Source organism: Microcoleus sp. Pol17C6 (genome assembly GCF_036701145.1).
Taxonomy (GTDB): Bacteria; Cyanobacteriota; Cyanobacteriia; order Cyanobacteriales; family Microcoleaceae; genus Microcoleus.
In genome coordinates this window covers 1-57671 of sequence record NZ_JAUBQH010000033.1, presented here as the reverse complement: position 1 = coordinate 57671, position 57671 = coordinate 1, and the positions used below count along the sequence as shown (strand labels likewise).

Genomic DNA, 57671 nt, shown 5'->3' with positions numbered 1-57671 from the left:
TGCCGTTGTACTCAAGTGCTTGATGGAGCGCAATGAATCCGGTACTTCCCACGGTCAAGTCATGCTGGGAATATTAGTAGTTCAAGATTTGGCTTTGGGGCTAATGCTAGCCGTTTTGCCGGCACTCAATCAGCCAGCAGAAGAGATCGGCATGACGGTAGCGTGGGCCCTGCTGCGGATCGGGTTATTTGCTATCGGTGCTGTAGGCGCGGGCATTTGGCTCGTACCGCAGTTGCTGCGCTACCTGGCGAAAACAGAAAGTCGGGAACTGTTTTTGCTGGGAGTTGTGGTTTTGGCTTTAGGGATTGCGCTGCTGACAGAATATTTGGGTTTTTCGATCGAGATGGGCGCATTTGTGGCGGGTTTAATGATTTCGGAGGTGGAATATGCCGACCAAACTCTAACTTATGTCGAGCCTTTGCGAGATATTTTTGCATCCTTATTTTTTGTCACCATCGGAATGTTAATCGACCCGGTGTTTCTCTGGAACCATCTAGAATTAATTCTGGGACTGGTATTTCTAGTATTTATCGGCAAATTCTTGATCATCGCGCCGATCGTCCGACTATTTGGCTATCCCCTAAAAACAGCATTAATCACAGGTTTGGGCTTAGCTCAAATAGGAGAATTCTCCTTTGTACTCGCTAGTTCCGGTCAAGTTATGGGGCTGGTTTCGCGGGACGTTTACTTGTTAATTTTAGGCACGACAGCAGTCACCCTCGTGCTGACTCCGTTTGTGTTGAGAAGCGTGCCTCAGTTATTGAAATGGGCGGAAAATTTCGGGCCTTTACAGCGCTATTTTGACGAAACATCTCAACCTGTGGCAATAGCTGAAAGTTTGCCGGAACAAAATTATGTTGTGGTTTGCGGCTACGGGCGAGTCGGTAGAATTTTAGTCAAAATGCTGCAAAGCCGCAACTGTTCAGTTGTGGTTATCGACGAGTCAGAAAGTAGAATTCAAGATTGCAGAATGCAAGGAATTCCTTACATTTACGGGAATGCTGCCAGCTTGCACGTATTGGAAGCCGCCCGGGTGGAACGGGCAAAAGCAATGGCGATCGCCCTTCCCGATCCCATGAGCACTCGCTTGTGTCTGAAGCGGGCTTTAGAATTAGTCCCGGATTTGGATATTGTGGTGTGCGCTAACCAAGATAAAGACATCGAACTGCTTTACCAACTGGGGGCCTGGGAAGTCGTGCAGCCGGAGTTTGAAGCCAGTTTAGAACTGTCTTCCCACTTGCTGGCTGGCATGGGGCTCTCGGCAATGGCGATCGGGCGAGATGTGCAGCAAATTCGCAGCAGCCGCTATCTGGAATTGCGGCCACCGCGCGAACCTTTGGCGGTTTCGCGGGATTTGAAAGTGGCGGTTCGAGATATGAACAGCGAGTGGTACAGCTTGCCGTCGGGTTCTCCCATTGCCAGCATGACTCTGGAAGAAACTAACCTGCGCCAGTTGACAGGGGTCAGCGTGATGGCGATCGTCCGCGAGAATGGTGAGGAAATTGATTATCCTAACGGCAAGACAGCTTTGCTGTCGGGCGATCGACTTTTTGTAGTAGGAGAACCGGAAGAACTCATCAGTTTTGAGTTGCTGGCGAAGGGCGAAGTTGCAGTTCCGCAGGGCGACAGTTCTTGCCAGTGGCTGAGGCTACCAGCAAAGAGCCCTTGGTCCGGCAAAAAACTGTCAGAGGTAGATGTGCTGACCCAGTACGGGGTGCAGGTGCGGGCGATCCGCCGGGAAGGGAAATTTACTCGCTGGCCCGACGGAACTACGAATTTGCAAGAAGGCGATCGTTTGCTGCTGTGCGGCGGCTTTTACGAACTCGGCTTGATGCAGCGGACGGCTTCACCACCGGTGCCGCAACCTGCTTTAAAGGTGCCTTTGGTCAAGGCCCAAGTCATCGAAAAGCTGTTTAGCGATTAGTCAGCGGGCAGTGGGCAGTGGGCAGTGGGCAGAAAAAGAAACTATTCTCAATGGCCCATGCCCCATGCCCCATGCCCCATGCCCCATTCACCATTCCCCACTCTCAGCCGTTGGGTTTGAGATAAGCAATTGCTGGTCGCGAGATCAGAATTTGTGTTTCTGAGGCATCGAGGAGGCAAATGCAGCTATTATCCTGCCAAAAAATTCTGCCAGCTACTAAGTCGCCGGTCAGGAGTTTGATCTCCACCTGTTGTTTGTCTTTGATGTAGCTTTGTATTAAGCGAACGCTGGGCAATCCGGTTTCAAATTCAGACATAGTTCAGAAAAATATAGTCAAATATTACCTTAAACCATATTCTTCTGTTTATACCGTTTAACCCTTACTGTCGCAACTACAAGCGCGTCTACGCGATGAGGCATAAACCCATTGGCGGTTCCTTTTCTACCGATATTCATTGAGGAATTGACATCAGCATTAATTAGATATCCCTGTAGAGTTATAAAAATTATATTTGTTTATATTTGACGAGAAAGGACTATAAATTGCATAAAGTTTTATAATACTGGGAAATGGGTAATTTGGTCATCAAATTATCTAATCAGTTTTAACCAAAAGAGGTTTTTTTTTATGCCGATCGAGTTTGCGAAGTATCACGGACTGGGAAATGATTTTATTCTGATTGACAACCGCCACTCGTCAGAACCGGTGATCACGCCAGAACAAGCTGTGGATTTGTGCGATCGACATTTCGGGATTGGCGCAGACGGTGTGATATTTGCTCTTCCGGGTCAAAACGACACTGACTATACCATGCGGATTTTTAACTCCGACGGTTCGGAACCGGAAATGTGCGGCAACGGAATTCGCTGTTTGGCTAAGTTTATCGCCGATTTGGAAGGGTCAGAGGCGAAAACTCAGTACCGCATCCACACTCTGGCTGGTGTGATTAGCCCGGAATTGCGATCGGACGGTCAGGTGAAGGTGGATATGGGGGTTCCCCGGCTGCTGGCGGCGGAAATTCCGACAACTTTGGCTGCAGCGGATGCCAAAGCTATAGATGTGCCGATCGAAGTTGCTGATAAATCTTGGTCTGTTACCTGCGTCAGCATGGGCAATCCTCACTGCATTACTTTTGTAGAGGATGTTTCGGCTGTTGCTTTAGCAACTGTCGGGCCTCAATTCGAGCACAACAAAGCATTCCCGCAGCGTACCAATACGGAATTTATTCAAGTGATACGTTCAGACTATGTAAAAATGCGGGTGTGGGAAAGAGGCGCGGGTGTTACTCTAGCTTGTGGGACTGGTGCTTGTGCTGCTGTGGTAGCTGGGGTGTTGGTAGGAAAGTGCGATCGGGTAACTGCGGTTGAACTCCCCGGCGGCGTTTTGGAAATCGAATGGGCAGAAGTTTCTGGGCGGATTTACATGACCGGGCCGGCACAGCGAGTATTTACTGGTTGTATGAGTGATTAGTCATCAGTCATCAGTCATCAGTTATTAGTTATTAGTCACTGGTCAGAAGGTTTTTTTTGTTGAAGGAACAAACAATAAAAACTATTGAATTCAAAGTTTTTATTGAATTCTGACCAATGCCTTCTGCCTTCACAACTTATGGGCGGCGGACTGAAGACTGAAGACTAATAACTAAGCCTGAAATCTAAAATCTAAAATCTAAAATCTAAAATCTAAAATTAAGTAGGTGGGCTTGCATGGCTGGAGGTATTTATCTGATTCAGGACGACGACAGGCTGGTAGAAATGATGGAACAGCCCTACGACTCGGAAGACCAGTTACAAGATTTGCTAGTAACTTATCCTAATTTGATCGCGGGAGACCAAATCGATCGGGCTACGGCGCGCAGGTGGCTGTTAATTTCGCGGGAAGCTGCACCCAGCGATGAGGAAACAGCGGTGCAGTGGTCGCTGGATCATTTGTTTCTGGACCAAAATGCCGTTCCTACTTTGGTGGATGTCCGGCGAACTCCTAATGCCGGACTGCGGCAAAAAGTTTTGGGTCAGTCGATCGACTATGCTGCTAATGCGTTGGTTTACTGGCCAGTCGATTCAATTATTGCTCTGTTTGAAGCTAATTGTCGCGATCGGGGTCGCGATCCTGAACATATTTTTGAAGAGTTTCTCGGTGCAAATGCTAACGAAGACCTATTTTGGCAGAAAGTTAAAACTAATTTGCAAGCCGGTAAAGTTCGCTTAGTGTTTGTAGCTGACGAGATTTCCGCTGAAATGCGCCGAGTTGTGGAATTTCTCAACGAACAAATGGACCCGGTTGAAGTTTTGGCGCTGGAAATTAAGCAGTATGTAAGTGAAGACGGTTTAAAAACGCTGGTTCCCAGAGTGATCGGTCAGACGGCCGAAGCACAGCAGAAAAAATCCAGCGCAACGCGCGAAAGAAGGCGCTGGGATGAATCTTCATTTTTTGCGGAAATCAAAGCTAGACGAGGCGCAGACGAGGCGCAAATGGCAAAAGCAATTTACTTGTGGGCAAAAAGTCAAGAACCCGAAGTTAAAATCCACTGGGGAACGGGGGACGCCTACGGCGGTTTCGCCGCTCAATTGCCTCAAAAGGGAAGAAACCCCTATCAGTTATTCACTGTAGATATTGCTGGCAGAATGGAGATTTCTGCTGATAATTATGGTTCCCAGCCGCCTTTTAATGCGGAACAAAATTGGCTGGAATTGAGAAGTAAGCTGAGTTCGATCGGTCTGTCGCTGCCTATAGAACCGGGTGAGAGAAGGTCGCCGAGTCTGGCTTTGTTTACTTTGCAAGACGAATCTGCCCTTAACCAAGTTATGCAAACTTTTGACTGGGTGATTGAGCAAATTAAAACGTTATAGTCAGTTGTCAGTTGTCAGTTGATAATTGGTTATTATCACCAACAAATAACCAATAACAACGAACAACTAACAACCCACAAATAACCAATAACTACTGACTAATGACTAATGACTAATATCGAATATTTGCTTGTTTCATGCGCCGCAAGGCTTCTCCCAGCCGATCGCAATCTGCAATTAAACTAATTCTCACATATCCTTCGCCGCCCGGCCCAAAAGCATTCCCAGGAGTCACCACAACACCGGTTTGCTGCAAAACATTCAGGGCAAAATCAGTCGAACTCATGCCCGGAGTGCAGGGAACCCAAAGATACATTGCAGCCAGAGGTTTGGGAATATTCCACCCTAATTCTGCCAATCCTTCCACCATGAAATCCCGGCGAGTCCTGTAACGATTCTGCACTTCGTCCAAGTAACTATCGGGCAATTGCAGTGCTGTTTCTGCTGCTGTTTGCAAAGCGGAAAATATACCGTAATCTAGGTTAGTTTTTAATGTCCGCAAACCTTGGATAATTTTGCTATTTCCTACTACAAAACCGACGCGCCAGCCGGCCATATTGTAGGTTTTTGACATGGTGTGAAATTCGACGCCGATTTCTTTACCGCCGGGAATTTCTAATAAACTTGTCGGTTGATAGCCGTCAAAGGCTAATTCCGCATAACACAAATCGTGAACCAGCAAGATTTGATGTTTGTGTGCGAAAGCCACAATATCTTTGTAGAATTCGCGGGGTGCAGTCGCTCCAGTCGGATTACTGGGATAATTGAAATAGAGTATTTTGGCTTGTTCGGCTACGCTGTCGGGAATATCGGCTAAGTCAATTACCCAGTCATTTTCTGGTTTGAGGATGATGTTGTGAACTTTTGCACCGGCAATGATTGGCCCGCGAAATAATACGGGATAAGCGGGACTTGGTACTAATATTACGTCCCCTGGATTGATATAGGCGATCGCAAAATGTGCTAAACCTTCTTTTGAACCCAACAAAGGCAATGCTTCGCTTTCTGGATCGAGTTCAACGTTGTAGCGGCGGCTGTACCATTTAGTAATAGTACGGCGGAAACTGGCAGTTCCTTCAAAGGGTGGATAGCCGTGATTGGCAGTATTTTGGATGGCTGCGACAGCGGCTTCTACTACTGGTTGAGGAGTGGCACCGTCGGGGTTTCCCATTCCTAAGTCTATTAAATCGAGTCCTTGTTCGCGGGCGCGGGCTTTGAGTTCGTCGAGACGGGCAAATACGTAGGGCGGTAGTTTTTGCAACCTGTCAGCAGGGCTAATCCAATCCAAGGTCATTTATTTTTTGTCAGTTGTCAGTTTTCCTGGTTTGTAGTAAGGACTTTCGTCCTTGCTAGCACAGCCTTTTCAGGACTTTAGTCCTTACTACAAACTGTTTTAATTCTTAATCTTTAATTCTCCCACAGGTGCGGTAGTAGAAACCATCGCTGCCATTAATTGTTGGGGAACAACTTTAAAAGGCAGTCGGTGAATGTCGGAATTGGGATTGCAGGCTATGTCGGCGGCGCGCTGCAATTCTGTGATGGTAATGTCTCCGAGTCCGAGGTTGTCTAAAGTTTGGGGTAATCCAATCTCGGCGTAGAATTTTAGCAGTTGCTGTCTGGCGCTAGCGGCGAGTTGATTGTTTTGCAGCATTTCTTCTAGTCGCAGTTGTACTAAAATGCCGTAGGCAACTTTTTCGCCGTGCAATGTGCCGTGACTTGCTAATAGATGAGTTAGGCCGTTGTGGACGGCATGGGCGGCGACGGTGCGACATTGGGCACCGCCAATTCCGCCGATTACTCCTGCTAGCAATACGGCTGCATCTGTGACTTCTTGCCAGGTTTCGCTACCGGGTTCTTTGAGGGCGGCGGCTGATTTTTGGAATAATATATCGCGCAGTATTCTAGCTTGTTGAACGGCCGAAATTATTAGGGTTTGTTCGGAGTGTCCGCTGCTGACTGATGCTTCGTACCATTTGGCGATCGCATCTCCAATTCCTGCTACTAATGTCCGCTGCGGTGCCGTTTGAATTAAGCCGTAATCGAGTATTAATAAGTCGGGACATCGGGCTAATGTGACATCGTATTGGAATGCACCTTGTTCTGAATAAATGTTAGATAGGGCTGTCCAAGCGGCACAGGTGGCTGCTGATGTGGGAATTGTGACGATCGGGATTTTGCACTGATGGGCGACGAGTTTTGCTGCGTCTAAGGCTTTGCCGCCGCCGACACCGATGATGAAGTCGGCTTGATGGGTTTGGGCTGCTGCGCGGAGGGTTTCGAGGCTGGTTTCGCTGCAATCCTTGCCGTATGCTGTTTCGGCGGATTTTAACTGCTGCTGTTCGAGGATTGGTTGCAGGTAGGGTTGGGCGGCGGCGAGGGAGTTGCTGCCGCCGACGATTAGCGGCCGCTTTCCGAAACGGGCGATCGCATCTCCGGCTTGTGCGATGGCCGATCGACCTCGCAATACACAGGCGGGAGCAATTGTCAAGGAATAAATTGCAGTTGGGGTGGCGGTTTTAGTGCTTTGGGTTTGAGTCATCGAACCACTGGATAAGTGATGAGAAGGTTGACGCTTTGCAGGATTGCTGGATTTTATAGGATAACTCTAACCCATGTTGGGCGATCGGGTAAGTTTTGTAAAGTTTTTATTAAGTATTGTGCGGGGTTGGGGGATGGGAGGGCCCAGTTGAGGGAAGTTGGGGAGTTGAGGGCGATCGACATTCCTGATTTTATGGACGATAATCAACACAGATAATTAAGCCTATTACTAATTCTTGCACAACCGTTTCAGAAACTTTGCCGATACACCTGACAAATCGCTCAGTAGTTACACTCCGAACTTGCAAAACATTGCCTGCTGAGTCTGCGTCTAAACAGTTTTCTTCAGTTCGCTGAATGAGAATCATGAAAGGGCGATTTTGAAATTTAGGTTGCCATGTAGCCACAGGAATTATAATCCGCATGGGGATATTACTAAACATTTCCGAACTAATCACAACCGCAGGACGTGTTTTCTGAATTTCTTGCCCTCGGGTTGGATCAAGTTGTACCAGCCAAACCTCTCCTCGTTTTGGGTTAGTAGTCATACTCAGTCTCCCAGTCTTCGCCATCGAGTACCGAAAACTCGGTTAATTCAGGATATGTCAAAAAATCTTCGGCTGTAGCAGCCATATACGGTGCTAGTATTTTATGGCGTTCTGCTATTGGCAGGCTAGCAATTTCTCTAAGTGATAGCTTGAGAGTAGGTTCGGTTATTGACGAACTGTTAGACTCAGAACTTTCGCTGGATAACTGCTGTTTCTGTTCCGTTTTTTGCACCAAAAATTGTGCAAAATCGAGCAATTCTTGTTGTTTCTCAGTTGGCAACTGTCGCAATTTTTCTAACAGTGCTTGCTCAAAATTAATTGTTTCTGACATTTCAATTACCTTCCCTAAGCGTTGATATGTTTATTTCTCACGCAGTCAAGTTTTGTAGTTCCATGTTTGCCAATTGCGCCATAATTTTCATCTTTCCCCGTTAGTTCACCCATCACACCGCCAAATCTTGATACTCCCACCATTACTGCCACTAACCAGAGTGTTTCCATCCGGGCTAAAACTGACCGAATTAACCTTGGCTAAATGCCCTGTGAGAGTGCGATTTTCCTGTCCGGTTTTCAGATTCCAAAGCTTGATAGTATTGTCATTACTTCCACTTGCAATAATTTGTCCCTCCGGGCTGATGACAAGGGAAAAAACCCCCTGTGAATGCCCTGTTAGAGTGCAAATTTCCTGTGTGGTCTTCAGATTCCAAAGTTTGATAGTCTTGTCTCCACTACCACTAGCAAGAATTTGTCCATCCGGGCTGAAGGCGACAGAATAAACTGACTCTGAATGCCCAGTAAAAGTGGAAATTTCCTGTGTGGTTTTCAGACTCCACAGTTTGATAGTTTTGTCCCAACTGCCACTAGCAATATTTTCTCCATCCGGGCTGATAGCGACAGACATAACCAGGTTTGAATGTCCAGTGAGAGTGCGGATTTCCTGTTTGGTTTTCAGATTCCACAGTCTGATAGTATGGTCACCACTGCCGCTAACAAGAGTTTCTCCGTCTGGACTAAAAGCAAGAGACCGAATTAAACCTGAGTGACCCTTGAGAGTGCTAATCTCTTGTCCAGTTTCCAGATTCCACAGCTTAATTTGTTTGTCAGAACTTCCGCTAGCTAAAATTTTTCCATTAGGGCTAATGGCAACGCAATAAACCGCACCTGAATCCGCAGAAAAAGTACGAATCAGCTCTCCTGTATGGAGATTCCAAAGTTTGCTGCAATTTCCACTGCTGTTACTAGCAAAAGTCTTGCCATCTGGACTAATAACTACGCAATCAACAGATGACATAGCTACGCCATTAAGAGTTTTTACACATTTGAAGGAGTAAGCTTTCCTAATGATTTTTTCTTCTATTTGTTGTTGGCGTTGAGCTTCAGCTTTGGCAGCTTCTTCTATTTGTTGTTGGCGTTGAGCTTCAGCTTTGGCAGCTTCTTGAGATTGACGTTCAGTCTCTACTTGCTCAATCAGCTTTTTCAACTCCTGTTCATACAGTTCTCGCTGTCGCCCCTGAATATCCTGAAGAATATCAAAATAAGGCTTTACCCATTCTTCTGCCAACCCATTTTGAGCCAATTCATCCTTTAACTTAAATAATAAAGGTTCATAGCCGGGGTCAATATTGATATAATATAAATCTGCTAAAAATCCAGCCAGTAACTTGTGAATCGCCACAATCAACTGCCGAATCATGCGGAGGGCTTTTTTCTCACTTACTCCAGAAGCTAAAAGTGCATCTTTTGCCTCCTCCCAGTCAAAAACTTTGGTAGAAAACAGGGAGACTTCCTGATTATTCAGGAATCCCCAAAAGCCGACGCGAAAAGTTACCGCATAGTCGCTGATATCGCTATATAAAATTGTAGTAGGAACCGGAGATAAAATTCGCTGCAAGCGTTCCACATCAATATCACCAATCGACTCATTGAAATAGTCGCTATAAAACTTAACGGGGCGTAAGATATCCTGTTGAGGATAATGCTGTCTGAGAAAATCTCCCACACTTCTCATCTCAATGGGCAAATCTTCACAAAAGGTTTCCGGGCATCGCTTGCTAATTTTGGGCGGTGATAGTAAGATTAAGAGGCGATGTTGCTGCTCAAGTAAAATTTGCTTAGTTTCCTCTCGATTCAACTTAGAAAACCAAGTATCTTTATCCCAGATTGTTTGAATTTCAGCCAGCTTTACCTGAATATCCTTTGCTTGCAATTCCCGCATCAAATCCCGTTGCAAGGCTGCCAGCTTCCGTCTGTCTTGCTGTTCCTGTTCCTGCAACTCAAGGCGACGCGCCGTTTGTGCTACTTTCAGCTTTAACAATTCGTTATCTCTGGCATCTTTCGCTTTCGCGTATTCGATCATTTCCTGGGAATAACGCTGTTTTGCTTCCTCTATCTCAGTCGCATCTGAGAATATCTGATTGGGATCGGGAATTAGAAATTCTACCCACTGTTGAGATTTATTGCTGAGGGTTTCTCCTAGTTTGTGGCCGATATTTCTGGCAATGGGTGACAGCACTTCCAAGATTAAGGGAGCGATAGCGTCGATGATTGCGTTTGCGAACATAAATGTGGGTGAGGATGGGGTTATTAATAGTGTAGCAACTTGTTGGGATGAAAAAGGCAACTACAAGCGCGTTAATATTGTAAGAGGTCTACGATCCAACGCCGACTAAACATCTTTTTGAACTTCTATGCGATAGTTGTAGCCCTGTTCGGTGAGGAAGAGTTGGCGGTGTCGCGCAAAATCTTCCTCGCAAGTTTGTAGCGAGACTAATGTATAAAAACTCGCAGTATGTCCATCGGATTTCGGGCGGAGAATTCGTCCGAGGCGCTGCGCTTCTTCTTGGCGAGAACCATACTTTCCCGATACTTGAATTAACACATCGGCATCGGGTAAATCGACGGCAAAATTGCCCACGCGAGATAGAATTAATCCGGGAATTTCTTTGTGACGGAATGCTTCGTATAACCGATCGCGCTCAGCCTGTTTTGTCTTCCCCGTAATCAGAGGCAATTCCGTAATTTTGGCGATCGCATCTAACTGTTCGAGATACTCACCAATAATTAAAATACGGTGTCCCGCCTCCTTTTGCAACAAACTTTGCACCACATCCAACTTAGCTGGATTTTCCGCAGCAATGCGAAACTGGTTGCGGCGGGGCGCTAGGGCATATTCCATTTTTTCCGCCTCATTTTGGGCGACGCGGATTTCCGTACAATTGGCAGTCGCAATAAATCCCTGTCCTTCCAATTCGCGCCAAGGTACGTCATAGCGCTTGGGCCCAATCAAGGTGAATACATCCCCTTCTTTGCCGTCTTCGCGAATCAATGTCGCAGTTAAACCTAACCTGCGTCGTGCTTGTAATTCAGCGGTAATCCGAAATATCGGTGCAGGTAATAGATGGACTTCATCATAAATAATCAGTCCCCACGATTGGGCGTTAAATAACTCGAAATGCGGGAATTCATCATCTTTATTCGATCGATAACTTAGCATTTGGTAAGTCGATAGGGTGACAGCAGCCGTCTGTTTGGTGACACTGCTGTACTCAGCGATCGCATCCTCAGTTAAACTCGTTTTGTCTAATATTTCCCTGCGCCACTGGTGCACTGAAGTCAAACTGCTGGTGAGGATGAGTGTCTTTTGCTTTACCAAACTCATGGCTAACATCCCGACTATGGTTTTACCAGCCCCGCAGGGTAGGACGATCGTCCCACTTCCACCTTTTACCTCCCCGTCCTGATAGAATGCCTCTGCTGCTTCTTGTTGATAAGTACGCAAATTAAAGGGCAAATCTGTTAGAGTACGATCGCGCAAAGAAATCCCTAATTCGGCACCCTCCACATATCCAGCCAAATCTTCTGCCGGATAGCCCACCGCTAGTAAAGCTTGCTTGAGTACGCCGCGATTCCCGGCATCGACTTGAAAGCAAAGATCCGAGATGCGCTTGCCCAACATTGGTTTGACGCGATCGTCCCGTACCAGCAATTCCGCTAGGGGCAAATCGGCAATTCGCAGTTGTAAATCGGGGCTAGCCGCATCGATTCTTTCAATTACAGTTAATCCATACCGCGCCCCTAACAGTTCAATTTCCTGCGCTACGGAGTCAGGAATGGGATACTTGGCATACTTCCGCAAAGCGGAGATCGCCTCTTCAACTGGCATTCCCGCCGCCCGCGCATTCCACACGCTGAGGGGCGTGATGCGATAGGTGTGGATGTGTTCGGGACTTTTGATTAATTCGGCAAAGGGGGCGATCGCTTCTCGTGCCTGTTGTGCTGTTGGGGCGTGAACTTCTAGTAAAATTGAGCGATCGCTTTGCACGATCAAAGCATTTTCGGGAACATAATTCATGGCTTGTTTCGATTGATAGATGAATCGCAGATCAACGCAGATGGTTTTAACTGAGATATTGCACCATTCTCAATTAGCCTTTTGTCAACAGGCAAGATGCCTGTTCCACAAAGAGTTGATTTCTTGTGGAACAGGCATCTTGCCTGTTCCTGACAATGGTGCAAGATGTGAGTTTTAAGAGGTTTTTTGACTTTGGCAATTTTGTCTAATACTATTTATCCCGCTGGGGTAAGACGTAGCCGATCTGCCGCAGGGCGTTGCGAAACTTAGTTTCCTGGGATAATGGAACTGCTAAAGTGCGATCGCCTGCTAGCTGACAGAATTTTTTTGTACGGGAATCATTGGCAATCAACACTGCTAAATGGGGGTTAGCACATTCGATTAACTTGACAGTTCCTGCATCTTGCAAACTATTCGATCGTTCTGTAATATCCGTCAGAAATTGCTGTACAGTTTCGGGTAGCGGTTCGACACTTCTTGTCTCTAAAACTTCTTTAAATTCTGCTAGCGGGTATCCGGATTCTATGGCGGTAAATAGCTTTTGTCGATCGAGTTGCCAGACGACATCTGAAACTTTTTTAGTATAGAGATCGAGGACGATCGCATCTGATGTCGCGAGGCCTTCTCCTGCTACAACAATATCTAAATTGGGCAGTACGCGGAGTGTTTGACGGAACTCAATTGCTGGCGGGGTGTAATTGTTAGTCAATCCCAAACAGTAAGCCCCCAAAGCTGTCAGGCGAAAAGAGATTAAGCCGTCGTAGCGGCTGAGAAATCTCAAATCGTCCGTTCCCCAAAGATCGTCAAAATCGCTGGGTATGAGGGACGGATCGGCATAGGCAACATCAATTATTCCCAGGGTAGCAACATACTCAAACAACAGGCAGCGCATATATCTTTCTTGCAGAATATGCCAATCGTGACTGCCCGAATATCCTAAGTTACCATACCCAAATTCAGAAATATAGAGATTGTCGGGATCGCGCGTTACTTCAAACCGATTGCCCGTTGCCAACATATACTTGCTAAATTCGCTAAACAGAATCCATTTACCGACAGGACATTCTGCTAGGATTGAGGCGATCGCCTCTCTCCGCCCCGCCACCGCTGTCATGCCGCGCGCGCCCTTGCCGGTTTGTCCTTTAATCGCATCAATGCGGCGAAATTCATCAAAAGTGTTTGTTTTTAACCAGCGCTTCCATGCTGTCTGTAAACCTTTGGCAGGTGATTCTTGCAAGGCTTTCTGTCCCGCTTTGGTCAAAACTAGCTTTTTGCCCGATTGTTCGGCGAATTTGCTCGCTTGGGCGATCGCGGCCCAAGCAAAGGATTTGATGTTACCAACCTCGTAGAATATATCGCCCTTTTCCACGGTAGCTTGGCGCTGTTCGTCGTTATAAAAATCACCCCCTTGCAATACGGCGGCGATCACTTTCAGAGTTGCGGCACCAGGTAATGCGGTTTTCTCACTAACGGCAACTTTGCCCGACTGAATCAGACGCAAAACTGCTTCCAAATCCTTTGGGGCTGCCCGTTCCATTTCAAAAATTGTCAAGGGAAGTTCGTACTCGGATACCTCTATTTTAGATGTACGAAAGTTCTGTTTTTCTACACGAACCATAAAATTATCTGGCAGTACATCGCCAACCAGATTTAAGGAAGTTCCTTGAGGTTTTGGCACAAACTTCCGCAAGTTTTGTTCAAGATCGTAGGGTATCGCATTGCCGTAGAAGAACAAGCAGAGTAGGGATGGTTCTCGGTTGTATCCATAGCGATCGCTTGTTCCCCAGTTTGGTTGTTGTCCGTATTTTGCCATAAATACATCGGCATCATAGCCACCACCTGACCCATGTATAACTTCCGCTACGGCCGCTTTTTGCAGGTCGTCTAATTGCGCCCAAACTTGCTTAAGTTTTTGTCCCTGCATTTGCTCTTTAATCCCAGCAACCAGGTCAGCTTTCCGGGTTAATTTGCGATCGCCCGACAACAGTGCATTCAGCTTTTTTAAATCTTCAACAATTATTCCTTCGAGTGCCTCTTGGAGGGTAATAACATTATCTAGGGTTTGGTAACGCGGCATAATTTTTGGCAATCCGCCTGCTGCAAAATTGTTTGTGCTACCAACTATAACAACTTTCCGATATTTGTAATTTGAATTTTTGTTACAAAAATCAGAAGCATGGTTTAATCTTTATTGTTAAACTCACGCTAATTTTATCTAATTAATTACATAATTAGGCAATCTAAAAAATCGGAATTACACAACTACTTTAGAACGTAGAGTGCGTCGCTACTAACAATCTCCTAGCAGCTTGAATATCTCGTGGCGGCGCACCATAAAATTAGTCGATCGAAAATGACAGAGTGTAACTAGCACTTCCTCGTTCTGTACTTACATCTATTTGATATTTTCCCGTTTTTGCAACGACTCCAGACCATATTCTTGATTCTTTGATTATCGTTTTTTTGTCCGAGTCTATGACTTTAAACACAGCATTATTTTCAAGTGATTTGACATTGGCTTTGATTTTTTTTCCTTTTTTAACTCCGACAAAATAACTATTGAAAGTGCCAGGCGCTACTCTTCCTTTTACTTCCGCTGAACGAACACCTTCTATGAACTCCCTTTGCTCTTTTTGTACAGCCGCTAAAACAGTAGATTTTTCTGAGATAGTTGGGGTTGTAATTAGGTTAGATAAGGCTTTGACTGAAGCCGGAAAAATCAGCGATGCACTTAAGCCGATCGTCAAAATGTTTAGCGGGTTTTTGAAAGTTATTGCTGGTTTTTTCATGGGAGTTTAACAGTAAAATTGAAATTTGTTTATTTGTAAGATTATAGCAGACTGGGGCTGTCTGCGTCCGATCGCCCTCGCCGATCGACTAATTTTAGCTTGTGCAAACAATCAATCGATTTGAGATTTGAGATTTGAGATTGAAGCCTAAGATGTGGGATAATTTTGTACGGCCGGGACTGACGCATTACTGTAAAGTTGCCTCCGGGCGCACAAAAGTAAGATCGCCCGTCAGCCGTGTTACAAAAAAAATTGCCAGTCCAGGACGCACAAAAACCTTTAGAAACCGGGTTTCTTGACAAAAAACTACGCTTTCAAACAGATTCCCCGACAAGAAACCCGGTTTCTGACCAACTGTGCGTAAGTTCTGTTTGCACAATTCCTAATTATCACAAACCCGACGATATGACTCAAAACCCAACCGCCACCTATCGCATTGAAAGCGACTCGATGGGAGACAAACAAATCCCATCTAATGTCTACTACGGCATCCAAACTCTAAGGGCTATTGAAAATTTCCCGATCAGCGGTATTAAGCCTTTATCAACTTACGTTGATGCTTGTGTTTTAATTAAAAAAGCAACGGCGATCGCTAATGGGGAACTCGGCTGCATTCCCCAAGACATCAGTCAAGCAATTGTCCAAGCAGCAGATGAAATCCTAGCTGGCAAATTGCGCGATCAATTTGTAGTTGATGTCTACCAAGCCGGCGCCGGAACTTCTCACCACATGAATGTTAATGAAGTTCTTTCAAATCGCGCTTTGGAAATTATGGGCGAGGAAAAAGGCAACTACAAGCGCGTCAGTCCCAACGATCATGTAAACTACGGTCAATCGACCAATGATGTGATTCCGACTGCGATTCGGATCGGCGGATTGTTGGCATTAGAAAAGACTCTGTTTCCGGCTTTGTCCGATGCCGTAGTCGCCCTAGAAAACAAAGCCGAAGAATTCAAAGATATTGTTAAATCCGGCCGCACTCATATGCAAGATGCAGTACCGGTTCGACTCGGCGATACCTTCGGCGCTTGGGCGCAAATTCTCAGAGAACATACCTTGAGAATTGACAGGGCATCCGATGATTTGACATCCCTGGGATTGGGGGGAAGTGCGGCAGGAACAGGCTTAAATACTCATCCTGAATACTGTCAAAAAGTTGCTGAAATTCTCTCCGACTTAATCGATCACCGCGTGAAACCAGCAAAGCATTTAATGGCTGCTATGCAGAGTATGGCACCGTTTGTAAATGTCTCCGGTGCACTGCGAAATCTCGCTCAGGATTGCGTTAAAATCTCCCACGACCTGCGTTTGATGGACTCCGGGCCGAAAACGGGTTTGAAAGAAATTCAACTGCCTCCTGTGCAACCCGGTTCGTCAATTATGCCGGGAAAATACAATCCTGTGATGGCAGAAATGACATCAATGGTTTGTTTTCAAGTTATGGGTTACGATAGCGCGATCGCCCTGGCAGCCCAAGCAGGACAATTAGAATTGAACGTGATGATGCCCCTGATCGCCTACAATCTCATTCACAGCATCGAAATTTTGGGCAATACCATCAGCGCCCTGAGCACCAAATGCCTCGCAAAAATCGAAGCTAAGGGCGATCGGTGTCTCGCTTACGCAGAAGGCAGTCTCGCACTCGTTACCGCCCTCAACACTCAGATCGGCTATCTCAACGCCGCCGCCGTCGCCAAAGAATCTCTAGAAACTGGCAAATCTTTGCGGCAAATTGTGCTAGAAAGGGGTTTAATGAGTGCAGAAGACTTGGCAAAAGTTCTAGATTTAGAGAAAATGAGTGCGATGCCAACATCTTCTGCTAACGTATAGGCGATCGCAGGAATCAGCTAGAAACTAGAAGGCTAAACTCGATTTAATTCTGCCTTCTGCCTTCTGAGTTCTGCCTAAGTGCTGTCACAGGTTAAAGTTAAACAATTCAGAATTCAATTTTTTGAGATTTAATTCTGGATTTTTTATAGTCTAAAGTTTGGGAGCAAGATTTATGCGCGCAGGTTCTTTTGCAAAATTAACTCAAGATAAAGAGAACACGACTCAAGTGACATTTCATTATGTGGAAGGTCACGCAGAAACCTTTACTATTCCGATGCCTGCACAAGAATTCCAAGAGGAAGTGCTGCATTTGTTAAATCAACCTTGGTTGACTTTCCATTTAGCAGATCAAACGGTTTTTATCTGCACTGCCCGGTTGGTGAAAGTGGAAGTTAAACCTGCTATCCCTGAACTGCAAGGTCAAGGAGTATTCTCTAACTCGCTGCGAGTTAGTACCATGCAGCGGGCGGCAGTTGGTAGATTGCCGATGAATACTTAGGACTCATTTGTATTGAGATTATTCTTGGTAAGGTGCGCGCGGATCACCCTGCTTAGGGTGATCCGTGCGTGCGTTACATTGAGATTGTTCCCGCATCGATAACCAATTACAAATTAATTCATAATTATGTCTGCTGTTAGTTTAATTCGTGCCAATTCATACGATCGCCAAATCTTGCAAACCTCTTTAGAAAGTTTGCTGGCACCCTTGGGCGGAATCTCGGCTTTTGTCAAATCGGGCGATCGGGTTTTACTCAAACCCAATCTCCTGACAGGTTCTCGCCCTACAAAAGAATGCGTCACCCGCCCGGAATTGGTTTACTGCGTCGCTAAAATGGTGATTGAAGCGGGAGGAAAACCCTTTTTAGGCGATAGTCCAGCTTTTGGTAGCGCTATGGGTGTAGCCAAAGCAAACGGTTATTTGCCGCTGTTGGAAGAACTGAATTTGCCAGTAGTTGAGTTTCAAGGAAAACGCTACGAAACTGTCAGCCAAGATTTCAATCATCTGCGAATTTGCAAAGAAGCGATGGAAGCGGATGTAGTGATTAATTTGCCCAAACTCAAATCTCACGTTCAATTAACCGTGACAATGGGCGTGAAAAACTTGTTCGGCTGCGTCCCCGGCAAAATGAAGGCTTGGTGGCACATGGAAGCTGGCAAAGATAGCGCCAGATTCGGTGAAATGCTGGTAGAAACTGCCCGGGCAATCAACCCAAATTTGACGATTTTGGATGGCATTATCGGTCACGAAGGTAATGGACCAAGCGGCGGCGAACCGAAGTTTTTGGGAATTTTGGCCGCCTCTGATGATGTGTTTGCTTTGGACAGAACTTTAGTTGAAATTATTAATGCTGATCCGGCGGCGGTTCCCACTGTAGCTGCGGCGATGAGATTGGGACTTTGCTCGAATTTAGAGGATCTTGATTTTCCGCTTTTGCAGCCGGAAACTCTCAAGGTTTTGGATTGGAAGTTGCCCGAAACCATGATGGCGATCGACTTTGGTATGCCCCGCGTGGTGAAGTCTGCCTTCAAGCACCTTTATATCCGGTTTATTAAAGAAAAGTTCAGCATCAAGGCTTCGCATTAGCGAAGACAGAAGGGTAAAATTTGTTTTTTTTATTCCTTCTGCTTTCCATTGCTAATTGTAAAGAAATATTATTTTACAACATATCTATTTATGTAAAGTTTTAATAAATTTGTTATAAATTTATGGTTTAAGTAGGTAGGCGGGATTAAACCGCATAATGTAACACTATGTAAACAGGTTTAAGTCAGCCAGTAAGTAGGTATGCGGGACTAAACCGCATAATGTAACACTATGTAAACAGGCTTAAATCAGCCAGTAGAGAGCATTTGGAGACTTGGCCCTCATTTACCTAGGGGCGTTTTTTCGCGCCGACTTAATTAAAGCATTTGCCTCGCCGTACTCGCAACTGGCGCTCATTCTTGCTAGCTAGAAGCAGTTAGATAATTTCATTTAAGTATAAACACTTGTAACAGCCCTTGTTTTAACCAAATTTACCCTATAATTGCGCTTTTCTTTATAATTGACCGCTCAATTATAAAGATTGAGTAAAGCTCGTAAAAGGTTATTGACAGTTATACGTAGATCGCAGATGATGGCGACATATCAAACAGACCTTACCTTAAATAATAAAGGTCTAATCGAGTTGCTGCGTCCATCTTAAGTATTAGATATCTCCCAAACAGAGTCTGAAATGTTGCTTGTATCAGGCGGCGAAATTTAAATTCGGTAGATGTCTGTTATATAGATCGATCAACAGCCCTTGCAAAGTACAGCAAAGATTCACTACCGCATCAGTAAAAACTTCAAATCAGGAACTACCTTCCCTATGCTTACTAACAACAATCTGACAATCGTACAGCCACTAAAAGCCAAGTTTTTGCCAAACGGTGAAGTTTTACTCACCCGCAAATTGATTGAAGCAGTTGGTGAGTTAGCCAAGTATTGGTCGGGTGATATTACTGTGATGATGGAAGAAACGAAAGAAGACAACGACCAGATGGATGCAAAAATATTCAAACTTGATCTATTGCCATTCAAACTGGAAATAATTTGTTTTGATAAAATTACCCCAGCTTTACTACATCAGCATCAGAGTGCGCTGGTATTGGCAGCCCCGGAATACAGACAGAACCATATCAGTAAAGTGTGTAAAATAGCGGGAGTACCGTGTATTTACGTTTCCGAATACAGTCTGAAAACTCGCAAACAGATCGTGAATGTGAGTACGAGAAATCCCCTGATTCGCTTGCGGAGAATAATCTGGACTTACAGTCAGGAATATAAGCAGCGCAAGGCGATCGCAATGGCAGAGGGATTGCAGTGCAACGGCACCCCTACATACCAAGAATACAAGCAGCTCAATCGCAACCCACAGTTGTTCTTGGACACGCGGATTAGAGAGGATATGTTAGCAACAGAAGCTGACATTGAACGTCGCACTGAAAACCGCTCTCAAGATATGCCTCTTCGGCTAGTATTCTCAGGTCGCCTAATTAAGATGAAAGGGGCCGATCATTTACTTGAGGTCGCTAGAGAACTCAAACAACTGAAGGTGAAATTTGAAATGTTCATCAGTGGTATTGGTGACTTAGAAGAGATGATGCACCAGCAAATAGCTGCAAATCAACTTAATGATTGCGTGAAAATGCTCGGAGTGCCTGACTTTAAAACAGATTTTTTCCCCTTTGTTAAGAACAATATTGATTTGTTTGTTTGCTGTCACCGGCAGGGCGATCCTTCTTGTACTTACATAGAAACTATGGCTGCTGGCGTGCCGATTGTTGGGTATGGTAACGAGGCCTTCCAGGGAATTTCAGAAATGTCGGAGACAGGATGGGTGGTGCCAATGAATCAGCCTAAACAGATGGCGAAGAAAATTGCAGAACTCAGCCAAAACCGAGAAGAAATTAAATCGATGTCGTTCAAGTCGCTGAAGTTTGCTCAACAGCACACATTTGAGAAGACTTTTCAAGCTCGCATAAAACATATGCAGGCTATTGCCTATTCAACGGTGCCTAATCAAGTCACCGAAAGTCAAGTAAGTGATGCTCCAGATATGGTTTTGGCGTACAGTCAACTGCCTTAAGAATCCTTCTGCCTATGATTGAGACAGGTTTCATTAAGGTAGCCACGGCAATTGGAGGTCTTGTAAAGGCAAGGGTTGGGGTGAGCGATCGCCATTAGATGTAGATGTTTTTTTCAAACTTAATAGCATCAAATTCTACTGGGCGATCGCACTTCTTCCATAGGTTCTCAAGTCTCCTTTAACGGGTTACATTTTCTTGGCAACTACCAGATCCCACAGCAACTCTCAACCATCGAGTGACCCACTCATTTTCCTTTCCACCGGAACTGGCAAAACTAACAGGGTTTTTAGTTTAAATCTTGTTAAATCAACGGCTTCATTATTTATTAGGTATATGCACAAATGCTTTTATTAGTATCATACTTTAGAGGTATATCATGTTTCTAACTTAATGTATACTTTAATTATTGCTGAATTCTTGACTAGAGAAAAACTTACTCTCCGCCCGATCGCGGAAGGTGTAGTTTTTTATCAAAAGTGACAAAGCCAGCTAAATGCGTTAACTTAAATTCGATGTTACCTGAAAACCGCGCCTCAGTAATGGTATTCCCAAAACTTCATAAGTTTTAGGCCTTCATCTCCTGTATAGAGGATAACACAATTATCACTGGCACATAACGTCCCGGAGTGATCTAACATAAGCGGTTATTAGTACATCCAGTTCCTAAGTAAGGAAAACTAAAATGCAAAGTCAAACGTGCTTAAGCCCTACCGTCGTCTGCCCGATATCGGGACAGAGTATGAAACCGTGGCTATTCATACCCGGTGATTGGCGCAGACCTCCAAACAATGAGTCATTTCAATTGTACTGGTGCGAAAAGTCACAACTTGGATGCATTCATCCTCTACCCGAACTCAACAAAATCGCCAGCTTCTACGACATCGATGAGTATTATACTCATCATATAGACTTTACAGGCTTCGTATCTGCCTCTTCTATTTCCTTCTTCGATAAATTGCGTACCCATCTAGCTTGGCGTTTCGATCGCGGAGTAGATGTCACAAGTAAATGGTGGAAGCAACAGTTCGGGACTGCTTCCTCCTCGATCTTAGAAATTGGTTGCGCCAACGGGCACCTGCTGCAAGAACTGCAAGCAGATGGTCACAAAGTCTGGGGCGTAGAACCCGATCAACAAGCTTTAGTGTTGGCCCAGCAGCGAGGTCTTAATGTACTTTATGGTACTGCTGAATCTTTGCCCCCGGAAGTCCAGTCTAGACAGTACGACATAATTGTGATGAACCACGTACTCGAACATACCAGAGATCCTTTACTTGCACTCCGCAATGCCATGCAGTTGCTCGTGGGTGGCGGCAAATTGGTGATGGAAGTACCAAATAACTCTTGTATTGGGCTGAAGTCTTCAGGGATTGCATGGATGCATCTAGATGTACCAAGGCATTTGTATTTCTTCACACCGCAGAGCTTTCGCGCTATCTGTGAAAAAGTAGGATTTGAGATAATTTCTACCCAGTTTAATGGCTACTATCGCCAATTTGAAAACACTTGGATCAATGATGAAAGAAAAATTTTCAGTGTGTTCGATTCAATGGGATCTCATCAGATAGTAAAGCCCAAGGAAAACAGTAAAGTCCAAGCTTGGAAGCTACTGCTGAAAACAATTTTTGCTGCTGATGAAAACAAGTACGATTCGATCCGGATTGTGGCACAAAAGCCATAGCAATATCGAGGTAAGGGCAATAAACTTTGGCTTTGATTATCAAGTTTGGTTACACACTCACCATACTTTTGCGAGCCTCTGCCATCATCACCCATGCCAGGAGTACAGTCAAACCAAATGCGACTATTGACCCAGCAATCCACCTGACTCGATCGAGACTGACGCACAAACTTTGTATGTAAGGTGTGCAGTCCGCAGCTTACCACATAGATAATGTAAAAAGTGTTTTCTGGCGTAATATAGTTTCGGGTTGCATCGGAATAATATATTGGGATAATGTCAGTGGGAGCTTAAGATATCGCTACCAAAATCGCGTTCTCTTAAGCTCTCACTATAATTCGGATGCCACCGGATTTGATATAAATTTTATTGAATATGCGATCGCAGTTGCACCTCAGAACGATTAGTTACGATATGTTTGCTTTTTTAATTTTTTCTTGTGAGTACCCATAATTCACAAGAAACTTTTAAATTTCAACCATATAATACTTCTTCTGCAGGCGGCGTGGCGTCTGTGGGGTCGAACTGTTTGATTTTCAAAGCTTGTAGCAAAAACAGCCAGATATAAAGCGGATTCAAAAAAACATACCGCTGCCAAAGGCGCCGAGGTTCCTTAATCATCCGAAACAGCCATTCCAAACCTATTTTAGATAAAAAGTCAGGAGATTTAGCCAAATTACCCGCATGAAAATCGTAAGCAGCACCTACAGCAATCAACGGCATTGATAACTCATCGCGGTATTCGTAAGCCCAGACTTCTTGTCGCGGACACCCCAAACCGACAAAAGTAATTGCTGCACCGCTGTTGCGAATTTGCTCTGCAATTTCTTGTTTCTCTTGGGGCGAAACGTGCCTAAATTTAGAAGGCTGAGTTCCAGCAATAATTAACTTGGGAAAACGCTGGCAAAGATTGCGAGATAAAGCTTCCAGTACAGAAGCTTGAGATCCGTACAAATAGATAGGTAATCCTTCTTCTGCCGCACGTTCGCAGATTTGTAACATCGCATTCGGCCCGCAAACTCGATCGGGCAATTCCGTATGGTAGAGCCAATTTAACGCCCACCTGACGGGCTGTCCGTCTGGCAATACTAAGTCAATGTGATTAATCCGATAACGATGAGTGCTGTCGAGCACTCCAGTCATTACCCCGTGAACCGCTAGAGCAGAAACTGACATTGGTTTTCCGGCGCTGGCGGCTGCAATAATTTTGCTAACAGCCGCTTCATAATTAACGGCATTAACTAATATGCCCAGTACATTTTTTTTCCCTTTATCAATCATGGAGCACCTCTTTAAGTCAACGCTCGCAGTTACACTCATAAATCTCCCCTAAGATTTGTTTAACCTTGTATTCTTCAATCTTTTACCGAAATTCTCAGCACATTCTTTTTGCCCCGCTCAATCATGGGAATCCTCTTTCAGCCAACGCTCGCGGTTACATTCATAAATCTCCTGTAGGATTTGTTTAACGTTATATTTCATTTTCCAGTTGGGATAGTGACTGGAAAATTTTGAATTGTCGCTAATCCACCAAATGTGATCGCCAATGCGATTCCCTTCAGCGTAAGTCCAATTAAATTTGCGTTCTGCAATTGCCTCACACATATGAATCGCTTCTAACATCGAACAATTGCTGTACCGGCCTCCTCCTGTATTATAAACTTGGGCGCTTCGGGGAGCTTTATAAAATTCATAAAATGCCGAAATTAAATCTGCGCTATGAATGTTATCGCGAACTTGCTTGCCTTTGTAGCCAAACACGGTGTAAGGAGTTCCCGTGACAGCACACTTCATCAAGTAGGCTAGGAAGCCATGCAATTGAGCTCCTGAGTGATTTGGACCCGTCAAACAGCCGCCGCGAAAACAAGCGGTGTTCATATTAAAATATCGACCGTATTCTTGGACTAAAACGTCAGCAGCTACCTTAGAAGCACCAAACAAACTGTGCAGGCACTGATCGATTGACATATCTTCCCGAATACCGCTTTCGTAAGTATGGCCTGGTTCAATTTCCCACCTGTGTTCTAATTCAATTAAAGGCAAATTGTTAGGCGTATCGCCGTATACTTTATTGGTAGAAGTGAAAATGAAAACCGCTTTAGGACAGTACAAGCGAGTTACTTCTAGAAGATTGAGAGTGCCATTGGCATTGACGGTAAAGTCTATTTTCGGAGCACGGGAAGCCCAATCATGGCTGGGCTGGGCTGCTGTGTGAATTACTAATTCGATCGACTCGCCGTACCGCTGAAAGATATTGGTAATCGCTTCATAGTCGCGAATGTCCACATCTAAGTGATAATACTTGGTACCCAAAGACTTTTCTAGCAGTTGGCGGTTCCAGTTTGTAGAACCATCAGCACCAAAAAAGAACTGGCGCATATTATTGTCGATCCCAACTATATCTAAGCCTTGTTTGGCAAAGAACTGACACGCCTCAGAGCCAATTAAACCCGCCGAGCCAGTAATGATTGCAACGCCCACGTTTCACCGCCTGAAAAAATATAGTTTTCTTTGTTTTGCCCGATCGAACCCATCAGAAGTTATCCTGATTTTCCATCGAATACATCTTCGCACAATTGGGCAAAGAATAAACCTTTAACATCCCAATCATAGATTTCCCTGACGCGCGTTTGACCCGCTCGACCCAAGCGATCTCGCAATTCACGATCTTGGGCTAAACACACTATAGCTTCTGCTAGACCTTGCACAGTGCGATCGGGGTCAGTAGCAGCCACTTTAATCCCCGTTTGAGCCGTCACTTGAGTAGCCGGTCCCCCCAAATCCAAACAAATCGTGGGACGACCAACCCCCATCATTTCCGTGCAAACAAAACCACCAGAGTCATGCAAACTCGGATGGAGGAGAACGTGAGACTCCCCCATTTTAGAAAGAGTTTCAGTGCGAGATAAAGTTCCCCAAAAAAATACTTTATTTGCCAGTCCCAATTCTGTGGCCAAAGCTTCCAAACGCTCCCTTTCCGGGCCGTCTCCCACAATCCAGTATTCCGATTGTTCCAGCTTCGCCTCCGCAAATGCACGGAGTCCCAAGTGCACCCCTTTCCAATGTAAGAGACGACCAACACTGATGAATCTAATTGGTTGCTCAGGCGGGGTAGGAAATTGCTCTAGTTCTTGAATTTCCTGCTGCGACAAACCGACTTGTGAGAAAATCTTCACGTTTTTTGCTTTGAGAAATCGGAGTCTGGCTGCGGTTTCTTCCGTAGTCGCCAGCGCCACGGCACTGCGACGCGCCGTCAGACCCACAAACGGATCGCGTTCTCCTAGCCTTTGAGCCAATGCCCGCAGCGTTTCGTAAATTTTTCCCCGGCGGCTAAAATCTTGCCAAAAAGCCTTTGGTGCTGCTTCTGCACCCCCCACCGGCCCCCAAATAAAAGGATGCGGCAACAGCGCCAAGAAACTTGGAGACCAATGTTTGACATAAGTTACGTGATGTACTATGTCAAAACCAATTTCGCGATCGAGCTTCCGAGCGATAAAATAAGCCCAGATTTGCCACAGATAGTAGTGAAGTTGCAGCAATCCTTGTTTCCCCTTCCAATCTTCGCTCCACCCAAACGGATCAAAATAAACAAAGTGCAGGTTTGGCACTGGGTTCCGCTCTAGTTCTGCTTCAATGTACGATCGACAAAACGTGCGAGTAAACACCCAACTTTCGTGATGTTTAGCAGATTGGATAACAGTATTCCATCCTACCCCCTCTTCGGAGCCGAGATTCGGTTCGCAAGCAAACGCAGATAATAAAACTTTCATGGCTAAGTGGTAATTGCTAATTGGTAATTGCTAAATTTTCCCTCTTCCCTCTTCCCTCTCTCCGTTAAATCCTTTACACTCATCCGTTGCCGAACTTGCTTCACCTATTCTCCATCAAAAAAGATGTAACTTCGACGTAAGCTTTAGCTGCTGTTTCGGGAGTTTTTTGAGAAATTATCTGTCGTGAACGCTCTCCCATCGACTCAATCAAATCAGGATCATCTAGAAAAATTTGCATTTGAGCCGCTAAGTCTTGAGCACTGCTAGGGTCGAAAATATAACCGTTCTCGCCTGAAATAATTAACTCACAGGAAGCTGCACCATTTGAACACAATACTGGTTTTCCCAACACCATCGCTTCGGGTACAACCATACCCCAGACATCCTCAAAAGTAGGAAACACAAAAATATCAGCTTGCTGAAAATAAGCACCTAAATTTCCATATTCCACCCATCCAGCCCACATGACTTGATCTTCAAAATCGCACTCTTTAATAAATGCTTCCAGTTCTTCCCGCTGATCTCCCTTGCCAATAATTAACAGCGAATAATCAACATAACCTAGACTTTTAAGAATAGCGCAAGCTTCTAAAAGCGTTTTAATTCCCTTTCTCGCCGTTATGCGCCCTACATACAGAAAAATCGGGCGTTTTAACTGCAAGTTGGGTGGCTGAGTTTTATCTAATCGTTTCAGCAAAGCTCCCGCATCAGGTACGAGATAGGTTCGGGTAAAAATTTTATCCTCCGGTACGTTGAGAACTTCTATTAGATATTTTTTACCCGCATTGCTATTGGCAACAAAAGCATCTGCAAACCGCACAAGAATGCGGCGCACAAATGTCCTAAAACTGGAATCTCGAAAGTCTGTATTTGGGGAACTACCATCGTAAATAATCGCAATTTTCCACCTCAGTAGCGGTTTTAAAAACGCAACAATTACAGTCCACAAAGAGAAAGCTTGGGGAAAGACCACGTGAGGTCTAAATTTTAGTAAATAGCCGATAATACTAGGCGATACTACAATGAATCCGCGATCGTATCCTGTTTCTATCTTTTCCGTCTCGACAAATGTAGTCTCCCCTACCAACTGAATTGCCGATGCTCCCGGCAGCGTAGGATCGAACCCAGACCAAACACGACCAGTATAAAATACAGTATTCTTAAAAATTTTTGTAAATTCCCTCAAAACAGGCTGCCAGTAAGCTCCCAGTTCCACTTCCGGGACAAGCCAAGCAATGCGGAGTTCATTTCTATCAACCATCCTATTCACCTTGAGTTTTGTTTTTAGTCAATCCCAGTTTACTCAACACTGAAAGCCAAACTAACCTGCGATAAGGTAGCAGCCAATAAATTGGCCACAACCAGCCACCATGCCGCTGAGTAAATACTTTCCACTCTTGAGCCGGTTGCAGGGTAGTATCTTTGAAGGATAAACCTTTGGGTTTACTCATTTTATCCAATCCTTCACTTAAATTATCAGCAGCCGTTTTAGTCACCTGGGGGTTGAGAGAACAAGTTCCTAAATAGCCAGGAGCAATCCAAACTGTACATCCTTTCTGTCTGGCTCGTAAACCATAATCCCAATCGCCAATATAATGGACAAAAGCTGGATCGAGGTTGCCGACCTTTTGCACAACGCTGCGGGGAATTAATACGCAGTTGCCGTGCATAGTATCGCACATCTGAGGCTCTTTTGTTGGTTCGAGGATACCATATCGGAAGGGGTGCAAAGGGTTATTTCGCACAACACCTCCGTATGTTGTTTGACCCGTTTCGGGGTCGCAGGTAGAACCGCCAATGATGGCTTTGGTTTCTCCTTTTTCTAATAATTTTTGACTTGTTTCTAGCAAGACACTTACGGTGTCTCGATAAATAAGAGTGTCATCATTTAACCATAGGTAGTAGTCGGGATCATCTTTCATTGCTTCGGTGAAAGCCCCACGCATTCCCCCGTTCCAAAATAAGTTACCATCGCCGGAAAAAATATTGACTTGAGGATAGATTTGACGAACTGCCTCGCTGGTGCCATCGGTACTGGCGTCATCGACTAAATAGGCTAAAATATCAACATCGGCTGGAAGTGCCTGCTTAAAAAGAGCCTCTAAGCAAGCTAATGTTTTCTCTTTGCGGTTGAAGCAAGTTAAAAGGGCGGCGATTTTAGTACGGTTCATTATTAGCAATTTGGTGGCTTTTAGCGATAGCCCGGTAAAATTTACTACGTAAAATCTGATTTTTACTTTGGAGTGGACACAAGATCGTTAAAAACAGACAAATAGCGATTTGCTTGTATGTCTAAAGTAAATTCTTGTTCCACTTTCTGGCGGGCGCGAATACAAAGTTTTTGATGCCGATGGGGATCTTCTAAAACCCAAGCAATTCCTCGCGCTAAGTCTTCTGTTTCATAAGGTTTAGCTAAATAGCCATTGGAGCAGTGTTCGATCAGATCGGGCAGTCCCCCAATATTAAATGCGGCACTGGGGATGCCACAAGCAAGGGCTTCCATGACTGTATTGGGCAAGTTATCTATCACTGAAGGGGCGACAAAAATATCTGCTGCTGCATAAACCGTTGCTAGGGAAATATCATCTGCGAGTTTCCCCAAATAGTGAGTTTTAAAACCCAGTTCAATGGGATTTTCGGGTTGAGAAGAGCCAAACACCAGCAACTCTATCCGATCTTTCCAGCCTGATTTACTGAGGCTTTGTAAAGCGGGTACGAGCAAGTTAAATCCTTTCCAGCGATCGCCTGTTCCACTTGCACCTCCAAAGAGTACAATTTGTTTATCTTGAGGTAAATTCAGGATTTCTCGCGCCCAGTGACGATTTATGGGTTTGTACTTTTGAGTATTGATGCCATTAGGAATTATTTCAACTCGAAAATCTTTGAATAAAGAACTAGAATGAGCGCATTTCGCTAACCAAACACTAGGGCTAACCAAAGTTAGGTTAAGCTTATCCCAAGCTTTAGCTTTCCGCTGCCACACCCACCGCGACAAATCCGAATCTTTATTACTGTGAAGTTGCGGACAACTACCACAAGATTGAGTGTAGCGATTGCAATCTTCACTATAGTGACAGCCACCTGTAAAAGGCCACATATCATGCAGCGTCCAAACTAAGGGCTGCTTAAACTTGGGAATACTTTCTACTTGTAAATAGCCCCCACAAACCCAGTGTAAATTAATAATATCAGGAGCGAGTATATCCACTCGATTCGATAGAGCATCTGGCAACACTTCTGTAGAAAATATAACGGGGTTTCTCTTAGGGTAGAGCCGCAATGGTGCGTTAGATAAAGTTGAAATAATCTTGTCAAACTTATTCGCAATACTATTCTGTGACGAAATTACATTGCGATCGGCACTACTCTTATTTTTTACCAGCATTTGCGAAGACACACCAATCCCCTGGAAACCTTGGTGCAGTCGATAAGCGGCGCGGGCAGCCCCCCCTTCACTATCAGAACTATTGAGAAGTACAACCTTCATTTCCCCTGCCTCTCCTCTAAATTTCTAGGTGACTTTGCCTGATTTTTTCAAAAGTTTATTGACTTTTTTTTGCACCTTCCTTAGCAACGGCGGATCGTAATCATATAAAGTGTTTTCAGTAAAATTATCTGCTTGCACATCCCGAATGGCAAAGGCTGGGTGTTTCATGGGAAATGTTATAGCTTCTACAGGCATATTACTATAAGGACTGTTGACATCCTCCGTATTAGTTCCCCCTACACCATGTCCGATATTAGAAGCTAAATTGACATTTGCAAGAATATTCATACCATTTTGAATAAAACTAGCAAATGTCCACTGAAAAGCCCAACTCTGTAATTTTTTTTCATAACAAAGCTGAAAAGTATTTGTCCAAACTTTCACAGCATGGGAGTCTCCTAGTACATCCATCAAAAAATTACCATCCCGAATTTCCGGCCACAACTTCATATCTAAATCATAATGCTGCCAAGCTCGCCTCCAACTCGCCCAGCTCCAGCAGTGATTATAGCGAGAAAAGTAGTAACTATAATCAGTTCTTTTTCGCCCAAACTGAACATTTTGACCAGAGATTGACAGAATCCGCTGATCGTCTCGGTAACGCTCCAGCAATTCTTCAGCGAAGCGGAAAAAAGTAGGATGAGGGAGACAGTCATCCTCAAGAATAATTGCCTCTTCCACTTGATCAAACACCCAATTCATACCGCTAGAAACCCGCAGGCGACAACCAAGATTTACGTCTGCGTAATTCTTCAAAACTTCGCAGTCCCAATCTACTTGGTCAATAATAGCTCTAGCAGCAGCACATTCTTGATCTTCTCCAGGCCTATCTGGACGTGGGCCGTCAGCAATTACTAGCAATTTGGGAGGTTTTGCCTGACGAATTGCCTCAAATACTTTAGCCGTTGTATCTGGACGTTTGAAGATGATAAAAGCGACGGGTGTTTGGATTCGGTAATTGAACATTTATGCGACTCTACTTTTTCTAGTAGTCTTCAACATCGGAATTAACAAGCTCAGCAGTCATCTGCGATTTAAAATTAAACCACTTCTGGAGCATCACAGCCGCTATGTATGCCAGTGTATCATTGCTAGTCTGATAGGGCAAAAATCTATAGCGAAAACTAGCCATTCTCGGGTCACGTTCTTGGTATAAAATATCTTGGGCAAAGTTCCCCCAACGCTCATCTATCAAATCAATTGTCATACCAGCATGAGCCGAAGGTAGCAACATATTAGAGCCGTGAAGACCAATTACTAAGCGGCTTTGTGAATAAACACGGCATATTTCCTTTTCAACTTTTTCATTAAAAGTATCTACTCTGTAATCTTCAATCCATTCTGGAAACTTAGTTTTTGTCCCCAAACCAGCTACTGCAAATTTTGCTTCAGGTACTTGCAACCTAATTTTCTCAAATAACTGCTGAATTTTTAAATTTTGCAATGGCAATGCCCTTTCTCGTTGATTTAGCTTTTTCAGAATTCGGAACAGCAAACCGTTAACTAATAAACGATCTTCCCGCCAAATAAAAGTGATTCTTGTTTCTGGCTCCTCAAATTTGTGTTTCGGAACTCTAGTAAACCGCGTGATGTCAAACTGGCTAGGATGAGAATGGGCTTCGCTGACATAAATTTCATCAAAGCGTTTAGTTTCTTCCTCTACAAACTCGGCGAAGCTGGGGTAGTAAGTTTGACCATTTTTTAAAGAAATAGGTACTGTCCAGACTTCTGCAACTTCATCAGGAACCATCCACCTTAGAAACTTAGGAACTATCACAACTAACCCGAAGTCCGAGTTGCATTCTAAGTGCCTTTGTGCATTTAGCAACTTCAGCAGGGAATGACCATAAAGATGATCGATACAGTTTAAGATAATTACCCGCTTGCTGGGTTTAAAAATCTCTTTTAAAATCTCCAGTTTTTCTGAGTGAGGATTTTGTAGTGAATTGAGTAATGGTTTGCCTAGCCATTCTTTTATGTTAGCAAATTTTGCAAAAACTTCCCCTTTGTTTGTATCAACTTGGACAGAGTTTCTGACTCCATGACCTACTCTTAACTCGTCGAGTATTTCGCTACCACATCCCGCGCACTTACAGTCCAGAACAATATGTATCCCTTGCCACAAAATTTTTTTTGCATTGAGTTCAGTGTCGCAATAGGGGCAATTCGAGCGCTGTTCGATTTTAGGTTTAATTTGAATCACTTTACTAATCCTCTGATTCTACAAGCTGCCTTGTATAAGTTAAGCGAGCGCCAGATGAAAGTTGCGAATGGGCGCAATTCCTTAATCAAGAAATTGACTAATATAATTACGTAAAAATAAGTTATCAGAGTAGCTGTGGTTGCTCCCAAAGCTCCATACTTAGGAATCAGCAAAAAGTTCAACCCTACATTTAAAGTAGATCCGACTACAGTCAAATAAAGACCGTAGCGCAACTGACCTTCTATGTTTAAATATGTGCTCCGTGCTACTCCAAAGTTACTGCCAAATTGCGCCCAAACATAGATTCCAAGCACCGCTGCTGACTGTGCATATTTGTCACCGTAAAGTAGATGCACTATCCAGGGAGAAAGTAATGATATCGGTATGGCAACTCCCAACCACAAAAATATCATTATATCAGAATAAATTTGAAATTTATTTAGATATTCTTCATAATTTGTCTTTCTCAAGTTCGCTAATTTGGGAAAAATAGAGCTGGATATGATCATCGGCAAAAAATCGCAGATTTCCGAAATTTTAACAGCGGCAGCATAATAGCCCAGTTCGGCATTTTTATTCATCGCACCTAGCATTATCTGATCCGTTTTTGAGTACACATAAACTGCAAATCCCGACAAAATTATTGGCCAACTCTCCGATAGCAGTTCCTTACACTTTTCCCAACTGAAGTGCCAATCCTTAATTTTATTCCCCGTAAGCTTATAAAAATATACATAAGCGATTCCTACCAATGCGACCTCTGTCAATCTAACCCAGGCGAAGGCAAGCAGGGGGGCTTTAATTGTTACTAACGCAATTCTGACAGCAGCAACTAAAAAACATACCGAATTTTTAGCAAACACTGTATATTTTGACTGGATTTGGGACTGGAACCAAAAATTGATAGCCTCAAAAGCATTAAAGATAGTTCCTGCTGCGATGATACCTACCAGCCACCGAGTCAGAGTGTCGTTGGGCTTGACTAGCGCAATCACGGTGACAGTTAACAACAAAGTGATGCAGCCACCAGTAAATTGCAGTCCGAAGGCCGTTCCCAGGGTCTCATTTTTGCATTCTGGGTCGCGAGCGATATTCCTCACTACCAGAGTACCCAACCCCATCGTTGCCACCGAACTAAACAGCGACACAAAGGCGATCGCGTAGTTGAGCAATCCAAATTGTGTCGGACCAAGATAGCGAGCCACCCAAAGGCCCACAAACAGGCCTAGACCCATCTGCAAGATTTGGTCAGTGAACAGCCAAGCTATGTTGCTGAGTACTTGGCGCAGATTAGGGCCGAGCCTTTGACTGACCGCAGTTAACTTATCTAGCATCAGAATATTTTAAATCTTTACAAAACACAAACGCGGTTCTAGCAGGGTCGGCAATCTCGCAAAATTAGACTGGTTGATCCTATAACAACATATCACAACTTGAGGGAACATCTCACTTTTGCAGCAGACCTAGAAATTGGAGTTTTTAGGCAGGAGGCAGAAGGAAAGAGGAAGAAGGAAGGAGCCAGAAGAAGTGTTTTTACAAATAGGAGATGTTCCCCAACTTGACCCCCGATCCGCCCAATAAAGCTTACTTCAATGGACAGTGCGAGCTAAAGAACGCCTTTGAGGGTTACTGGTGCTACTGTTAGAACTATTGTTAGCATTATCTATCGCAAGTCGAACCGTCAACATTACGTAACTCAGCCAAGGATTTCCTATATCTATAATATAACCTTCTGTGATGTTGCTCATAATAATAGAGACTAGAAAACAAATAGGTATTCCTGCTCCTTCCAACGTGCTACGACTCAAATACCGAACTGCGTAAGCTAAATTGAGCAGCAAGGAAGTCATCATTAAAATTAATCCCGGCCAACCGAAGGCTAACAATATCCCAATCCCCCCATTGTGAGGGTTTTCAGGTTGAAATCCACTAGGAGTATAAATAAAATAAGCAGGAGTACCCGCTCCTAACTTATCTTGTTGAAAAAATCCATCGTATCCGTAGCCAAACCAGGGACGCTGATTGACCGCAGCCATTAACTGCGGCCAGAATTCTGTCCGCCCAGTTAGAGTCAAGTCCTTGCCTAACCCACCTACAATAATATCCTCTAGGTTGTCTACTACAAAAACAGTCAGAATTATGCTGACGACCAGGAAACATATAATCGCAGTAAATGCCCACTGAAAAGTTAATTTTTTTAAAAAATTTAGTGAGGACACTGCAATTATTAATATGATAGTAATCACTAGAGCAGATCCCGATTTATTAGCCCTTACTAGGTAAAATGAAAAGAACATCATTCCCAAAGCAATCCAGCGCTCTTTCTGAGTTTTAGCTCCTTGAGAATAGTGCAAATACCAAAATGCCGTACAGAGAGCTAAGACTCCCCCCAAAGAATTTTTAGATTGGGTTAAGCCGACAAAATCGCCTGCTCCAGGGGGTTTCATTACAAAACTTGCCAAACCGATTGCCGTGTATCCCCAGCGCCAAAAACGAGATAAATCCTCCCATTTATATTGGGCTGCAATGTAAAACCCGAAAGCAGTAAATCCTGAAAAAGCTAGCCCTGCTCTTAGCGTTTCTTCAGGAACTAGAGACCATAATGTAGATAGTAATGGAAGTAATGTATAAAGTAAAAAAAAAGGATTCATCCTCAATATTTTAGCAAAAATCTCTATAAAATTGCTACTAAAAACTTTAACCCTTGAAGTTAAAACTAATACTACCCAAGGGTAAAAAAAATAAGGTATGAGTTTTAAGATACCACCTTCGGGATCTTTCAAGTTAACAAAATGCAAGTAATTAAAAGGAGGTTGTGTCAGAAATGGAGAGATAAAAATGTAAAGACCAGCAAAGCTTTTTTCTAAAGCCAGACCTACTTTTTTATAACTAGCAAATTGAAATAATAGTAGAGTTACTATCGCGACTATAGCAATTAGCATCCATGTCAAGGAAGAAGTACCTAAAATCAGCTCTTTCACCATATTTGGTATAGACACTGGTTGAGTCATAATTGCTTTCCTTTGTCACCAACAATATCAAATTATATAGATATAAAATATAGCCGTCAACCCGCAACCACGCTAACACAGAAATTAGGGATAAAGCAAAAATAGAGCATCCTTTTTTCGGCGATAGCTTAAAATAATGAGATTTTTGCCCCGCACTCAAAAGGCTACACTTATATAAATCATAGTCAATAAAATTAGGTGGTGTATGGTTAACACCCATTTTCCAAGACAGATAGCCCCGTCGGTTGTGGGTGTTGTCTTGTTTGCTTCCACTGTTATCGCTGACGCCAGAAGCACCCCGGCACAACTTCCCATCCCCCTAGGCGCAGAGCAAGCCCAGACGGTTCCGCCGGTTAGGAGAGCGCCGGAAAGCTATAAACTCGGCGGCGGCGATCGCATCCAAGTAGAAATACTCGAAGTACCCGAACTCAGCCGCGGCTACGAAGTCCTTTCCGACGGTTCAGTCAACCTGCCCCTGATCGGCTTGGTCTCCATCCGCGGCCGCACCTTAGTAGAAGCCACCAACATCATCCGCAACGCCTACCGCCGCGTCCTCAAAGACCCCATAGTCACAGTCAGCCTCGTCGCTGCCCGCCCCCTCAACGTCGGCGTCATCGGAGAAGTAACCAGGCCCGGAAACTTCACTATTACCCTAACTCCCGGGCCGGGAGCCTCGCCGAGTGTCCAGTACCCCACCGTCACCCAAGCGATCAGACTCGCAGAAGGCGTCACGGGTGTCGCCGACATCCGCAACATCCGCGTCCGCCGTCCCCAACGAGACGGCCCCGATCAAGTGCTCAACGTCAACCTGTGGAAATTCTTGCAAGAAGGAGACATCTCTCAAGACATCATTTTGCAAGACAGAGACACAATCGTGATTCCCACAGTCGCCAACTTCAACCAAGCAGAAGCTCGTCAATTTGCGACAGCAAACTTTTCGCCACCCCCAGAAAAACCTCGATCGATCTCCATCGTTGGTCAAGTCACCCGCCCAGGGGCTTACGTCGTCATCGGCGGCAACACCACAAACGACCTCAGCCGCGAAGGTTTCCCCACCGTCATCCGGGCCATTCAGCTAGCCGGCGGCATCACCTCCGATGCCGACATCCGGCAAATCCAAGTGCGGCGCGTCACCAGAAGAGGCGAACAAATTATCCCAGTCAACCTGTGGCAGTTCCTAGAGTCCGGCGACGGCGCTCAAGATACCATCCTCCAGGAGGGAGACACGATCATCGTGCCCAAAGCAACGATCGTCAACCCCGCAGAAGCTGGTGTGCTCGCGAACACTAACTTTGCTCCCACTGGCATTAACGTTTTTGTAGTAGGAGAACTCCGAACATCCCTCGATCCCTTGAGACTCCCAGCTAATGCCACGCTGAATCAAGCTTTAATTTCCAGAGGATTTTTTGGGTACGAGAATACCAGAGCTAGAAGAGATAAAGTTGAGCTAGTCCGCCTGAATAACGACGGTACAGCTACTAAACGGACGATCCAAGTCGATTTAAGTCAAGGAATTAACGAAGAAACCAATCCTCAACTTCGCAACAACGACATGATTATCGTATCTCGCAGGGGGCTCGTCAATTTTGTCGATCGCATGAACGCTGTAATAGGACCTGTCGGGCCAGCTACGGGAGTGTTAAATTTTATAAACGTTCTCCGATTTTTATTCAGGTAAGAAGGCGGCGGGTGAGGTGGATAATTCCTGGCAAAGGCTAGAATAAACGAAACAATAAGATTACCCAACCGCAACCTGGCCGCTTCAAAAATATCAACCTCAAAAACATCAACCTCAAAAATACCCTGGCTGAATATGGATAGCAGACAAGATTACCAACCCTTCACACCCAAATCGAATGGCAAACTGCCGGAGTTATCTGCTCAGAACTACAGAGATCACTTCGTAGAGGAGAGAGAAGAAGAAAAGCTAGACTTGTCTTGGTTGTTAGGCGTCGTGCGCCGTCGCTTCCTGGTCATGGCAGCAGCCACGATAGCTTTGAGCGCCCTGGCAGGAACAGCGATCGTCGCCACTTCTAAAAGCATAACGGTCGAGTATGAAGGCTCTTTTTCCCTGTTAGTAGAACCAGCCACGGCTGAAGGTTTGCAATCCAAACAATTAAACAATACCCAAGCGGCGGACTTAGCAAGAATTAATATAGAAGGAATTAGCCTACTAGACTACGAAACCCAAATTAGGATTTTGCGAAGTCCCAAAATGATGCAGCCAGTGATTGAGGAATTGCGGGCTTCGTATCCCAAAATGAACTATAGCGAACTGATCTCAAAAATGTCGATCCAGCGCATCAGCTACACGAAAGATGGCAAACAGCAAGGCACAAAAATTTTACAAGTTCGTTACAAAGATTCAAACCGAAAAAAAATTTACAGCGTACTGAATAAAATTTCTAAGGCTTATCTAGATTACAGCTTGCAGCAACGGCTGATGGGCATTAATCAAGGTATTAAATTTATAGATACGGAGATGCCCAAGCTCCGAGAAAGAGTGGAAATTCTGCAACTGCAAGTCCAAAGACTGCGGCAGCAAAGCAACTTGTTTGAACCTCAGATAGAGGGAAAATCTCTGTCTGAACAAGTTCAAAGCATTCGGGGTAAGCAAGTAGAAATTAGAGTTCAACTAAAAGGGATGCGAAACCTCTACCAAAGCTATGAAAAACTACTCAACGAAAATAATCCTCAAGGGCTGCTGATGACCCAAGGACAAGCTTACGGCGCACTCTTAGGTCAAATTCAGAGAATAGACTCGGAATTGTCATTAAAATTAGCTCAGTACAGAGAAGACAGTTTGCCAGTTTTAGCGTTGCGAAAAAGTCGGGAAGAACTGGTTTTAACCGCCACTCAACAAGCAAGAGAAGTGGTGATGAGAAATTTAGAAACCCAAATTAAAGAAGTTGAAGCGCGTGATCGCGAAATGACTGCTTTGCAAAATGGTCTCAACCAAAAAATCAGAAACTTTTCAGTTACAACCCGACAATACGACAATTTACAGCGGGAACTGCAAGTAGTTACTAAGAGTTTGTCGGACTTCTTGGCAAAACGAGAAGCCTTGCGGATTGATGCGGCTCAGCAGCAAATACCCTGGGTGCTGATAAATCCTCCGGAAATTCCGCTAGACAAATTTGGCAGGCCTATAACAGCTACCGTCAAACAAACCAAAAAACAGTTAGCGCTGGCAGTAATTTTAAGCAGTCTGCTGGGCATAGCAGTCGGCTTGCTTGTAGAGGTACTAAATACTGTGTTCCACACTCCAGAATCACTGAGAATGGCCACAAGATTGCCAATACTCGGGGTGATTCCGTTTACCAAAAAAGTCAAGCGCAGACCGCCAGCCAGACAGAGAAAACTAACATCGGCTCGATCGAACTCGAAAGTGGAAGTAGTCGAACTGGGCGAACCTAGAGATACTGCTTCGATGAGCGGGGGACCAAGTATTTTAAGCGACTTGGACTATCAATTTTTAGAAGCATTTCGATCGCTCTACACGAACATTCACTTGCTCAGTGCAGGCACGGCGATTCGATCGCTCTTAGTCGGCTCAGCCGTAGCCGGAGACGGCAAATCTACAGTAGCTTTGCACCTGGCAGCCACAGCAGCAGCCGTCGGACAGAGAGTGCTGTTAGTAGATGCAGATTTGCGCTGCCCGCAACTGCACGCGAAGTTAGGACTGCCAAACGTGCGTGGCTTGGGCGATGCCATTTCCACAGATCTCAGTCTCAACGACGCGATTCAACGAGCCCCGAACCAAGAAAATTTGTTCGTACTCACCGCAGGCCAAATTCCCCCCGATCCGATCAAGCTTCTTTCTTCCAAAAAAATGCACTATCTGATGGAGCAATTTCAAGCATTTTTTGACTTAGTAATTTATGACACCCCGCCACTAGCAGGCTTGGCAGACACCCACTTGATCGCAGCTCACACAGACGCTACGATTATGGTCGTCCAAATTGGGCAAACAGACCGATCGCAAGTTCGCAAAGTTTTAGAAGAATTAAAGATTTCTGGAGCTTCCGTCTTGGGAATCGTTGCTAATGGCTGCAAAAACACTGGTCACAGCTACCGCCAGCGCCCGGTTGTTTTAGACACGCTCTACGACCAAAAACTCTCGGCTTTAGGTACGAAACATCCTAAGTAGACAAATGTTGATGCAGGCGGCCGAGCGCCGCCGTCCTCAACCGGAAACGCACAACCAAGCTATACCCTCATTTTTTGATAATAGTACCATTTGAGAAAGAAAATGATAGACTAACGGACATAGCCTCGTGTGTCAACCGAGATTGCGCGGATCTTTAAATTTTGCGGTAATTACTCAGAAAATGATTGAGAAATCAGCAAAAGTGGGTAAACTACATTTAGCAGAGCGCAATCTCAATCAGGAAAAGACACCTTTGAAGGTGAACGTTAGTGTAAACGTTAATGAGAACGTTTCAACCCAGAAACTTGGTAGGGATTATTCTATGAGTACAGTTATGGTTGTTGATGATAGCGTCACTCTGCGGGAGATGATCGCCGACTTGCTCAAAGGTAGAGGACTCAACGTCACGGTAGCGAGTGATGGCGTAGAAGCTCTAGAACAGATCAAGGCTAACCGCCCAGATTTAGTCGTTCTGGATATCGTGATGCCCCGGATGAACGGCTACGAAGTCTGTCGCCGGCTCAAAAGCGACCCTAAAACCCAAAATTTGCCGGTGGTAATGTGTTCGAGCAAAAGCGAAGAGTTCGATCGCTATTGGGGAATGAAACAAGGAGCCGACGCTTACATCGCCAAGCCATTTCACCCACAGGAATTGGTCGGCACTATTAAGCAATTGCTGCGAGGTTGAGGTTGAGGAATAGGGACAGGAAAAAATTGTCTTGAGCGCTGATTATTTCTGCTCCCGCAGCCTCTCTAAACTACTCGATTGACAATAGTCCAAACATCCCCGTCCGATCGCACGTAGGGAACAGAAATACTCTTAAAACCAGTAATAAAAGGCTTGTAATAAACCTGCCAGTAGCTGGGACTAATTTGGTCGGCGATAGCTTTGAGTCCCTTCACTTCCGCCGCCAGTTCCGCCGCCAGTTCATTAATCCGTTCCGCGTGTCCCTGAGCGAGCAATCTTCCTTCTTCAACTTGCTCCTCCATCGGAGTGATTCTTTGCAACTTTACCGACTGCTGCTGTTTCTGACTCAGTTGAGCAGACAGAGCCGCGATCGCGTCATCTATACCCTTGACTTCGGCCGACACTTGTGCTGTTTCCCTCGCGTGACGCCGATAAGCATCGGCTATCGCTTGGGGGGAATCACCGGATGGGACAACATCGGCAATACTAAGCTGCTGGCGTTCCAGGCGCAATTCCTCAATTTGAGAGTAAATTGCTTCTATATCTGTCTGAAGTTTGTCCACCTAATTATTACCGCGTGGTTGTTGGATATTTTAGCATATTAACACAAACCAATCACCTAATCGGCATAGAAATTGCATATTTTAGGCGAACTCGAAACAAAGCCCCACAAGCAGAATTTTAAAAGTTTGAAAAATACAAATTTTTATATTTCTCTGTTGAGCGATTTCCGTCGATATCCAGTCGGGTTAATCAGGTCGTGTCCGGTATAATCAGCATTATAGATTTGTAGTGAGGAAGGCAAGTACGAGCGAGTTTTACTAGGATTAAAGTCGTCACTAAAAACACAATTCCCACTTCCAATTGACCAATTTCCAATTACCAATTCCCAATTATTAAGAGAATTTTTTACGTTGTTAGCCCTTGCGGCCTCAACTGGAGTATAGTCTCTACTAAGACATCCGGTTGCACAGGTTTAGAGAGATGTCGATCGAAACCCGCAGCAAAAGCACGATCGCGGTCTTCATCCCTAGCATAAGCCGTCAGAGCGATCGCCCAAAAATTCCCTGTCTGCGTGTTCAAAGAACGCAGCCTTCGTAGCAGCGAATAGCCATCTTCCTCCGGCATTCCGATATCGCTGACCACAATATCCGGGCTAAACTGCGAAGCCACCTCAAACGCCTCAGCAGCAGATGATGCAGCCATGACAGCAGCCCCGGCATCTGCCAAGACAAACTTCATAAATTCCCGCGAATCAACCTCGTCATCAACCAGCAAAACCTTAACTCCCAGTAAATTACCAGCGCCAGCCAAAACCTGCGCTTCCTCGTCGGCGATCGAATTTACCTGCATCGCAGGGAGACGGAAACTAAAAGTCGATCCCATATCCAGTCCCGGACTCTGGGCCCAAACCGTGCCACCGTGGAGTTCTACCAACTGCCGGACGATCGCCAGACCCAGCCCCAAACCGCTATAATTGCGAGTAATCGTAGCATCCGCTTGGCGGAAAGACTCAAACACGTAAGGCAAAAAATTCGGTGCAACCCCAATTCCCGTGTCGGTAACAGCCAACTCAACATCCGAATCAACTCTCGAAAGCCGGATTTCAACTCGCCCCCCGCGCGGCGTAAACTTAATCGCATTCGTCAGCAAATTCCAAATCACTTGCTGCAAGCGGCCGGGGTCTCCTGATACCCAAAATTTCTGATTTAACTGAGATTCAAGATTCCCAGGAACCTTCCCAATTTCGGAAAATTCCGCAGTCTCCAAGCCCAAATCTCCAATTGCAAACCGCAAATCGATCGACTTAGCATCGGCAGCCAACCGCACAGTATTCACCGCTGCTTCCACCATCGAAATCAAATTTACCGCACAAGGATTCAACGTCAACTTGCCGCGAATAATTCTCGAAATATCCAGCAAATCATCAATCAATTGAGTTTGCAATTTAGCATTTCGCTCGATCGTTTCTAAAGCCCGCCCAGTAGCAGCCGGATTCAAACTGCGTTGCTGCAGCAGTTGCGCCCAGCCCAAAATCGCGTTTAAGGGCGATCGCAACTCATGAGAAAGAGTTGCCAAAAACTCATCTTTCATGCGATTTGCCTGCTGAGATTCCTCGTAAAGTCGGGCATTGTCGATCGCCCCCGACACCGCCTGAGCCAACTGCATTAAAATAGTTTCATCATCTTCGGCAAACTCCCCCTCATACTTGTCCGACAACTGAATCAATCCCAGATTTCTGCCGTCCCGAGTCGTCAGCGGTACAGCCAGCCAGCCCCGCATCGGCGGGTGCTTCCCCGCAGCCTTGCCGAACCCCCGCCAAGCCGGGTGAGCCTCTAACTCGCTTTGAGTCATTCGCATCGCCTGTTGGTGCTGCCAAACTTGTTGGTAAATGCCCGTACCGTCTGGCTCCTCGCAGTAATCTTGCCACGCGGCGTATTTTTCTGACATGGAAAACTTGCTAATTCCCGCATCCCAGTTGGCTGCCGGGTTGAGGTTGACCGCTACCTGGTGGACTTCCAGAATTTGGCGGGCGCTATCGGCAGCTAACTGAAGTATTTCTGCTACCGACAGCGTGGAGTTGATAGCAACTGACGCGGAGGTTAACTTTTGCAGGCGGTGCAAATACGACCGCTCGCGGGCCAACGCCCGCGAGCGGTCGTATTCTAACTGTTTGCGATCAGTAATGTCGATCGCCACGCCGGACAGCCGAAGGGGTGTACCGGATGCGTCAAAAACCACTCGCCCTTTGTCGTGAAGCCAAATCACTGAGCCGTCGGGTCGCACTTTGCGGTACTCCGACTCGTAAACTCCCGTGCCGGTGAGTGCTGCATCCACATCTGCCAAAAACCTTTCGCGGTCTTCTGGATGCACCGCATTCTTTTTTTGCTCAAAAGTACCAAAGGTGCTGTCTGGTCCCAAACCCATCTGTGTTTCGGCATTGGACGAACGGCGGACTTCCCCCGATGCCAAATCCCAGGTAAAAGCGATCATGCTAGCTGCTTCTAGGGCAAAGCGCAAGTTTTCCTCGCTTTCTTGCACCCTCGCTTCCGATAATTTGCGATCCGTAATATCCCAAACCACGCCGATCGATCGCACCGATTTACCTGTATCATCATCAAAAAACTTGCCCCTACCCGAGATCCAGTGCAAGCTGCCGTCGGGCCAAAAAACTCTAAATTCGTACTTGTATTCTGTTTTGTTTTCTAAAGCAAAGGCAAGAGCGTCGGCGATCGAGGCCTGGTCATCCGGGTGAATGCAGGCAAAAAACGCTTCGTAAGTTCCCGGAAAACTGCCTTTTTCCAACCCGAATAACAGTTCGTGTCCCTCCGACCAAACGACCTCGCCAGTTAATACATTCCAATCCCAAGTTCCCATTTTCGAGGCTTCGATCGCCAATCTCAGCCTTTCCTCGGAAATTGCCAACTGCGCCGACGTTCTCGCGTAGTTCTCGCGCAACTGCTGTTTTTTCAAGCTTTCGCCCACGGCCCCCGCCAGCCGCTTTAAGTACCGCCCTTTGAACACGTAATCGCTTAAGCCGGCTTTCATAGCTTCGACTGCCACTTGTTCGCTGCCGCTGTCAGTACACATAATTACCGGACAATTTGGGTAGCGGCTGTGAACTTTGTGGAGAATAGTTAATCCGTCGCTCCAGTGCAGTTGGTAGTCGGTAATTACTATATCAAAACCCCCGACTGCCAGGACTTGTTCGAGAGTTTTGATATCAATAACCGATTTAATTTCTAAATCGGAAAAACTTTTCCTCAGTTCTCGATCGATCATCAGGCGATCGTTTGGGTTGTCGTCGATTAACAGAATAGACACCATTGGGCTTTTAGTTTTTGTATTGGCGCATACATTATTAAATTTAACAATATGTTATTAAGCTATCTCGACAATTTAAATATGCACTTGGCTGGTTAATTAGACTTGCCAATAAGTTTATGGTAGTTACTTGTATTTATATTATATTTTACAGCCTGTAATATACTCAACCAGCATTTTAGGAGCATCGCCCACAAGCAAATTAATTAAGTGGTTGTAGAACTGATCGGAAAGCCTGCTCAGCCGGGAACGGTGCAATATCTCCGTTAACTCTCACTATACTACTTGTTTATTCTGTGTGCTGGTGTGAAGAAGCGCGTTGATTGATTCTGTCAGCTACAGCAGAATATTGCTGTTAAAACTCTCTTGCGTAGAACCTCATCTTTTTTAAATCCCGATTCACTGCGCGTTGCCGAACTTGCTTCCTCAACTCTCGCACTTGCGTAATTTTACCCAGAAGCGGGTACCTATTCCCAAAGTCGATTTCAGCCCGATCGCACCCCCCATCCGATCGACTCCTTTGCGAGCGATCGCCAGCCCAATTCCCGTCCCTGGATACACTTCTTGACCGTGCAGGCGATCGAACAACCCAAAAATTCTCTCTTGAAATTTTTCGGCAATACCAATCCCGTTGTCTTCTACCCAAAGACAGATATATTCCTCCTCAGCTTCTGCATAAACTCGCACCTGCGGCTCTATCCCAGGCTGCACGAACTTAATAGCATTGGAGAGCAAGTTAGCCAAGACTTGCAGCAGCGTAGCAGGATGGGCTAACACAGTAGGTAGCGGTTCAACAACCGTTATCCGAGCTTGTCTTTGAGCAATTTCCGCCTCTAGTTGCGCGATCGAGCTAGCCACAATTAAATTAAGAGACACTGCTTTTAGCGGCAAGTTAGCTTTGCTGAGGCGGCTGTACTCTAGCAAATTTTCGATTAAAGTATTCATCAGACTTGCAGCGTCATTAATCCGATACAAGTAATCCTGTGCGGTAGCCTCCAACTCGCTGGCTTTCTCTTTAAGCAACATTTCAGCAAAAAACGAAATTCCCCGCAGAGGAGCGCGCAAGTCGTGAGAAACTGAATAGGTAAACGATTCGAGCTGTGCATTAACTTCTTCTAATTCAGCAGTACGCTCTCTCACCCGCTCTTCCAAAGTTTCATTAAATTCGCGCAAAGCAAGTTCAGCTTGCTTGAGTTCCGTAATATCTTCCACCAATCCGTCGATCGTACTTTCACCTTCTGCGCTGTACACATATTGATTAAACCGAATCCATTTTACTCGACCGTCTGCCAAAGGAAATGTAATTTCCAGATTTTGACACCGAGACTCCCCGGAATCTACCGGTTGCAAAAATAATTGCTGCAAATAAATCCCTTGGACATCTGCTAAATTGCTGGCATCAAACAAGCGCAAAAAAGCTTGATTGCTTTCCAAAAGCTTCCCCTCGGAAGTCGCTCGAAAAACTCCGACATTTAAGCGTTCTAGCAGAGAATTAAGTTGATTTTCTAGTCGGGCGACTCGTTCCCAGGCGGCAACTCTATCGAGTACGCCGCGAACCGCAACGCACAGGCGGACATAGTGCTTCGGCGACTTGATAATGTAGTCGTCCAATCCGGATTTCATCGCCTCTACAGCAATTTCTTCGTTGCCAGTATTCGTAAACATTACAATCGGGCATTCTGGATAACGGGCTTTGATAGTTTTAAGCACATCTATACCGTTCGTCCAGCGTAGTTGGTAATCGGTAATTACCAGATGGAATCCGCCTCGATTCAGTGCTTCCCCCAATAATATATCGTCGGAAATTTCCGTTATTTGCACTTGCGAGAATTGCCGCTCTAACTCGCGTTTGACGAGCAGCCGATCCGTTGGGTTGTCGTCAATTACCAGAATGTGTACCACTTTAACAATTTATAATTGGGCTGTTAGCTAGAGTGCCGTTCAATCACTAATAATAAAAATGTTGGAGGTGGCCCCTTTAAGATGATAGAAAACTGGCTTCCTGACTAGAAACTTAATTTCCTCGTTCCCAGGAAGAGTCTGGTAACGAGGAAACCAGGAAGAAAAACCGGGAAACCGCCACTACAAACCAGAAAATTCTCTAGGTTCCGGCAGTTCGGTATAGTTGAGCCAATACTCGTTAAAACTCTGCATCATTTCTAATAAAGAAGCAAACCCGACTGGTTTAACCAAATAAGAATTTACCCCTAAATCGTAAGCTCGCTTAACATCAGGTGTTTGCCTAGAAGAAGTAAGCATAACCACGGGCAAGCGTTTTAGTTCCGGCTGCTGCCTCAGCCAAACTAGAACTTCGTGACCGGATCGCCTGGGCAATTTCAAATCCAGTAAAATTATCGCAGGCAAAGGATAGCGATCGCGATCGCTGTATTCTCCGTCCCCATTTAAATAAAAAACCGCTGCATCTCCATCTCGGACAATTTGCAGCGAAGTATTAGCAAAAGTCTCATTGCGAAATGCCCGCTGCATCAATAGAATATCAACGGGGTTATCTTCCACCAGCAAAATCGTCTGCGTTTGGGTCATGCTTCCTCAGTTGTATCCAAAATCGACTGCCTTTTCCTAATTGAGATTCCACTCCAACTTGACCGCCCATGCGATCAACTCCTTTTTTTACAATAGCTAATCCTATACCAGTTCCGGGGTAAGATTCGATACCGTGCAAGCGTTCAAAAACCCGAAAAATGCGTTTTTGATGTTCCGGAGCAATACCGATGCCGTTGTCTTCTACCCAAAGACGGATGAGGCCGACTGGGACTAGAGGGCTGGCCATAAGTAACTGGGAATGTTCCCACTGTCCCACAGTTTGCCTTTCCAATTCTCGGGCTATATCCCTGTCTGTCTCTCCCTCTTGAGGCAGCTTAAGTTCCTCGGCCCATATCTGCACTTGGGGTGGTGTGCCTTCCACAAATTTTATAGCATTGGTGAGCAGATTGGCGATTACTTGAACTAAAGTAACGCGGTGGGCAATTACCGCAGGAAAGGGCGATCGAACACTGATTTGAGCGTGCCTGGATTTAGCATCAGCTTTTACCATAGCAATTGCCTCGGCCACAACTGATTCTAAGTCTAAAACTTGCAGCGATAAATCAGTGCGGCTCAGGCGGCTGTAAGCTAGCAAATCTTGGATTAATTCTTCTAGTTGTTGGCCAGAATTAACAATTTGCTGGGCGTATTCTTGACCGAGTTCGTCGAGGAGGTCACGGTAATCTTCTAATAAAGCTTCAGCCAATCCTTGCATTCCCCGCAGGGGGGCACGCAAATCGTGGGCTACGGTATAGGCGAAAGCTTCTAATTCTTCATTAGCTGCTTGAAGTTGATTGGTGCGGAGTTCTACTCGCCGTTCTAAGGTAGCGTTGAGCATCCGAATTTCCGCTTCTGCTTGTTTGCGCGCAGTTACGTCAATGGCGGTACTAATTACTAAACTTCTGCCGTCGCAAAGCTGGCCTAAAGGTGCGGAATAAAAGTCCCAAATTCGACTTTCGCCACTGGCTGTGGCAATCATATATTCGCCTTCAGAGATGCGGGCGTTTAATTTGTGCAGCCGATCAATATCTGCTTGCACTAGGGATTTGCGGCTGTGGTAAGCTTTTTCTGTCCAATCTTCAATGGTGGGAATTTCTGAGTATTCGTACCCTGATAGTTCTGTCCAAGCGCAGTTAATTTGCAAAACTTCTCCGTTTTCAGCGTGCAGCATAATTGGCAGCGGTGCCTCGATAATGGCGCGGCGGAAACGTTCTTCGCTTAATTGTAGAGAGTGGCGATCGTGTTCTAGCTGTTCTAACAGTTGATTTTGCTTGATTTCGGCATTGTCGCGCAAAGTTTGATCGCGCTTCACCAAATAGTAAACCACCACCATCAACAGGAAATTTACTAAAGCAGCAACGGTAAAAGTCACGATTGTCAAAGTAGCGCTCGTTTGAGATTCTCGGGCGCGCTGCTGCAATAGCTGAGTTTCTTCCGCAGTCATGGTGGCTATCTGCTGCCGAATGTCGCCCATGATTTGCTTTCCCCTACCGGATTTTACTCGCCGCAGGGCTGCTTCTAAGTTTTGTTGGCGTCGCAGATTGATGGTTTTTTCAAGTTCGGCTAATTTAGAGTCGATCGCAATTTCCAAATCGCGAAGGCGCTGTTGCTGCCGCTTATTGTCAGCCGTTAGCTGCTGCAATCCGACTACTTGCTGGTTGATCCGGGCGATCGCGCTGTAATACGGTTCTAAATACCGTTCTTCTCCCGTCAGCAAATAACCGCGCTGTCCGGTTTCAGCATCTTTTAACGTGGAAAGCGTAGCTTCGAGTTCGGTTAAAACTTGGTGAGTGTGACTCACCCACCGTTCGTTTTCGATTAACTTGAGAGTGTTGCGGTAGGAAGTTGCCGCATTGAAAATTAGCAGCGCCACGACCATTCCGATACCTGCGGTGATTTGGCGAGTCAGGGATTGTTTCATGAAATACTCGGCACGCGAGTCCTGCTTTTTCTTTTATTTTAGCTGGATTAAGACTATCCGAATTTTTGGCGCGGTCAGAAACGGCGACTAAAGCCTATAAATTTAAGGCTCAAATGTGCGATCTATCTTGTGTTTAGTTTAGCCTCGCTCCTCCTCGCATCCCTCTTAAGTCGGAGATGGCATAAATCGATCTCTTGCCTCTCGTGATTCAGGCAAACGCCACACAATCTAGGATAGCCTGCAAAGCTTTATTCGCCTTTTTTGTATCGAGTTTTGTATCGTTCGTTTTCCTTGGGCAGTTTGAAATTGTGGCGCAAAGAAAAGAGTTTTTACGTATTGACTTCAGTTGATTTTTGGGGTATATTTTAGATAATCGGAGTAGTGACATAAATTTAATTTTAGCTACTGTTTGCATTATTAAATAATACCTTGTAAAACTAGCCAAGTCAAGCTTTTTACCACCAAAAAAAAGGCGAAATTTTAATATATTAATTAAAAAATAATCTGTTGGAGGCAGGGAGAAATTCACAGAGGCGATGACGCGGGTGAATAGTATCAGAAATCAAAAATGCGAGCGATCGGGTAATTGCAGAGAATTAATGCGTTGAAGTTAGTTTAACATCAGAATTATATCTTTCTTTTTGCGAGCGAGACGCTCGATCGCACTCGCAAAGAGACACTTGCCCTGCACTGAGAAAAATATGCTTCCGAGTGCAGTGCCGAAACAATATAATTACACAATCGCAGCCGCTGCTTTCATCGCGAAAATGCGATCGATCGCATCTTCAACAACCTTATCAGGCGTAGAAGCACCCGAAGTCACGCCGACTACAATTTTACCATCCGGTAGCCAACCTTCAGTTACAACCAAATCGGCCCCCAAAGGCTTGTGTTCGATCCGATTTCCGGGTAAGATGCGCTCCGCACAATCAATGTGATAAGAAGGAACAGTTTTGTCGATCGCAATTTCCTGCAAATGCGTAGTATTAGAAGAATTAAAACCGCCAATCACCAGCATCAAATCCAACTTTTCCTCAACCAAACTCAACATAGCATCTTGGCGTTCCTGAGTTGCATCGCAGATAGTATTAAAACTCTGAAAATGGTCGTTCAAATTTTCAGGCCCAAACTTCCGCATCATCGTTTTTTCAAATAACTTGCCAATGTTCTCTGTCTCAGTTTTGAGCATAGTAGTTTGGTTGGCAATACCAACACTTTCCAAATCCACATCTGGGTCAAAACCAGCAGAACAAGCCTTGCTAAATTTAGCAAGAAATTCATCGCGGTCGCCCCCATGCAAGATATAATTGCTGACATATTCAGCTTCCTGGAAATTCAATACAATCAAATACTTATCAGCAAAAGAACTCGTAGCAACAGTTTCCTCATGCTTGTATTGACCGTGAATAATCGAAGTATAATTCCTCTTTTTGTGCTTTTCAACAGTATTCCAAACCTTAGAAACCCAAGGACAAGTAGTATCAACAATCTTGCAGCCCTTATCATTAAGCAACTGCATTTCTTGGACGCTTGCTCCAAAAGCTGGTAAAATTACCACATCGCCGCTATCGACAACCGAAAAATCTTTCTGTCCCTTCTCAACAGAAATAAAACCAACTTCCATATCCCGCAAATGCTGATTGACAGACGGATTGTGAATAATCTCATTAGTAATCCAAATCCGTTCGGTTGGGAAATGCTGGCGAGTCTCGTAAGCAATAGCTACAGCGCGTTCCACCCCCCAGCAAAAGCCAAAAGCCTGAGCCAGCCGGATCGTAACTGCGCCGCGCTCTAGCCTGTAATTATTGTCGCGAATTTGCTGGATCAGACTGCTTTGATAAGCCGTCTGCATTACCCCAGCTACCTCAGCTTCGTGTCCAAAACCCTTGCGGTGGTAGTTTTCAGACTGTTGGAGCGATCTTTTAAAAGCTTTAGTATCCATGCGGTATCGAGTTGAAATCTAGGTTAATTACCTTTGATTTTAGAACCATTGGAGAATTCTCATCTCAAATTTGAAAACCCCGCCTGCAACAATTGCAAAACGGGGCAACCCAACTACTATTATTGACTCTGACTGCCAATCACAGATTCAAACCTTCTTCTGCACAAAATCCCGCAAAGAAATCCGGTTTATTAGAAAAATCGGGGTTGGGAGTCGATAAATCTCCAAAGGAACTGGGTTTCACAGGCTTGAGTGCGTCAGTCTTAGGCTATTTTCAAATCTTCTTAGGCGCAAAAGGAGAACTCGATTCAAACGAACTGAAACCCCCGGCAAAATCCTCACCGTAAGCTTCTTCCCCATGCTCGCCGATATCCAAACCTTGGTCTTCAGCAGATGACGGCACTCGCAGTTCCATAAACTGCCCCAAAATTTTCAGGATCACAAAAGTGCCGACAGCCGCAAACACGTAAGTAACTACAACGCCTATAAACTGGGTCACGATTAGCCCCGGATTCCCCGCAAACAGCCCGTCATTTCCGGCAGCATTAACCGCTTTAGTCGCAAACACGCCTGTCAGAATCGCGCCTATAGTTCCGCCGACGCCGTGAATCGGGAAGGTATCCAAAGAGTCGTCAAATCCTAGCTTAGCCCGGAAACTAACGGCAAAGAAGCAGGCAACCGAAGTGATCGATCCGATCAAAAGCGCCCCCACTGGAAGTACGAATCCAGCCGCAGGTGTGATTCCCACCAATCCCGCGAGGAAACCGCTAGCAATTCCCACTGCTGTCGGTTTGCCTCTGAGCACCCATTCCACAATTGTCCAAGTTAAACCGCCGGCTGCTGCAGAAATCATCGTGGTGACAAAAGCCACTGCTGCTAAAGAACCAGCTCCCAAAGCGCTACCGCCGTTGAAGCCACACCAGCCGAACCACAACAGGCCAATTCCCAGCAAGACGTAGGGTACGTTGTGGGGGGTGTGGGGCTTGTTCAAGTGGTCTTTGCGGGGCCCGATCATCCAAGCTGCGACAACCGCAGAAACACCGGAACTAATGTGTACCACTGTGCCGCCGGCAAAGTCCAGAGATCCGATCGCCTGCAGCCAGCCTCTACCCCAAACCCAGTGAGCTAAAGGAGAGTAGATGAAGGTAGACCACAGCAGCACGAACCAGAAATAGGTTTTAAATGTTACCCGTTCGACGATCGCCCCGGAAATCAAGGCTGGAGTGATGATGGCGAACATCATCTGGTAAACCATGAAGACTTGGTGGGGTATTGTCGGTGCGTAGCCGATCGGATCTGGTGTGTCCGCCGTGACCTTGTTCAAGAACATCCAGTCGAAGCCGCCGATGAAGCTTTCGATCCCTTGACCAAAGCCTTCGGACGCTGGAGTGGAAACGTCAAAGGCCAAACTGTAGCCCCACAGCGTCCAGGTGACGCCGATAACTCCCATCATGACTAAGCTCATCATCATGGTGTTGAGGACGTTGCGCGATCGCACCAGTCCCCCGTAAAAAAATGCCAGCCCTGGTGTCATTAACAGCACCAGTGCTGAGGAGACCAACATCCAGGCCGTATCGCCGGTGTCGATCGGATTCGGCGCCACCGCAGCAGCAGTACCAGCAGCATCTTGAGCTAAGGCATTGTCCGTCAGCGGTACGCTTAACAGCCACAGGGCGATGATGCCGATCGTTAAACTTTTTTTGATCACGTTAGTTGTACCTTCTCATACTCAGCAATTTTCAGGGAAGACCGAGCCGATTTTAGACGCGAGGATTTTAGATGCAATAGTTATTTGGTTTTAAGTCCCTGTTTTAGCGGAACAAATCTTCAATAGATAATTCCCCAATCCTCAACCCCCCGACTTCGTATAGCCGGACTCATCTAAATTCGTCAACCCTCAATCCAATGGTCTATGCCTTTTGGATTGCACCATTTGTACCAACAGTTATTCTGTATCACCCTATACCAAATAGCTAACTATCATATTTCTTAATCTATCAGTGGAGACTTGACATAGCTAATGACCACATAGTAGTCAGGGAGGGGGAGTTGAGGAGATGGCAAGAGTTTTGAGTTGGGGAGAGTGGGAGGAGGAGAGGGGGAGAGTTAGGGAGAATGTTACTTTATCCTTTATCTTTAAAACGGATGACTCATGACTCATTTTTCAACTGAATCTGATCGAACAGTTGCAGGGCCGATCGCCAAACCAGATAACCTTGATCGTTAAGGTGCAAGCCGTCTGTGCTGAGTTCAGTTGGCAAATTCCCGTCAGCATCCGCAAACAGCGGGTACAAATCCAGATACAAAACATTTTCAGAACTAGCAATTTCTTTCAGCCGTCGATTTATTGCCCTAATCCGACTGTTAGGAATCGCCAACAGGCGATCGCGATTTTCCCAAGTAGCTTGTTCCCCGCTGTGGGGCAAAATCGACTGCACAACCACTTGTGCTTTGGGGTGAGCCCAGCGCAAATCGCGAATAATCTGCCGCTGGTTGTCCAAAATCCCTTCGTCGCTGGTTCCCCGCAACAAATCGTTAATCCCAATCATCACAAACACCGTATCCGGCGCAGTTCGATCGAACAACTGCAACCGCTTCAGCAAACCCACCGAAGTCTCCCCGGAAATCCCTTGATTCAGCCAAATTCGATCGACTGGTAACAGTTTGGTCGGAAACCACATACTTAGAGAATCCCCAGCCAAAACACTCAGCCTTGAGGGTCGATTCGCCGCCGCCGCCTCAGCTTCGCGACCCAACTGCGTCACCCACTGCTGGTAAGTCCATTTATGTCGCGGTCCGGCAACAGGCACGTCTAGCACTGCCTTTGTAGAGATCACTGGTTGGCCAATTTGTTCCTCAGCCGCTTCTGCCTTCACCGCATCATTCGCCTGGAAGCTTTCTGTCAAGTTGTTTCCCCGCAGCAGTAGTTGAGCAACTGTGAATATCAGTACCCCGTTCGTCACCAAAGATAGCAAAGCCCAAACCGGAACAGTTTTCGATCGGCTAACTTCCATCCCTAAGAGGGATTTATGAGTTCTACTTCTGCTACCTCCTCCAAACTTCTCCATAAACTCAAGCTATTTGCAGGCCTCACACCGAATAATTTGCACTGATTGCTGCATCAAATTTTACCACTCAATTAAAGCCTCAATGCTTGTAAGAATCAAGCACTGTGCTGTGTTGGGCAAGGGCGGCGATGCAGAACTTTGCTTTTTCGCACTACTTTACCATAAAAAATCTGCTTACCAAACTTTCTGGCTCCGCAATCGGATTTGTCCAACCCGCAGACCGGGACAAAAATATATCTAAAACTTACCGAAATTACCCATTTCTGATGCTAAAATCCAAAAATGAAAAAATTAACTATAACTGAAGCAGCCAAACTTAAAGGTGTGAGCGCTTCCACCTTGCGTCGGTGGGAAGCCGAAGGCAAGCTAATACCCGAACGCACCGCTAACGGTCACAGACGCTATGACCTAGCTAATCTTCTCGGATTAAAACCCAACGGCGCTTTAACCATTGCTTACGCTCGGGTTAGCAGCCACGACCAAAAAGATGATTTAGACAGACAAAAACAAGTTTTGGAATTGTTTTGTGCATCTCACGGCTGGCAATTCCAAATCATTGATGATGTGGGTTCTGGGGTTAATTACAGTAAGCGGGGTTTACAACATCTAATTCGGGCGATCGCAGACAATCAAGTAGAAAGGCTGGTATTAACTCACAAAGACAGACTGCTGAGATTTGGTTCTGAACTAATTTTTAATTTGTGCGAACACTTTGGGACAGAGGTAGTGATTATAAATCAAACCGAAAATACTAGCTGTGACGAGGATTTAGCTAAAGAGCTACTAGAAATAATCACGATGTTCTCAGCCCGCCTCTATGGAAGCAGGGATCACAAGAACAAGCGCATCGTTGAAGAACTTAAAGCAATTGCCGATAAACTCTAACCAATACACCAGTTTTCAACGCTCGCAGTTACAGATTCTCAATTCCTATTTCCCCATTACCAATTAACAATTATTGGCGCCGATCTCATGCAATCGAAAACTGCTATATGTACGCCATTAAAAGTAAACTAACAATAAAAATATGCCCGCGTTCGCATCGAAGATTTAAACGCGAGCACAACGATAGACTGCCATAAGTTGGCGACTATTTCAGATTGTGGTGTTTCTGAATAAAGGCGTGAATTAGCTGATAAATAGCTAATCTAGGACACGAAAGCTGAATTGGTCGCTCCCTTCGCACGCTTTACAGTTTGGTAGTCTTGCCTCCAGAACCCCCACCATAACCGCCGTAGCTGGTCTCACTTCTGTTTTCCAAGCTAGTTTCCTTCACAAACCCGGTGTAAGCTTCCATCCCGTGTTCGCCGATATCCAAACCTTCAGCCTCCTCTAAAGCAGAAACGCGGATACCCAGCAAAGCTTTGAGTGCGGCCCAAAAAATCGTACTCAGCAGCACGGTCATCCCGCCTACAGAGATAATGCCGACCAACTGCGCCCAAAGTTGACCGAAACCTCCGCCCACCAGCAATCCGGCTGCCGGGCCTGCAGTATAAAGTCCAGTTGTAGGGCCGTCCGCAAACAAGCCCACTGCCAGAGTTCCCCAGATCCCACAGACTAAGTGAACTGAAGTTGCGCCTACAGGGTCGTCAATTTTCAAATTGTCGAAGAAAGTTACTGCGAAAACTACCAGGATACCGGCGATCGTGCCGATTATGGCAGAGTTGGGGATGTTGATCCAAGCGCAGCTCGCTGTTACCCCGACTAAGCCTGCGAGGATGCCGTTGATAATCATCGAAAGGTCGGGTTTGCCCAGGTACAGCCAAGCCGTAATGGTTGCAGCAACTCCGCCGAAGGCACCCGCAGTGTTGGTGGTGAGCGCAATATGGGCGATCGCATTTGGATCGACTGCCATTGTCGAACCGGGATTGAACCCGAACCAACCCAACCACAAAATCAAACAGCCCAGGGTGGCAATGCTCATATTGTGTCCCGGCATCGCCACAGTATCGCCGTCGCGGTACTTGCCGATCCGTGGCCCCAAAAATGCCGCTCCCATCAAAGCAGCCCAACCGCCTACCGAGTGAATCACTGTCGAACCGGCAAAATCCCAGAAGCCTGCTTTTGCCAGCCAGCCGCCGCCCCAAATCCAGTGTCCGGTAATTGGGTAAGCAATGCCTACTAGCAGCAAGCTGAAAATTAAAAAGTCAATGAATTTCACTCGCTCTGCAACTGCTCCCGAAACGATCGTCGCAGCAGTTCCCGCAAAAACTAACTGGAAAAAGAATTTAGCGTTGAGGGGCACTCCCGTCCAGTTAAGCGAGTCGAAAATACCTTGATAAGCATCTCCTGTGGCGGGGCTGTTGTCGGCTACATTCCACAGAAAAAATCCGCCGCTGGTGCCGATAAAACCGTTGCCGTCGCTGAACATTAAGGCAAAGCCGATCGCCCAATATGCGATCGTAGACAGCGCAAAAACAATCAAGTTTTTTGACAACACGTTAACCGCATTTTTCTGACGGCAAAACCCTGTTTCTAACATACAGAAACCGGCGTTCATAAAGAACACTAGCATTGCCGCCACCATGACCCACATGGTATCCATGCCCACCTTAAGGCTTGCTAATTGTTCCTCGGTGGTTGGCGCGGGAGCTGTTTGGGCTACCGCCGCATATCCCCAGACCAAGACAATGATTGCAGCTAAAGGTATGCAGGCTTGCCAACTTGGAGTGAGGCGGGCGATCGCCCTTTGTAATTTCTTGAACCTGTTAACTTTGGTCAAAAAATTAGCTGCTGGCAACTTTAAAGCATCCCGCCTGACTTGTTTCGACTTTTTCTTTCCGACAGTCATTTTAATCACTTTTACCCTCTTTACGGCTAGTAAGCTCAGCAATATTCGGAAAACTTTCCAATCTTACTACAAAAGTTTATGGATTATTTGTTGAGATTGAGATAGTTATGATAGCCTAGCTCTTCTAATTGATTTTGTTTTTTCAGTACAGATTCGGACAAATTTTTGCGGTAATGCAAGACTCGCTCTAGCAATTCCGGCTGATGAGCTGCCAGTATCTGAACTGCCAGCAAGCCAGCATTCTTAGCGTTGCCGATCCCCACTGTTGCTACGGGTATCCCCGCTGGCATTTGCACGATCGAGTACAGCGAATCTAGGCCTTGCAGGTGGCGGCTCGATACCGGCACGCCAATTACTGGCAAGGGGGTTAAAGATGCTACCATACCCGGGAGGTGCGCCGCTCCCCCGGCACCTGCAATAATGACTTTCAAGCCTCGTTGGTGAGCGGTTTGGGCGTATTGCACCATGCGCTCAGGGGTGCGGTGCGCCGAGACGATCGCCACGGAGCAAGCAACACTGAATTCTTCGCAAACTGCGATCGCATCTTTCATGGTTGGCAAATCCGAATCGCTACCCATGATAATTCCAACTGTCGCTTGATTCATAAAATTTTCAGATTTTAGATTTCAGATAAGTGCTAATTTTATAATGATTGCGTTAACTCAAATTTAGATATTTTGTACCAAAACTGATCCTTAAAAGCAATTTTGCCACAAGCCCCCGTCTGAGCAGCCCTGGAGCCAGCAAAAAGCAAAAAGCTCCCCCTCCTCATCGCCAGCCACCGGATTTATCCGTAGCGAATATTAAATCTAAAATCTAAAATCTAAAATCTAAAATCGGATGACTGAAGCCACAACCCCAACTGCCTCCCCCACAGATATTCTCAATGTTCGCCTCCCCGGTTGCAAGGATTTGCAGATGCTTGCTATTGACGAAACGGGCATCATTCAAGAAGTTTGGCCGATGGACGCCGTATTTAAACGGATTTGTCCTCCCCATTTGCACGTGCTTGATGTAGGAGGCGATTGGCTTTCTCTAGGCGGTGTTGACTTGCAGATTAACGGCGCCCTCGGTTTTGCTTTTCCCGATTTAGAAAGCAAGCATATTGAAATTTTGCCGAAAATTTGTCAATTTTTGTGGAATCAGGGAGTCGATGCTTTTTTGCCGACTTTGGTGACAACTTCGCTGGATAAGTTTAGGCGATCGCTCTCGACTATAGCCGATTATATCCGAACTGTACAAACCGCTGCTCCGGCAACAATTAAGCCGAAAACAGCGGAAATTATCGGTGTTCACCTCGAAGGCCCTTTTCTCAACCCACAAAAGCGAGGAGCTCACCCAGTTGAGTTTTTATTACCGCTCACTATAGAAAATGTCAAGCAAGTTTTAGGAGATTGTGCCGATATTGTCAAAATAATTACTTTAGCGCCGGAGTTAGACAGCACTGGCGAAGTCATTTCCTATTTGCAAAGTTTGGGAATTTTCGTCAGTCTCGGACACTCCCAAGCGACAGCAGAGCAAGCACAGCAAGCATTTGAGCGGGGAGCTTCAATGGTAACTCACGCTTTTAATGCGATGCCGAGTTTGCACCACAGAGAACCGGGTTTGTTGGGAGCGGCGATTGTTTATCCGGGCGTAAAATGCGGTTTAATTGCTGACGGGAAACACGTTGCTCCGACAATGATTGATTTTTTGCTACGCGCTGGTAGGTATCAAAAAGGCGTTTTTTTAGTGAGCGATGCTTTGGCTCCTTTGGGTTTGCCTGACGGTGTTTATCCTTGGGATTCCCGACAAATTGAAGTCAGAAAAGGTACAGCTTGGGTAAGATTAGATTACCACTCGCCCCTGGAATCTGCTACTTTGGCGGGTACAACTCTGCCGCTGTTGGCGGGAGTGCAGAATTTAGTGGAGTGGGGGATTTGCGATGCCGAAAGTGCGATCGCCCTGGCAACTGAATCTCCGAGAAGGGCGATCGGAATTTCGGGAATTATTGGCAAATCGGCAACTCAATTGTTGCGCTGGAATTTAAATGCGGCGACAAAGGAATTGACTTGGCATCGACTCTTTTAGCCTGTTAGAGAGTCCCACAGAATGAATGATCCTATAATAACAGAAAGATAACTTCAGTGTGCAGCCTATCTTATGTCTCTA

At 45.6% G+C, this 57671-nt stretch carries 42 protein-coding genes (1 of these 42 running past the window's edge); 13 read left to right on the top strand and 29 right to left on the bottom strand.

What is annotated here, in order from left to right:
* Positions 1–1924 carry the 3' portion of a cation:proton antiporter gene (locus QUA25_RS17530; RefSeq protein ID WP_333039980.1) on the top strand. The gene continues 392 nt to the left of window position 1, outside the view, so 1924 of the gene's 2316 nt are visible here — the last part of the coding sequence; its start codon lies off the left edge, out of view; its stop codon occupies positions 1922–1924.
* Positions 1925–2027: 103 nt separating this feature from the next.
* Here QUA25_RS17530 and QUA25_RS17525 read toward each other — a convergent pair whose 3' ends face one another.
* Positions 2028–2240: an Hfq-related RNA-binding protein gene (locus tag QUA25_RS17525; RefSeq protein ID WP_333039978.1), complete on the bottom strand. Its 213-nt coding sequence runs from the start codon at positions 2238–2240 to the stop codon at positions 2028–2030.
* 312 nt (positions 2241–2552) lie between these two features.
* Here QUA25_RS17525 and dapF point away from each other — a divergent pair, with 312 nt between their 5' ends.
* Together dapF and QUA25_RS17515 are read left to right on the top strand one after the other, a co-directional pair.
* Complete coding sequence (dapF, locus tag QUA25_RS17520; RefSeq protein ID WP_333039976.1) at positions 2553–3395, top strand: diaminopimelate epimerase; 843 nt, start codon at positions 2553–2555, stop codon at positions 3393–3395.
* A gap of 236 nt (positions 3396–3631) precedes the next feature.
* Complete coding sequence (locus tag QUA25_RS17515; protein ID WP_333039975.1) at positions 3632–4774, top strand: hypothetical protein; 1143 nt, start codon at positions 3632–3634, stop codon at positions 4772–4774.
* 112 nt (positions 4775–4886) lie between these two features.
* Here QUA25_RS17515 and QUA25_RS17510 read toward each other — a convergent pair whose 3' ends face one another.
* The 8 genes from QUA25_RS17510 to QUA25_RS17475 form a co-directional block, all read right to left on the bottom strand.
* The gene (locus QUA25_RS17510; protein WP_333039972.1) at positions 4887–6068 is read right to left on the bottom strand and encodes an aspartate aminotransferase; all 1182 of its coding nucleotides are present in this window, start codon (positions 6066–6068) and stop codon (positions 4887–4889) included.
* 99 nt (positions 6069–6167) lie between these two features.
* A complete protein-coding gene (locus QUA25_RS17505) occupies positions 6168–7313 on the bottom strand; it encodes an iron-containing alcohol dehydrogenase family protein (RefSeq protein ID WP_333039969.1) in 1146 nt (381 codons plus the stop codon).
* A 190-nt stretch (positions 7314–7503) separates the two neighbouring features.
* On the bottom strand, positions 7504–7860 hold the full coding sequence (locus QUA25_RS17500) for a type II toxin-antitoxin system PemK/MazF family toxin (protein WP_333039966.1): 357 nt from the start codon (positions 7858–7860) through the stop codon (positions 7504–7506).
* Positions 7850–8191: a DUF2281 domain-containing protein gene (locus QUA25_RS17495; RefSeq protein ID WP_333039963.1), complete on the bottom strand. Its 342-nt coding sequence runs from the start codon at positions 8189–8191 to the stop codon at positions 7850–7852. Before QUA25_RS17495 ends, QUA25_RS17500 begins: the two co-directional genes overlap by 11 nt.
* A 105-nt stretch (positions 8192–8296) precedes the next feature.
* Entirely contained in the window at positions 8297–10420 is a 2124-nt protein-coding gene (locus QUA25_RS17490) for a serine/threonine protein kinase (protein ID WP_333039961.1), read from the bottom strand.
* 105 nt (positions 10421–10525) lie between these two features.
* Positions 10526–12211 carry a DNA repair helicase XPB gene (locus tag QUA25_RS17485; RefSeq protein ID WP_333039959.1) on the bottom strand — a complete coding sequence of 562 codons (1686 nt, stop codon included), beginning with the start codon at positions 12209–12211 and terminating at the stop codon, positions 10526–10528.
* 211 nt (positions 12212–12422) lie between these two features.
* The gene (locus QUA25_RS17480; protein WP_333039957.1) at positions 12423–14288 is read right to left on the bottom strand and encodes a hypothetical protein; all 1866 of its coding nucleotides are present in this window, start codon (positions 14286–14288) and stop codon (positions 12423–12425) included.
* Between the two features lie 262 nt (positions 14289–14550).
* Positions 14551–15000: a hypothetical protein gene (locus tag QUA25_RS17475; protein ID WP_333039956.1), complete on the bottom strand. Its 450-nt coding sequence runs from the start codon at positions 14998–15000 to the stop codon at positions 14551–14553.
* Between the two features lie 405 nt (positions 15001–15405).
* Here QUA25_RS17475 and QUA25_RS17470 point away from each other — a divergent pair, with 405 nt between their 5' ends.
* The 5 genes from QUA25_RS17470 to QUA25_RS17450 all read left to right on the top strand — a co-directional run bounded on the left by QUA25_RS17470 (position 15406) and on the right by QUA25_RS17450 (position 22120).
* Positions 15406–16830, top strand: a complete 1425-nt coding sequence (locus tag QUA25_RS17470) for an aspartate ammonia-lyase (protein WP_333039955.1) — start codon at positions 15406–15408, stop codon at positions 16828–16830.
* Positions 16831–17002: 172 nt separating this feature from the next.
* Positions 17003–17329 carry a hypothetical protein gene (locus tag QUA25_RS17465; RefSeq protein WP_333039953.1) on the top strand — a complete coding sequence of 109 codons (327 nt, stop codon included), beginning with the start codon at positions 17003–17005 and terminating at the stop codon, positions 17327–17329.
* A 126-nt stretch (positions 17330–17455) separates the two neighbouring features.
* The gene (locus QUA25_RS17460) at positions 17456–18415 is read left to right on the top strand and encodes a DUF362 domain-containing protein (RefSeq protein WP_333039950.1); all 960 of its coding nucleotides are present in this window, start codon (positions 17456–17458) and stop codon (positions 18413–18415) included.
* A gap of 766 nt (positions 18416–19181) precedes the next feature.
* Positions 19182–20441 carry a glycosyltransferase gene (locus tag QUA25_RS17455; protein ID WP_333039947.1) on the top strand — a complete coding sequence of 420 codons (1260 nt, stop codon included), beginning with the start codon at positions 19182–19184 and terminating at the stop codon, positions 20439–20441.
* A 740-nt stretch (positions 20442–21181) separates the two neighbouring features.
* On the top strand, positions 21182–22120 hold the full coding sequence (locus tag QUA25_RS17450; protein ID WP_333039946.1) for a class I SAM-dependent methyltransferase: 939 nt from the start codon (positions 21182–21184) through the stop codon (positions 22118–22120).
* 474 nt (positions 22121–22594) lie between these two features.
* Here QUA25_RS17450 and QUA25_RS17445 read toward each other — a convergent pair whose 3' ends face one another.
* The 10 genes from QUA25_RS17445 to QUA25_RS17400 all read right to left on the bottom strand — a co-directional run bounded on the left by QUA25_RS17445 (position 22595) and on the right by QUA25_RS17400 (position 34591).
* The gene (locus QUA25_RS17445) at positions 22595–23401 is read right to left on the bottom strand and encodes a WecB/TagA/CpsF family glycosyltransferase (protein WP_333039945.1); all 807 of its coding nucleotides are present in this window, start codon (positions 23399–23401) and stop codon (positions 22595–22597) included.
* 117 nt (positions 23402–23518) lie between these two features.
* Positions 23519–24601, bottom strand: a complete 1083-nt coding sequence (locus tag QUA25_RS17440; protein WP_333039943.1) for an NAD-dependent epimerase/dehydratase family protein — start codon at positions 24599–24601, stop codon at positions 23519–23521.
* Positions 24602–24660: 59 nt separating this feature from the next.
* Positions 24661–25890 carry a glycosyltransferase gene (locus QUA25_RS17435; RefSeq protein WP_333039942.1) on the bottom strand — a complete coding sequence of 410 codons (1230 nt, stop codon included), beginning with the start codon at positions 25888–25890 and terminating at the stop codon, positions 24661–24663.
* A gap of 100 nt (positions 25891–25990) precedes the next feature.
* Entirely contained in the window at positions 25991–27151 is a 1161-nt protein-coding gene (locus QUA25_RS17430; protein ID WP_333039940.1) for a glycosyltransferase family 4 protein, read from the bottom strand.
* 1 nt (position 27152) lies between these two features.
* Positions 27153–28061 (bottom strand): glycosyltransferase family 2 protein, encoded by a 909-nt coding sequence (locus QUA25_RS17425; RefSeq protein ID WP_333039939.1) that lies wholly within the window; start codon positions 28059–28061, stop codon positions 27153–27155.
* 62 nt (positions 28062–28123) lie between these two features.
* The gene (locus tag QUA25_RS17420) at positions 28124–29377 is read right to left on the bottom strand and encodes a glycosyltransferase family 4 protein (protein WP_333039936.1); all 1254 of its coding nucleotides are present in this window, start codon (positions 29375–29377) and stop codon (positions 28124–28126) included.
* A gap of 24 nt (positions 29378–29401) precedes the next feature.
* Positions 29402–30343, bottom strand: a complete 942-nt coding sequence (locus QUA25_RS17415; protein WP_333039934.1) for a glycosyltransferase family 2 protein — start codon at positions 30341–30343, stop codon at positions 29402–29404.
* Positions 30344–30362: 19 nt separating this feature from the next.
* Positions 30363–31580, bottom strand: coding sequence for a hypothetical protein (locus tag QUA25_RS17410; RefSeq protein WP_333039932.1), 1218 nt, complete (start codon positions 31578–31580; stop codon positions 30363–30365).
* A complete protein-coding gene (locus tag QUA25_RS17405) occupies positions 31577–32914 on the bottom strand; it encodes a flippase (RefSeq protein WP_333039930.1) in 1338 nt (445 codons plus the stop codon). Before QUA25_RS17405 ends, QUA25_RS17410 begins: the two co-directional genes overlap by 4 nt.
* Before the next feature lie 255 nt (positions 32915–33169).
* Positions 33170–34591: an O-antigen ligase family protein gene (locus QUA25_RS17400; RefSeq protein ID WP_333039929.1), complete on the bottom strand. Its 1422-nt coding sequence runs from the start codon at positions 34589–34591 to the stop codon at positions 33170–33172.
* 205 nt (positions 34592–34796) lie between these two features.
* Between QUA25_RS17400 and QUA25_RS17395 the strand changes: the two genes are divergently transcribed.
* The 3 genes from QUA25_RS17395 to QUA25_RS17385 all read left to right on the top strand — a co-directional run bounded on the left by QUA25_RS17395 (position 34797) and on the right by QUA25_RS17385 (position 39429).
* Positions 34797–36269, top strand: a complete 1473-nt coding sequence (locus tag QUA25_RS17395) for a polysaccharide biosynthesis/export family protein (RefSeq protein WP_333039927.1) — start codon at positions 34797–34799, stop codon at positions 36267–36269.
* Positions 36270–36404: 135 nt separating this feature from the next.
* Positions 36405–38741 (top strand): polysaccharide biosynthesis tyrosine autokinase, encoded by a 2337-nt coding sequence (locus tag QUA25_RS17390; RefSeq protein ID WP_333039924.1) that lies wholly within the window; start codon positions 36405–36407, stop codon positions 38739–38741.
* A gap of 322 nt (positions 38742–39063) precedes the next feature.
* Positions 39064–39429, top strand: coding sequence for a response regulator transcription factor (locus QUA25_RS17385; RefSeq protein WP_039886668.1), 366 nt, complete (start codon positions 39064–39066; stop codon positions 39427–39429).
* Positions 39430–39494: 65 nt separating this feature from the next.
* Here the strand turns inward: QUA25_RS17385 and QUA25_RS17380 are convergent, their stop codons facing one another.
* The 8 genes from QUA25_RS17380 to QUA25_RS17345 form a co-directional block, all read right to left on the bottom strand.
* Positions 39495–39992: a hypothetical protein gene (locus tag QUA25_RS17380; protein WP_333039921.1), complete on the bottom strand. Its 498-nt coding sequence runs from the start codon at positions 39990–39992 to the stop codon at positions 39495–39497.
* Between the two features lie 346 nt (positions 39993–40338).
* Positions 40339–43257 carry a PAS domain-containing protein gene (locus QUA25_RS17375; RefSeq protein WP_333039919.1) on the bottom strand — a complete coding sequence of 973 codons (2919 nt, stop codon included), beginning with the start codon at positions 43255–43257 and terminating at the stop codon, positions 40339–40341.
* A 423-nt stretch (positions 43258–43680) separates the two neighbouring features.
* Positions 43681–45156: an ATP-binding protein gene (locus QUA25_RS17370; protein WP_333039917.1), complete on the bottom strand. Its 1476-nt coding sequence runs from the start codon at positions 45154–45156 to the stop codon at positions 43681–43683.
* A gap of 180 nt (positions 45157–45336) precedes the next feature.
* Entirely contained in the window at positions 45337–45798 is a 462-nt protein-coding gene (locus tag QUA25_RS17365) for a response regulator (protein WP_333039915.1), read from the bottom strand.
* Complete coding sequence (locus QUA25_RS17360) at positions 45761–47719, bottom strand: CHASE3 domain-containing protein (protein ID WP_333039912.1); 1959 nt, start codon at positions 47717–47719, stop codon at positions 45761–45763. The genes QUA25_RS17365 and QUA25_RS17360 overlap by 38 nt, the downstream gene beginning before the upstream one ends.
* Positions 47720–48452: 733 nt before the next feature.
* Entirely contained in the window at positions 48453–49661 is a 1209-nt protein-coding gene (locus QUA25_RS17355) for a 4-hydroxy-3-methylbut-2-enyl diphosphate reductase (RefSeq protein WP_333039909.1), read from the bottom strand.
* A 274-nt stretch (positions 49662–49935) separates the two neighbouring features.
* Entirely contained in the window at positions 49936–51369 is a 1434-nt protein-coding gene (locus tag QUA25_RS17350) for an ammonium transporter (protein ID WP_333039907.1), read from the bottom strand.
* Positions 51370–51811: 442 nt separating this feature from the next.
* On the bottom strand, positions 51812–52729 hold the full coding sequence (locus tag QUA25_RS17345) for an SGNH/GDSL hydrolase family protein (protein ID WP_333039905.1): 918 nt from the start codon (positions 52727–52729) through the stop codon (positions 51812–51814).
* A gap of 282 nt (positions 52730–53011) precedes the next feature.
* On the opposite strand from QUA25_RS17345, the gene QUA25_RS17340 reads away from it, so the two are divergent.
* Positions 53012–53614, top strand: a complete 603-nt coding sequence (locus tag QUA25_RS17340) for an IS607 family transposase (protein WP_333039903.1) — start codon at positions 53012–53014, stop codon at positions 53612–53614.
* Between the two features lie 304 nt (positions 53615–53918).
* Here QUA25_RS17340 and QUA25_RS17335 read toward each other — a convergent pair whose 3' ends face one another.
* Both QUA25_RS17335 and purE read right to left on the bottom strand, forming a co-directional pair.
* Positions 53919–55520 carry an ammonium transporter gene (locus QUA25_RS17335; protein WP_333039902.1) on the bottom strand — a complete coding sequence of 534 codons (1602 nt, stop codon included), beginning with the start codon at positions 55518–55520 and terminating at the stop codon, positions 53919–53921.
* Between the two features lie 83 nt (positions 55521–55603).
* Complete coding sequence (gene purE, locus QUA25_RS17330; protein WP_333039901.1) at positions 55604–56125, bottom strand: 5-(carboxyamino)imidazole ribonucleotide mutase; 522 nt, start codon at positions 56123–56125, stop codon at positions 55604–55606.
* Positions 56126–56360: 235 nt separating this feature from the next.
* On the opposite strand from purE, the gene nagA reads away from it, so the two are divergent.
* Entirely contained in the window at positions 56361–57590 is a 1230-nt protein-coding gene (nagA, locus tag QUA25_RS17325) for an N-acetylglucosamine-6-phosphate deacetylase (protein WP_333039899.1), read from the top strand.
* Positions 57591–57671 lie beyond the last annotated feature (81 nt).

Excerpts from the sequence above, each read along its gene's own strand:
- QUA25_RS17415 (WP_333039934.1), bottom strand. The coding sequence starts at position 30,343 with ATGTTCAATTACCGAATCCAAACACCCGTCGCTTTTATCATCTTCAAA.
- QUA25_RS17510 (WP_333039972.1), bottom strand. The coding sequence starts at position 6,068 with ATGACCTTGGATTGGATTAGCCCTGCTGACAGGTTGCAAAAACTACCG.
- QUA25_RS17485 (WP_333039959.1), bottom strand. The coding sequence starts at position 12,211 with ATGAATTATGTTCCCGAAAATGCTTTGATCGTGCAAAGCGATCGCTCA.
- QUA25_RS17465 (WP_333039953.1), top strand. The coding sequence starts at position 17,003 with ATGCGCGCAGGTTCTTTTGCAAAATTAACTCAAGATAAAGAGAACACG.
- QUA25_RS17425 (WP_333039939.1), bottom strand. The coding sequence starts at position 28,061 with ATGAACCGTACTAAAATCGCCGCCCTTTTAACTTGCTTCAACCGCAAA.
- purE (WP_333039901.1), bottom strand. The coding sequence starts at position 56,125 with ATGAATCAAGCGACAGTTGGAATTATCATGGGTAGCGATTCGGATTTG.
- QUA25_RS17365 (WP_333039915.1), bottom strand. The coding sequence starts at position 45,798 with ATGACCCAAACGCAGACGATTTTGCTGGTGGAAGATAACCCCGTTGAT.
- QUA25_RS17400 (WP_333039929.1), bottom strand. The coding sequence starts at position 34,591 with ATGACTCAACCAGTGTCTATACCAAATATGGTGAAAGAGCTGATTTTA.
- QUA25_RS17475 (WP_333039956.1), bottom strand. The coding sequence starts at position 15,000 with ATGAAAAAACCAGCAATAACTTTCAAAAACCCGCTAAACATTTTGACG.
- QUA25_RS17345 (WP_333039905.1), bottom strand. The coding sequence starts at position 52,729 with ATGGAGAAGTTTGGAGGAGGTAGCAGAAGTAGAACTCATAAATCCCTC.
- dapF (WP_333039976.1), top strand. The coding sequence starts at position 2,553 with ATGCCGATCGAGTTTGCGAAGTATCACGGACTGGGAAATGATTTTATT.
- QUA25_RS17375 (WP_333039919.1), bottom strand. The coding sequence starts at position 43,257 with ATGGTGTCTATTCTGTTAATCGACGACAACCCAAACGATCGCCTGATG.
- QUA25_RS17505 (WP_333039969.1), bottom strand. The coding sequence starts at position 7,313 with ATGACTCAAACCCAAAGCACTAAAACCGCCACCCCAACTGCAATTTAT.
- QUA25_RS17450 (WP_333039946.1), top strand. The coding sequence starts at position 21,182 with ATGAAACCGTGGCTATTCATACCCGGTGATTGGCGCAGACCTCCAAAC.
- QUA25_RS17395 (WP_333039927.1), top strand. The coding sequence starts at position 34,797 with ATGGTTAACACCCATTTTCCAAGACAGATAGCCCCGTCGGTTGTGGGT.
- QUA25_RS17435 (WP_333039942.1), bottom strand. The coding sequence starts at position 25,890 with ATGAAAGTTTTATTATCTGCGTTTGCTTGCGAACCGAATCTCGGCTCC.
- QUA25_RS17385 (WP_039886668.1), top strand. The coding sequence starts at position 39,064 with ATGAGTACAGTTATGGTTGTTGATGATAGCGTCACTCTGCGGGAGATG.
- QUA25_RS17430 (WP_333039940.1), bottom strand. The coding sequence starts at position 27,151 with ATGGTTGATAGAAATGAACTCCGCATTGCTTGGCTTGTCCCGGAAGTG.
- QUA25_RS17355 (WP_333039909.1), bottom strand. The coding sequence starts at position 49,661 with ATGGATACTAAAGCTTTTAAAAGATCGCTCCAACAGTCTGAAAACTAC.
- QUA25_RS17480 (WP_333039957.1), bottom strand. The coding sequence starts at position 14,288 with ATGCCGCGTTACCAAACCCTAGATAATGTTATTACCCTCCAAGAGGCA.
- QUA25_RS17360 (WP_333039912.1), bottom strand. The coding sequence starts at position 47,719 with ATGAAACAATCCCTGACTCGCCAAATCACCGCAGGTATCGGAATGGTC.
- QUA25_RS17500 (WP_333039966.1), bottom strand. The coding sequence starts at position 7,860 with ATGACTACTAACCCAAAACGAGGAGAGGTTTGGCTGGTACAACTTGAT.
- QUA25_RS17460 (WP_333039950.1), top strand. The coding sequence starts at position 17,456 with ATGTCTGCTGTTAGTTTAATTCGTGCCAATTCATACGATCGCCAAATC.
- QUA25_RS17445 (WP_333039945.1), bottom strand. The coding sequence starts at position 23,401 with ATGATTGATAAAGGGAAAAAAAATGTACTGGGCATATTAGTTAATGCC.
- QUA25_RS17335 (WP_333039902.1), bottom strand. The coding sequence starts at position 55,520 with ATGACTGTCGGAAAGAAAAAGTCGAAACAAGTCAGGCGGGATGCTTTA.
- QUA25_RS17455 (WP_333039947.1), top strand. The coding sequence starts at position 19,182 with ATGCTTACTAACAACAATCTGACAATCGTACAGCCACTAAAAGCCAAG.
- QUA25_RS17405 (WP_333039930.1), bottom strand. The coding sequence starts at position 32,914 with ATGCTAGATAAGTTAACTGCGGTCAGTCAAAGGCTCGGCCCTAATCTG.
- QUA25_RS17490 (WP_333039961.1), bottom strand. The coding sequence starts at position 10,420 with ATGTTCGCAAACGCAATCATCGACGCTATCGCTCCCTTAATCTTGGAA.
- QUA25_RS17390 (WP_333039924.1), top strand. The coding sequence starts at position 36,405 with ATGGATAGCAGACAAGATTACCAACCCTTCACACCCAAATCGAATGGC.
- QUA25_RS17470 (WP_333039955.1), top strand. The coding sequence starts at position 15,406 with ATGACTCAAAACCCAACCGCCACCTATCGCATTGAAAGCGACTCGATG.
- nagA (WP_333039899.1), top strand. The coding sequence starts at position 56,361 with ATGACTGAAGCCACAACCCCAACTGCCTCCCCCACAGATATTCTCAAT.
- QUA25_RS17340 (WP_333039903.1), top strand. The coding sequence starts at position 53,012 with ATGAAAAAATTAACTATAACTGAAGCAGCCAAACTTAAAGGTGTGAGC.
- QUA25_RS17495 (WP_333039963.1), bottom strand. The coding sequence starts at position 8,191 with ATGTCAGAAACAATTAATTTTGAGCAAGCACTGTTAGAAAAATTGCGA.
- QUA25_RS17525 (WP_333039978.1), bottom strand. The coding sequence starts at position 2,240 with ATGTCTGAATTTGAAACCGGATTGCCCAGCGTTCGCTTAATACAAAGC.
- QUA25_RS17515 (WP_333039975.1), top strand. The coding sequence starts at position 3,632 with ATGGCTGGAGGTATTTATCTGATTCAGGACGACGACAGGCTGGTAGAA.
- QUA25_RS17420 (WP_333039936.1), bottom strand. The coding sequence starts at position 29,377 with ATGAAGGTTGTACTTCTCAATAGTTCTGATAGTGAAGGGGGGGCTGCC.